The sequence below is a fragment of the Streptococcus pseudopneumoniae genome, from assembly GCF_001068775.1.
Lineage (GTDB): Bacteria > Bacillota > Bacilli > Lactobacillales > Streptococcaceae > Streptococcus > Streptococcus pseudopneumoniae_N.
On the sequence record NZ_JWAJ01000137.1, the window covers coordinates 1 to 57,671 of the forward strand.

The following is a 57,671-nucleotide window of genomic DNA, read 5'->3' on the forward strand; positions in this document are numbered from 1 at the left end:
CTACAACAAAATAGGCTCCATAATATCTATAGGGGATTTACCCACTACAGAAATTATAGAGCCGTTTTTTAAACACCTGATATTATGCGTTTTTCTGATTTTAAAGAATTTTATCCAGTCTACTTCTATCTTTTTATAAAGATGAATCGTTCATTATCAAATTCTACAGCTAACTCGTATTTCCCATCTTCATTTTGAAGGATGTAACCTAATAAGACTAAACTATCAACAAAGATATCACGTCGTTTCTGCATGAGTTGATCTTTTTTGAGGAACTTGAGCAAAAAAGTAGTCATATACTTGAGAGCATACTCAGGATTGACATCCCCTAAAATTTCATACAGTCTCTGCTGATCATCGGTCAGCGGATACTGATGCTTGACTTTATAAAAATAATTAGACAAGGTCATCTTTTCCCTTGCAAAATCGGTGTACTCTTCTAGGATAGCTGCATTTGTTTGATTGCGCAATTCTGTCTTAAAATCTTTCTCCAGGATTTCTTGATAAACAGGACTATTATCTTTCACAAAGACTTCTTGGTCTAGTGCAAGAGATTCTGTAGATTCTAGAAAGGGAAGATTGAGATAATAGCGTTTGTTTTCTCTCAAAATCAAACCCGCTTTAATATATTCCTCCAAATACTTATCAACTGCAACTTCTGGAAAATGTGACTTAATCTCTCGCAAAATAACTTCATCATGCTGATCAAGATAGTCTACCAAATCTCTAAAGAATGGTTGTCGCGTCAAACGTGATGGATTAAAAATCTGAATCATGAAGATTCCTTTCTTTACAAACTAAAAGTGGTGATGTTGCTAATTGACTCGGGTTAGTGCCAGGCTGATTCAGAGGTACAGGAAGCCCCAAATCTCGATAATATTCTCTCCAGAAATCACTGATTTCCTGTGTATTATCCCCAAACTTCATGGGAATGGTCTCAAAAATAGGAAGAATGTCTGCGATATATTGGGAACAATAGAAACCCTCCCCATCAGGATAAAAAGAAAAATTATAAGGAGCTCCTAGGTGTTGGTCTGCTCTTTTCTTTACCTTTTGAATATCTATCTGTGGATAACTATAGATATCATACAGACAATCTGATTCGAAGAAATCTCTTGGTTCCTGACAAACAACACCAGCTTTCCCACTAGCATGATAAACCTGTCCGTCCAAAAAGATGGCCACATGGCTATAGTGACCAGTAGATTCCTGGATTGCCTGTCCTATATCCGAATCATCTTTCGCAAAAATCAAATCGCCATTTTCTAACATACTTCTCTCCTAGCAAAAAAGGAGCCGAAACTCCTTTTTAACAATGGGTTTCCCCATCTATCATTATGCATTAAAGCTTTCTGTCAATTGAGGTACAACTTGTTTCTTACGTGAAACAGCACCTGGAAGGAAAGCATGGTTGTTTTCAAGTTTGAAGTTGAAAGCTACTTCTACCTTGTCCATATTTGCACCAAGTGCAAGAATTTCTGAGTTTGAGTTGACGATGTCTGTAATCATCAAGACAAAGTCAGAGTAGCCGTTTGCTGCGTTTGTGGCTTGGATAGCTGCTTCGATTTCAGCTTGGCGTTCCAATACTTCAGCAATATCAACTGTATTCACTTGGGCAACACGTACGTTGTTACCGTTCAATTCAAAAGTCTTTGCATCGATGTCAATCAATTCTTCTGCTGACTTGCTTGCCAAGTTTGTACCAGCCTTGAGCATTGCAAGACCGTATTCTTCCAAGTTCACACCAGCCAATTCAGCCAATTCTGGAGCAATGACTTTATCTGTTAGGTGTGTTGTTGGTGATTTCAAAAGAAGAGTATCTGAAATCAAACCTGAAAGCATCAAACCTGCAATTTCTTTTGGCACAGCTACACCATGTTCTTTGAACATGCGGTAAACGATAGAAGATGCTGATCCAACAGGCTCCAAACGCATGTAGAGTGGGCTTGCAGTTTCAAAATTAGCCACACGGTGGTGATCCACCACACCATAAACTTCAACTTCAGCAATATCTGAAACCGATTGTTGGAATTCATTGTGGTCAGTCAAGATAACTTGTTCTGCACCTTCCGCTTTAGCAGATGTGATCACGCGTGGTGCTTCCACACCAAAATAGTTCAAGACGAAAGCTGTTTCTTCATTTGGAGTTCCAAGAGCCACCGCTTCTGTATCCAAACCATAAGCTTCTTTTGCAAGATAAGCAAAAGCAACAGATGAACCAATAGCATCTGAGTCTGGATTTTGGTGACCAAATACTAGAATCTTAGACATGATAATACCTCGTTTCTTTATTCACTCTATTGTAGCATTTTTTTCAATTTTTGACAAAAGTAAGAGGAGTCAAAGAACTCCTCACTAGATCTCGAAAATATTGGCTAAATTCCTATCTTGATTGTCATTTAGATAGCTTACTTTCTGCAGACGTGTCTTGCGTTTAAAAAGAGCTTCGGCTGACATGGCTTCTTCTTTACTATCGAAACCTTCTACATAGATAAGTTTTACTGGCAACCGAGCTCGTGTGTACTTAGCTCCCTTACCACTATTGTGAACGGCGATTCTTTTTTTGACATCCGTTGTATAGCCAGTATAGTAGGAACTATCCCGACACTCAACCACGTACATATAGGCCTTATGAACCATAATAGATCTCTTGAATTTCTGGTGTATAAGTGCCATCACTATTATGAACAATAAGTGGTGGTAAAACCTTAAAACCACTAGTGGAGCCGTCCTTGATAGCCTCGATCAAAAGCATATTGGCTTCTTTCTCCCGTTTAGGGTAAACAAATTGCAGACGCTTTGGAGCCAAATTGTGTTGTTGAAGCGTTTCTAAAATATCTAACAATCGATCAGGACGATGGACCATGGCTAAACGCCCATTGGATTTGAGAATACTTTGGGCACTACGGCAGATTTCCTTAAGATTGGTCGTAATTTCGTGCCGAGCCAACAAATAGTGCTCACTCTCGTTCAGATTAGAATTTGGGTCCACCTTAAAATAGGGAGGGTTGCATAAAATCAAATCAACCTTACTCCCCTGAATGTAAGCAGGCATATTTTTCAAATCATCACAAATGACCTGCATCTGTTCTTCCAAGCCATTTAATCGGACTGACCGGTCTGCCATATCCGCCAATCGTTCCTGGATTTCAACAGACAGAATTTTCGCCTTAGTACGACTACTGGCAAAAAGTCCAACAGCTCCATTACCCGCACAAAAATCCACTATCAAGCCATTTTTAGGAAAGCGAGGAAAGCGTGACAAAAGTACACTATCCACCGAATAGCTGAAAACCTCTCTATTTTGAATAATCTTGATATCTGTAGAAAAGAGCTGATTGATTCTCTCTCCTGATTTTAATAATTCTTCTACCATACTTCTATTATAACAAACTATATTAATATTTCAAGAGAGAAAAAATCAATTAAGACTTTTTCTTATTTAGATTAGAGATAGCTTCCTTGGTCCAGATAGGCATCATGCGAGCCAAAGGAGCAAATCCGTATTTGACACGGTCACTTGAAAAACGTCTCCGTCTCGGTAATTGATGTTTCTCTTCTTCCAAAGTCCGAATAGAAAGACTTGCTTTCCCTGTATACTCGTCCAAATCGACAACCTGGACTTGAACTTCTTCACCGATTTTCAGTACATCATAGATATTCTCAATAAATCCTGTACGAATTTCAGAAATATGAATCAAGCCTGTGATACCAGTCTCTAACTCCACAAAGGCTCCATAAGACTGAATCCCTGTAATTCGCCCTGTTAGCTTATCACCTATTTTCATCCTAGTCCTCGATTTCAATCGTTTCGATAACGACATCTTCAACTGGCTTGTCCATTGCACCTGTTTCTACACCTGCAATTGTATCCAGAACTTCATAAGAAGCTTCATCCGCAAGTTGACCGAATACAGTATGACGACGGTCTAGATGAGGAGTTCCACCTTGTTCTGCATAAATCTCCGCAATTGGCTCTGGCCAACCACCACGAGCAATTTCTTTCTTAGAATATGGCAAGTGTTGATTCTGCACGATAAAGAACTGGCTACCGTTGGTATTTGGTCCAGCATTGGCCATAGAAAGGGCTCCACGGATATTGTAAAGTTCTTCTGAAAATTCGTCTTCAAATGACTCACCATAGATAGATTCGCCACCCATACCAGTACCAGTTGGATCTCCACCTTGAATCATAAAGTCCTTGATAATACGATGGAAAATCACACCATCATAGTAACCGTCTTTAGACAGAGCAATAAAGTTGGCAACTGTTTTTGGTGCATGCTCAGGGAAAAGCTTAATACGCAACTCTCCATGATTGGTCTTAATGGTCGCAAGAGGACCTTCTACTGTTTCAATGTCTACCTGTGGGAAATGCAATTCTTTTTCTACCATACCAAATCCTTCTAAAGCATCAAAAATGCCATCTTCTTCTAATGTTTTTGTAATATAATCTGCTTTTTCTTTGATTTTATCATGAGCAATTCCCATGGCAACGCTGATTCCAGCATAATCAAAGAGTTCCAAGTCGTTGAGCCCATCTCCAAAAACCATGACGTTCTCTGGTTTCAAACCTAGGTGTTCCACAACCTTTTCCACCCCCGTCGCTTTGGAGCCTGAAATCGGCACAATATCAGACGAATGTTGATGCCAGCGTACCATACGCAAAGTCGATGCTAAACTTTCAGGCAAAGTCAGGTCATCTCCCTGATCCTCAAAAGTCCACATCTGATAGATGTCTTCTTTTTTATAAAAATCAGGATCAACATCCAAGTCAGGATAAATTGGATCAATGGCCTCACTAATCAACTCAGTTCTAGTGGAGAGTTTAGCAGTATGACTACCAACTAAACCATAGTCAATCCCCACTTCCTTAGTCCAAGCAATATAGCTTTCAACCTTATCTTTTGAGATTTTGTTACTATCAATCACATTGCCTTTTTTATCCTCAATATAGGCACCATTCAGAGTAACAAAAAAGTCAGGTTTAAGTTCGCGAATCTCTGGCACGACACCAAAAATTCCACGTCCAGTCGCAATGCCCGTTAATATTCCTTTCTCACGCAATTGTTTAAAGACTGTTGGAATAGTACTTGGAACAAAACCTGTCTTTGAATTGCGTAAAGTATCATCTATATCAAAAAAGATAATCTTAATCTTCTTAGCCTTGTATCTTAATTTGGCATCCATTATAATACCTCCTTCAATTCACTCTTTCCATTATACCATAAAGTAGAGAAATCCCACATCCCAATAAAATCCTTGTCTCTTATCCAAATTCCTTTACTAGATACAAAACTAAATCATCATTATTTTGGCTAGTTGCATTCATTTCCAAGGGTTGATTTCGATACCAGACACCTGTCCCATCTGGAATGTAGCCCCGTCTGATATACAATCTCTGGGCAGGGCCATAGCCTAAGTGCAAACCTACACCAAGAGTGACCTTACTCGAAACAAACTTGACTCGTTTTTCTGCTTCTTCTAGCAGTTGATTCCCAATCCCTTGATTTCGAAAAGGCTCAAACACATTAAAATCTGATAATTCTGGATAGACTTCTGCAAAAGGACCATGTTTAGCAGAGGGCAAAATGGTAACGTAGCCCGCTACAGCACCACCAATCTCTGCAACTAAGACTTCTCTCTCCCCACTTTCCTATTCCAGAAAATATCTAGCCAAAATTTCCTCTCTACCAGGCCAACCTTGATTCATAAATCCATGAGATAAGGATTCAATATCAGACTTAATCATATTTCTAATCGTACAATTCATCTTTGACTTACCCACCTTTGCTCTTTCTATTACCATTATATCACGCCAAAGTCAGAAAAAACTATCTCGTGAAAAAAGACCCACCTGGGTCTGAAAAATAGGTCCACTCGGAACTCAACTCGCTATCCCATTTCCATGCTCGTGAAAAAAAGACTCGTCGGGGTCTTAATTCGCTTTCTTGTTTTCAAGCTCATGAAAAAGAGGTCCACTGGACCCAAACTCGCTCTCTCATTTCAAGGCTCGTGAAAAAAAGACCCAACCGGGTCTGAAAAAGAGGTCCCCCGGACCTCTTTTTTAATCTTCGTTTACGAAAGGCATCAAAGCCATTACGCGAGCGCGTTTGATAGCTGTTGTTACTTTACGTTGGTTTTTAGCTGAAGTTCCTGTTACACGACGAGGAAGGATTTTCCCACGTTCTGAAACGAAACGGCTAAGAAGCTCAGTATCTTTGTAATCAACATATTCAATTTTGTTTGCTGCGATGTAATCAACTTTTTTACGGCGTTTGAATCCGCCACGACGTTGTTGAGCCATGTTTTTTCTCCTTTATAGTATTAATTGTCCATTAGAATGGTAAATCATCATCTGAAATATCCAAAGGATTTGTTGCTCCAAATGGATTTTCATCACGTGAAAAGTCTGGTACTGATTGAGTAGGTGCCGAATAGTTTGAACTTGGTGCTGAATAAGCTCCACCAGTATGTCCTTCACGCACACTACGGCTTTCCAACATTTGGAAATTCTCAGCCACGACTTCCGTCACGTAGACACGTTGTCCTTGCTGGTTATCGTAACTACGAGTCTGAATACGGCCTGTCACCCCGATAAGTGAGCCTTTTTTAGCCCAATTAGCAAGATTCTCAGCCTGTTGGCGCCACATAACGACATTGATAAAATCAGCCTCACGTTCGCCATTTTGACTCTTAAATGTACGGTTTACTGCAAGAGTAAAAGTCGCAACTGCTACATTTGATGGGGTATAACGCAACTCAGCATCACGAGTCATACGCCCTACAAGTACAACATTGTTAATCATAATCTACCTTCTTACGCGTCAGTTTTGACGATCATGTGACGAAGAATGTCAGCGTTGATTTTTGAAAGACGGTCAAACTCTTTAAGAGCTGCATCATCATTTGCTTCAACGTTAACGATGTGGTAAAGTCCTTCGCGGAAATCTTGGATTTCGTATGCAAGACGACGTTTTTCCCATGTTTTTGATTCAACAACAGTTGCACCGTTGTCAGTCAAGATAGAGTCAAAACGTGCTACCAAAGCGTTTTTCGCTTCTTCTTCAATGTTTGGACGAATGATATAAAGAATTTCGTATTTAGCCATTGATATGTTCCTCCTTTTGGTCTAATGACCCCAAGACATTGCAAGGGGTAAGTGAGGTTTGCTCACAATAAATTATTATACTAGAAAAAAATTTTTTTCGCAAGTAAAAACTGCTTCTATTTTATTTTTTACAGTTTTTTTGCAGAAGTTTGTGTGATTTCTTCAACCTGAATATTCTCAGATTCAAATTTCTGTTTAAAGGTAGCTAGATCAACCGTTCCCTCAATTTGAACTTCGATAACAATCTTACCATCTTTACGTGGAATATTAACAGTATGAGAGATATTAAGATTTTCCTCAACGATTAAAGAAACAATCTTACCAAGTACCCCAACTTCATTTTCTGTGATAAAACGAACACGGATTCCCTCTTCGCCATAACCAGAAATTTCAAGAAATGCTCTGAATACATCACGGTCAGTAATGACACCATAGACTTGTTCATTATCAATAACTGGCAAGATTCCAATCTTATTTTTCAGCATAAGATAGGTTGCATCTTCCAAACTTGCATAACCGGAGACAGTTACAACATTACGAATCATGACGTCTTTTACTTTTGTTTTATTGAGCAAGTAATTCATCTCAAAGATTGAAAGACTCGTTGCTTTTGATGGACTGGCTTCAGCAATTGTTCCTTCTGTTACTAAACCAACTAATTTATCATTTTCAATAACAGGAAGACGATGCAAACCTTGTTCGCGCATCAAGTCTGCTGCATGTGCTACAGTCGTATCTGGACTAATATATACGACCTTTCGTGTCATAAAATCTTTAACTGCCATAGGAACTCTCCTTTATGTTTATAGCTTTATTATACACTTTTTACGAAAATCAATCAAACGCTTTCATTTCTTTTTCAAGATTCTGAAAACTCTGAAATACTATAAAAAGAGCCCCTATATTAGGGCCCTCAATCTTATGATTGTGTAATTTGTTTGGTAATCTTTCCTGCAGACTAAAACAATCCACTGGATTTGATGATTCCCAAGCAATCTCTATCCGCCGACTAAAACAATCCACTGGATCTGATGATTGCCAAGCAATCTCTATCTGCCGACTAAAAAGGTCCCCCAGACCTTTTTAGCCACCTAGATATGCTTTTCTGACTTCGTCTGATGCTGCGAGCTCTTTACCTGTTCCTGATAGGACAATCTTTCCTGTTTCCAGTACATAGCCTCGATCTGCGATGGCAAGTGCTTTATTGGCATTTTGCTCGATCAAAAGAACGGTCGTACCTTGCTTTTGAATATCTTGGATGATATCAAAAATTTCTTGGATAAAAATTGGAGCAAGCCCCATTGATGGTTCATCTAAGAGAAGAAGTTTAGGTGTTGACATAAGCGCACGTCCCATAGCAAGCATCTGCTGTTCACCACCTGATAGGGTAGCTGCATCTTGGTTTTTACGTTCTTCTAAACGCGGGAAACGAGAGAAGACTTTCTTCAGATTTGCTTGATTTTCTTCACGATTTTTCTTAAGGAAGGCTCCCATTTCCAAGTTTTCCATAACTGTCAAACCAGGGAAGACATGTCGTCCTTCTGGTACTTGTGAAAGACCTGATGCCACAATTTTCTGAGCTGGTGTCTTTTGAATTTCTTGTCCTAAAAATTCAATCCGACCAGAACTTGGACGAACAAGGCCTGATAAGGTACGAAGGATGGTTGTTTTACCAGCACCGTTTGCACCGATAAGGGAAACAACTTCTCCTTCATTTACTTCAAAGCTCACATCACGTACAGCTTGAATCATACCATAGTGTACTGAGAGGTTTTCAACTTTTAACATAGACATTAGGCTTCACCTCCAAGATAAGCTTCGATAACACGTTTATTACTCTTGATTTCATCTGGTGTCCCGTGAGCAATCAAACGACCGTACTCAAGAACATAGATACGCTCCGTAACTTCCATAACCAAGTTCATATCATGTTCAATCAGCATAATAGTAATCTTGAATTCATCCTTAATACGACGAATCAACTCAGTTAATTCTGCAGTTTCTTGTGGATTCATACCCGCTGCAGGCTCATCCAAGAAGAGGATTTTAGGTTCTGTAGCAAGAGCACGAACAATCTCTAAGCGACGTTGTTGACCATAGGCTAAATTTTTAGCTAGAGTTTCAGCATCTCCATCCAAGTCAAAGATTTTTAGTAATTCTAAGGCTTTAGCTTTCAATTCTTTTTCATTCTTATAAAAAGCTGGTAAGCGCAAGAAACTTGCAAAAACATGTTGTTTATGATGATTGCTAAATGCAATCAGAACGTTATCCAAAACTGTCAAGTCCTTAAAGAGGCGGATATTTTGGAAGGTACGCCCTAAACCAAGAGATGCGATTTTATAGGGTTGCTTGCCATTTAACAAGTGACCATCCAAGGTTACTGTCCCTTCGCTTGGTTCATAAACACCTGTCAACAAGTTGAAGAGGGTTGTTTTCCCAGCACCATTCGGTCCAATCAAACCAACAAGTTCACCTTCGTTCAATTCGAGAGTGACGTCCCCAACGGCTGTCAGACCGCCAAAATGTTTGGTTAAATTTTTTACTTCAAGCAATGCCATTAGTTTTGTCCCTCCTTCTTACCTTTTTTAAAGAGACGTGATAGGCTCAATTCCCAAGTCCCAAGAAGACCACCTGGTCTGAAGATCATAACAAGTACTAAGGCCAAAGCATAGATAATCATACGAACGCTGGCCACGTCTTGAAGGAGCATGTTCAAGATTCCAAGCACGATTGCAGCAACAATTGCCCCCGTAATGGATCCTAAACCACCAAATACAACGATAATCAATACATTGATAGAGTTGATGAACGTATAATCTTTTGGTACGACTGATCCGATAAATCCTGACTGAAGACTACCAGCGATACTTGCAGTAACAGCACCAAAAACAAAAGCGATGATTTTAATTTTTGTAGTATTCACCCCTACTGACTCAGCAGCAATCTCATCTTCACGAACTGATAAGGTTAAACGTCCGATAGGACTACGAAGGAAATTGAGAGTAGCAATCGTTGTAATCACAGCAAAGAAATATACCATTTGCCAAGTTGTAAAGTTAGGAATCCCCAAAATACCAGCAGCACCGTTTGTAAGGCTTCCACCATTAATAATGAAGATACGAATAATTTCAGCAACACCAAGTGTCGCAACCGCAAGATAATCCCCTTTCAAGCGTAGGGTAGGAATTCCAACGACCAAGGCAACCAGACCAGCAATGATAGCACCGAGCAACATAGCTCCAAAGAATGCACCATAGGTTGGAGACTTTGATCCGATAATGGCTGCTGCATAGGCACCAATAGCCATAAATCCAGCATGTCCAAGTGAAAACTGACCAGAGAACCCAACGATAAGGTTAAGACCTACTGCTAGAATAATGTTGATACCGATTTGTTCAATAATCTGAATATGGAAAAGATTCAAGACTCCTACAGAAACCAATAGGCTAATCAAACCATATCCAAGCAACAAAAGGAATAACCATAGAATATTAACTTTTAAATTTTCTTTCATTGTTTACACCTTCTCTTTCACATTCTTACCGAGGATACCAGCTGGGCGAACAATCAAGATTAAGAGCAAGATTCCATACACGATGGCATCACGGAAATCTGACATTCCGAAGGCGGTAGCAAATGTCTCCAAAAGACCAATAACAAAGCCACCCAGAGCTGCACCAGGGATAATTCCGATACCACCAAGAACGGCAGCCACGAATGATTTTATACCCGGAGTCATTCCCATCAATGGTTCAAGAGAGTTATAGTAAAGCGCAATCAAGACACCCGCTGCACCAGCTAGAGCTGAACCCAATGCAAAGGTGAAACTGATTGTACGGTTCACGTTAATCCCCATCAGCTGAGCAGCATCACTATCTACAGAAACAGCACGCATAGCTTTCCCCATCTTGGTTTTTTGTACGATGAGTTGTAGAAGAACCATCAAAACAAGTGAGACAGTCAAAATCAACAATTGAATATTTGTTAGACTGATTGGTCCCAAGTCATAACGCACTGTTTGGATTGCTTGAGGGAAGGCACGTGTGTTGGCACCTACCAGATAGACCATTCCATACTCCAGTAAGAAGGATACCCCGATAGCTGTAATCAATACAGAGATTCGAGTTGAATGACGTAATGGACGATAAGCTAGGAACTCAATGATAACACCGAGAATTGCTGTACCGATCATCGATAAGATCAAGGCAACAAAGAAATTTAATTGCAAGGAATTAATCAAAAAATAACCCATGAAAGCACCCATCATGTAAATATCACCATGGGCAAAGTTAATGAGCTTGATAATTCCATAAACCATAGTATAACCTAGGGCTAGTAGCGCATAGACACTACCCAAGATTAGACCATTGACAAGTTGTTGAAGCATATGGTTCACTCTTTCTAATTATTATTTTTAGGATTTTTATAAAAAAATAATCCTTTCATAAACACCGAAACAGGGAGTGAGTAAAAGCTCATTCCCCATTTACAATATCTATAATTATGGTTTTACGACTTCTGCTGCTTCAACCTTACCATTGTTCATGGTCATCATGTAAGCAGTTTTGACTGTGTTGTGGTCTGCATCGAAACTTGTTTGACCAGTTACACCTTCAAAGTCTTTTGTTTTAGCAAGGTTATCCTTGATTTCACCAGAGTTTTTAGCACCTTTTGCCGCGTTTGCTACAAGGTGAACTGAATCATAAGCCAAGGCTGCAAATGTTGAAGGATCTTCGTTGTATTTTGCACGATAAGCTTCAAGGAAGGCTTTTGCTTTTGCTGAAACTTCTACAGTAGTTGAGAAACCTGAGATAAAGTAGATATTTGATGCACGTTCAGCAGTTGCTTGTTGTACAAACTCTTCACCGTTGAATCCATCACCGCCAATGATTGGTTTATCAATTCCCATACCACGAGCTTGGTTTACAATCTTACCAGCTTCTGTGTAGTAACCTGGTAATACGATTGCATCAAAGTCTTTATCTTTGATTTTTGTCAAAGCTGCTTGGAAGTCAGTATCACCTGATACAAACGTTTCATCTGCTACGATTTCACCTGAGAATGAATCACGGAATGATTTTGCAATTCCTTTAGCGTAGTCGCTTGAGTTATCAGTATACAAAACAACTTTCTTAGCGTTCAACTTGTTTGTAACATAGTTAGAAATGATTTTTCCTTGGAAACTATCTTGGAAAGTTCCGATAAAGAGGTAATCTTGACCTTTAGTCAATCCATCTTGAGTCGCACTTGGCGAAATCAATGGAACACCTGCTTTTGTAGCGTTCGCTACCGCAGCTGCAGTTGCACCAGATGTCGCAGGTCCTACGATTGCTGATACTTTAGATTGGGTTACAAGGTTAGTTGTAACTGAAGCTGCCTCAGCTGTTTCAGACTTGTTATCTTTATCAACTACTTCGATTTGTTTTCCATCGATACCACCTGCGGCATTGATTTCATCAACGGCAAGTTGGGCACCTTTTTGTTCAGATGTTCCGTAGGCAGCTACGGCACCAGTTTCTTCGAAGTTAAATCCGATTTTGATTGTCTTTTCATCTACTGAGTTACCAGCAGCGTTTGACGCTCCAGACTTCACTTCTCCGCAGGCTGCAAGAAGTGCTACACTTGCAAGCGCCACAAACGATAGGGCAAATTTTTTCTTCATCTTTTTGTCTCCTTATTTCTTAAATAAATAGCATGTTAAGAATATACCGAATTATCAGAAAATTGTCAACACATTTATCTAAATTTTTACATGATAACGTTTTCGTTATTTCTGTAGAGACTACCAACAAAGGGAGTTTCCAATTCTTGGATATGACATTGTCTCACTTTTTTGACAAATTTCTCTTTTCCTAAACGGCTAACCAGTTCTTCCACTTCTTCTGTTGGGACATAAAGTTGCAGATAACGGTGTTTTTTAGAGTGGTAACAAATATCACCATAATTATCGAGTTTTTTTGCATCACGATTATAGTATAGGTAGATAATCAGACCAGACCGATTCTCTTTTTGAAACATATTACAACTTCCTTCTAACAATCTTCTTACCATTATATCAAAAAAAGCAAACTCAGTCGAGTTTGCTTCAAAAGATTAATTCAAAGAATTATTAGCCATGATTTCATCAATGAAACCATATTCAAGTGTTTCTTGAGCGCTCATCCAGTAATCACGTTCAGCATCTGCATGGATTTGCTCAACTGATTTACCAGAATTATCTGCAAGAATTTGCTCCAAAGTCTTACGAGTTTTAAGCAAGTGCTCAGCAGCAATAGCCATATCTGTTTGCTGTGTACCACCACCTGTACCACCCATTGGTTGGTGAATCATGTACTCTGCATTTGGAAGCATGAAGCGTTTGCCCTTAGCACCACTTGATGCGATAATAGTTCCCATTGAGGCAGCCATACCCATAACAATCGTTTGTACGTCTGCTTTAATGAAATTCATAGTATCTACAATTGCTAAACCAGCTGAAACTGATCCACCTGGTGTATTAACATAGAGGTAGATATCTTTAGTGCTGTCTTGAGCATCCAAGAAAAGCAATTGGGCGATAACTGAATTGGCCATATTGTCTTCAACTGGACCTGTCAGCATGATGATGCGGTCTTTCAAAAGACGAGAGTAGATATCGTAGGAACGTTCCCCACGACTTGTTTGTTCAATTACTACAGGAATCATTGATTTCTCCTTTTGATCTTTTTAATGAATAGATCACTACTGATAATGAAGCTATTATACCCCATTGGTCAAAAAAGGTCAATTTTTTAATTTGATCAAATCCTAGATTGGATTCTTATTTAGTACCGAACAAGCGGTCACCAGCATCTCCAAGACCTGGAACGATGTATCCATTTTCGTTCAAGCGTTCATCCAAAGCTGCTGTAAAGATTTCTACATCTGGGTGAGCTTCTTGAAGAGCTTTTACACCTTCTGGAGCAGATACAAGGCAGACAAATTTAATGTTTGAAGCGCCACGTTTTTTGAGGGAATCAACAGCAAGGATAGCTGAACCACCTGTCGCAAGCATTGGGTCAACAACAAAGATTTGACGTTGGTCGATATCTTCTGGTAATTTTACCAAGTATTCAACAGGTTGAAGAGTTTCTTCATCACGGTACATACCGATATGTCCAACCTTAGCAGCTGGAACCAAGCTCAAGAGACCGTCAACCATACCGATACCAGCACGCAAGATTGGTACAATTGCTAATTTTTTACCTGTCAATTGTTTTTGAACGGTTTTAGTAATTGGTGTTTCAATTTCCACATCTTCAAGCGGAAGATCACGAAGCACTTCATAGCCCATCAACATAGCGATTTCATCAACTAATTCACGAAATGCTTTAGTAGAAGTGTCTGTGCGACGCAAGATTGACAATTTATGTTGGATTAGTGGATGATCGATAACTTCAATTTTTCCCATTTTCTGAATTCCTTCTTTCAATTTATTCTTCTTATTATATCAAAAAATGGTTTAAAAATCCTTCTAAACCATCTTTTTTTTAATTTTTAAATCAAGTTAGCTTCTTGAAGAGCTGCTTGTACTGTCTCAAGTGGTAAATGGGTCAACTCTGTCCCTTTTTCACGATAGAGATACTGGGCGTAGTCGTCCATACGGTACTGATTAATATAAACGACACGTTCACAACCTACCTGAAGCAATTGCTTGGTACAGTTGAGGCATGGAAAATGTGTAACGTAGGCTGTAAATCCTTTTGGAACGCCACGTTCGGCTCCTTGTAGTATAGCATTTACCTCTGCATGAAGAGTGCGAACACAGTGACCCTCAATCACCAAACAGTCATGGTCAATACAGTGCTCTGTTCCTGATACAGAACCATTGTATCCTGTTGAAATCACCTTATTATCCTTGACTAAAACAGCTCCTACCTTAGCGCGTTTACAGGTTGAACGATTGGCAATCAATAGAGCTTGAGCAGCAAAATACTCATCCCAAGCCAGTCTTTTTTCTGTCATAACTTCTCTTCTCCTGATCTATTTTTTGAAAAATGGTAGGCGTAAATCTGCAATTTTTTCAGCAGGAACCTTCATTCCATCCTTGATCCATTTAAGCAAAACTGATACGATGGCAGAACTCCAAAAAGAATGCAGGTAAGAGCTGACTCCTTTTGATTTTCCATAGTATTTTTCTAAAAATTCTTGCATGGCTTGCACAAAGATTTTTTCCAAGTGGTAGTCCAAGGCAAGCTGAATAACTTTAGCCTCTTTCTTGGCTTCTCTAAAGAGGCGAACCCAAACCAGATAGAGGTCCGTTTTAACATCGTAATGGCTCAATTGCTCCATAATGTTATGGACGCTTCGTTTAAAGACACTTTCTAAAATCTCTTCTTTGGAGTCATAGTTTCGATAAAAGGCTGCACGGGAGACTCCAGCTCGTTTGACCAATTCGGAAATGCTAATCTTTGTCAATTCCTTTTTCTCCAAAAGTTGCAAGAGAGCTGTTTCGATAGCTTCTCTAGTCAGTAAATTGGATTCTTGATTGGATTTTATGAGATTTTCAAGTGAATTTTCAGAAATTCTTCGTTCGGCCATAACACTTCCTTTCTACTTGTGACAACAGAGTGACGAGACTTTTGTTTTAAGCACTTTCATGATATAATTGTAGAAAAAGACAGAACCTTTGTCAATGTATAAGTGACAAAGATGGAGAATTTCTATGACTTGGAAGATTGTGGCAGATTCTGGTTGTGATTATCGTCAATTACCTACTCCTGCGATTGACACTGAATTTGTAAGTGTTCCTTTAACCATTCAAGTGGCTGATCAAGTCTTTATTGACGATGCTAGTCTTGATATTGACAAAATGATGGAAACCATGTATGCAACTTCTGAAGCTTCAAAATCAGCTTGTCCTAGCCCTGATGATTACTTGCGAGCATTTGAAGGGGCAAAACATATTTTTGTAGTGACCATTACCGGAACTCTTTCTGGTAGTCAAAACAGCGCTCAATTAGCTAAGAATCTCTATCTCGAAGAACATCCTGATACTCAGATTCATGTTATTGACAGCTTGTCTGCTGGTGGGGAAGTTGATCTAATCGTTGAGAAAATCAATGATTTGATTGACCAAGGACTTTCTTTTGAAGAAGTGGTTAATGCTATTACTGCTTACCAAGAAAAAACTAAGTTATTGTTCGTTCTCGCTAAGGTTGATAATCTGGTTAAGAATGGTCGCTTGAGTAAACTGATCGGTACAGTTGTTGGGCTCCTCAATATTCGTATGGTTGGGGAAGCAAGTGAAACTGGAACCTTGGAACTCCTCCAAAAGGCTCGTGGTGCTAAAAAATCTCTTCAAGCTACCTATGAAGAATTAATTAAAGCTGGCTATGCTGGTGGACGTATAGTCATGGCTCACCGCAGTAATGATAAATTCTGCCAACAGCTCTCTGAACGTGTGCGTGAAAAATTCCCACAAGCTGAAATCAAGATTATCCCAACCTCTGGACTCTGCAGTTTTTATGCAGAAGAGGGTGGACTCCTCATGGGATATGAAATTGACTAATTTATATAAGACAGAGGTCGGGATTCAATATCCCGACCTCAATTTTTATCAGCAATTATCTTTTCTACTGTAGCTGAGTAGACTTTTGTGGCTCTTTTCGGATCCACAAAACTATTTTACTGACAATTATATCTTGTCAATTCATAAGACTCAACAAACCACTGATTTATTAAAAATTCGTGGGACTAGGTAAGTAAAACTTGATCTATCGATTTCTGTCCCTCCGTCTTTTTTATGGTACAATACTTTTATGAAATATTTTGACACTATTGTAATCGGGGGAGGCCCGGCTGGTATGATGGCTACGATTTCAAGTAGCTTTTATGGGCAGAAAACACTTCTCATCGAAAAAAATCGAAAACTCGGAAAAAAATTAGCTGGTACTGGTGGTGGGCGCTGCAACGTGACCAACAATGGAACTCTAGATGACCTATTAGCTGGCATCCCTGGAAATGGCCGCTTTCTATACAGTGTCTTCTCCCAGTTTGATAACCATGATATCATCAACTTTTTTACTGAAAATGGCGTAAAACTCAAGGTCGAAGACCATGGCCGCGTCTTTCCAGCCAGTGACAAATCTCGGACCATAATTGAAGCTTTGGAAAAGAAAATTATTGAACTTGGTGGGCAAATTGCTACTCAAACAGAAATTGTTTCAGTTAAAAAGATAGACGACCAGTTTGTCCTGAAATCACCAGACCAGACCTTTACTTGTGATAAACTCATTGTCACAACAGGTGGAAAATCCTATCCTTCTACTGGCTCTACTGGTTTTGGTCATGAGATTGCTCGCCATTTCAAACACACTATTACCGAGCTTGAGGCTGCTGAAAGTCCATTGTTGACTGATTTCCCGCATAAGGCCTTGCAGGGAATTTCCCTAGACGATGTGACCCTAAGCTATGGCAAGCATGTCATCACTCATGACCTACTCTTTACCCACTTTGGTTTGTCAGGTCCTGCTGCGCTACGCATGTCTAGCTTTGTCAAGGGTGGGGAAATTCTCTCTCTAGATGTCTTACCACAACTTTCAGAAGGTGACTTAGTTGACTTTTTAGAAGAGAACCGTGAAAAGTCCTTGAAAAATGCCTTAAAAACTTTACTCCCTGAACGCTTGGCAGAATTTTTTGTCCAAGGATATCCTGAAAAAGTCAAACAACTAACTGAAAGAGAACGCGACCAACTTCTCCAGTCTATCAAGGCATTCAAAATCCCTGTGACAGGAAAAATGTCCTTGGCTAAGTCCTTTGTTACCAAAGGTGGTGTTAGTCTCAAGGAAATCAATCCTAAAACGCTGGAAAGCAAACTGGTTCCTGGCCTTCACTTTGCAGGAGAGGTCCTAGATATCAACGCCCACACGGGTGGATTTAACATCACTTCTGCCCTCTGTACTGGCTGGGTGGCAGGCTCAAACTTAATCTATAAATGATTTAGTATCTAAGGATGTTAGATAAGAAAGGAACTACTTTGGAACATATTATCTTACTAAGGGGAGTTACTCCTAATGGAAAAAATGCTATCCCTAAAATGTCTTATCTAGTAGATATCTTGATAGAAGCTGATTTTCAACACGTTCGAACCTATATTCAAAGTGGGAATATCATTCTTGAAAGTGACTTATCTCTGGAAGAAATACGAGAACAGGTTCACACTCTAATAAAGGAAAAAATTGGTGCTGATTTAAAATTGGTAATCAAGAACAAAAATGATTTTGCAAAAATTGTCCAAGAAAACCCATTTGGAAAACACTATCTTTTTGACCGAATACATGTGATCCTTTTTCAAAATGATATCCAAAGTCTACCATTAGAAAAATTGGATAGTGACTATGGTGAAGAAGAAATTTGTATCGGCAACCATTGTCTTTACCTCTATCTCCCTAGAACTGCAAAACGAAAAAAACTTAATACCAACTATCTTGAAAAGCTGTTCGACGTTGATCTGACCATGCGAAAGTTAAACGTGGTAGAAAAATTACTAACAAAATAGGAAAAATAATATGAGCAGAAGAGAATCAGTCGAATTTGTCAACATGTGTATGATTAAAAACGGAGACAAGGTTCTTGTCCAAGACCGAGTTAGTCCTAACTGGCCTGGCATTACTTTTCCTGGTGGCCATGTTGAACGTGGCGAATCCTTTGTCGATGCTGTCATTCGCGAAGTGAAAGAAGAAACTGGTCTGACCATTTCTAAACCCCAACTCTGTGGTATCAAAGACTGGTATGATGATGCAGATTATCGCTATGTTGTCCTCTTTTACAAAACAGAACACTTTACTGGTGAGCTCCAATCTTCAGACGAAGGAAAAGTCTGGTGGGAGGATTTTGAAAATCTATCTCATCTAAAATTAGCTACTGAGGATATGTCTGATATGCTTCGTGTTTTTCTCGAAGAGGACCTCAGTGAGTTCTTTTACTATAAGGATGGAGAAGACTGGTCTTACCAACTCAAATAACAGTAAATCGGCAGAGGTCACTCCGCCGATTTTATCTTATCTAATCTTCAAGCTAGGTCTGTGTCCTCCTACTAATACTCAATGAAAATCAAAGAGCAAACTAGAAAGCTAGCCGCAGGCTGCTCAAAGTACAGCTTTGAGGTTGCGGATAAAGCTGATGTGGTTTGAATGTGATTTTCGAAGAGTATAAATTTCTGTTACTGGCTTTGTCAGTTCTAGCTTAGTCTGTGGGTTTTATCGAGTTTGTGTGCTTACATAGTGAGCAATGACATCTGATGTGTACTGGGCTGTTCCCTGTCTAAACTTATCAATGTTTTCCTTGAACTCTGGATTATAGACATAGCCTTTTCCGATATGACCAAAGACCTCAATAGAACAGTCAAATCCATAAGTACGAATAGCTTGCAAGAGTTTGCCTGCTTCTTCTTGGTTTTCAGATGCTGTTATCGGTAGACCGTCTTTGAGATTTTGAGCTAAGCTTTGAAAGACTTGATTAAAGGCTGTTTCAGCCTCATCCTCTCGTCCTTTTTGACGCTCAAGTGCTTGATCCATGACTTCTTGACCATACTTATCTACCGCCTCTTGGTGGTATTTTTGATTGTCCTGGTAGCTAAATCCAGTGAATTTTTCCTCAATAGTCATTTTTCTTTCTCCTTTTTGTTCTTGAATGGTTTTTTGTAAGGTTGAAATCAAGGTATCCAGATGTTGCCTCTCATGGGTTAAATAGTCCAACTGTCTAGTTAAATGTGACAATATATCTGTCGTATCTTCCTTCAATAGCTCTGCTATTTTTTCTAAAGAAAAGCCTAGATACTTGTAATAGAGGATAACCTGTAGTCGTTCTAGATCCTCTTGACTATAGGTTCGATAGCCATTTTCTGACTTTAATGGAACCAAAAGTCCAATCTTGTCATAATGGTAGAGGGTCTTGACGGAGACACCTGAAAGTTGCGCAGCTTCTTTGATATAGTACATGATTTCCTCCTCACATAAATAGTATATACCCTCCCCTTTGAGGAGAGTCAAGTATTTTATCATATTTTTTATGAAAATATGAAAATCGCTTTCTTGACAGACTTGAAAAATCATGATAGGATAATCAAGTCTATCAATCAAAGAATAAGCTCAAAAGAGCAATTGAGAGAAGGCTATTTGACAACTCAAGTAGCCTTTTATTATTTAGAAATAGATTGGAGTTTAACAATGTCTGAAAAATCGCAATGGGGCTCAAAACTGGGCTTTATCCTTGCATCTGCAGGTTCTGCTATTGGTCTTGGGGCCGTTTGGAAGTTCCCTTACATGACTGCTGCCAATGGTGGGGGAGGTTTTTTACTGGTCTTTCTCATCTCGACACTATTGATTGGATTTCCACTTCTCTTGGCTGAATTTGCCCTCGGTCGAAGTGCGGGCGTGTCAGCAATCAAAACCTTTGGAAAATTGGGTGATAACAAGAACTACAATTTTATCGGTTGGATCGGTGCCTTTGCACTTTTCATCCTCTTATCCTTTTACAGTGTTATCGGGGGATGGGTTTTAGTTTATCTAGGTATCGCTATTGCTAAAGCCTTCCAAGTTGGGATTAGCAGTGATTATGCCCAGCTCTTCACAGATATTATTTCTAATCCTTGGATTGCCCTTGGTTCTCAAGCACTCTTTATCTTCCTCAACATCTTTATCGTATCTAAGGGAGTTCAAAAAGGAATTGAAAGAGCATCGAAAGTTATGATGCCCCTGCTCTTTATCATCTTTGTCATTATCATCGGGCGCTCTCTAAGCTTGCCAAATGCTATGGAAGGGGTCGTTTATTTCCTCAAACCTGATTTTTCAAAACTGACAAGTTCTGGTTTCCTCTATGCTCTAGGACAGTCATTCTTTGCTTTGTCCCTCGGGGTTACGGCCATGTTGACCTATGCTTCTTACCTAGATAAGAAAACCAATCTGGTCCAATCAGGTGTGTCTATCGTTGCCATGAACATTTCTGTATCAATCATGGCAGGACTAGCTATTTTCCCAGCTATGTCAGCCTTCAATATCCAGTCTGAAGGTGGTCCTAGTCTCCTCTTTATCGTTCTACCCCAACTCTTTGACAAGATGCCTTTTGGAAGTATCTTCTATATTCTCTTTCTCTTGCTCTTCCTCTTTGCGACAGTCACTTCTTCTGTCGTTATGCTGGAAATCAATGTGGGTAATATCACCAATCAGGACAACAGTAAGCGTGCTAAATGGAGTGCTATTTTAGGAATCTTGACCTTTGTCTTTGGAATTCCTTCAGCCCTATCTTACGGTGTCATGGCGGATGTTCACATCTTTGGGAAGACCTTCTTTGACGCTATGGATTTCTTGGTTTCCAACCTCCTCATGCCATTCGGCGCCCTCTGCTTGTCTCTCTTTACAGGCTATATTTTCAAGAAGGTACTGGCAATGGAGGAACTTCATCTTGATGAAACACCGTGGAAACAAGGACTTTTCCAAGTCTGGCTCTTCCTTCTTCGTTTCGTCATTCCAATCATCATCATCGTGGTCTTCATCGCCCAATTTATGTAAATACAAAAAAGGACTTGAGTAATGAACTCAGGCCCTTTCTTTTTATGGATGACTAACAATCAATTCTAGACCTTGCCCTTCCAGAGTCCATGCTTCAACATCGCTTGGCAAGATAAAGTGGCTACCTTTTTGGATTGGATATTCCTTACCGTCTACAATGAGCTGACCTTGACCAGCCAAGACACTTAACAAGCTGTAATCAGCTGTTTTTTCAAAGTCAACTTTTCCAGTAATTTCCCACTTGTAAACTGCGAAGAATTCATTGGATACAAGGAGAGTTGAACGCAAATCATCTGCTTTAACAGTCACAGGACGGCTATTTGCAGGCTCACCAATATTTAAAACATCGATGGATTTTTCAAGATGAAGCTCACGCAAGTTGCCATTATCATCCTTGCGGTCAAAGTCATAGACACGGTAGGTTGTATCACTAGACTGTTGCGTTTCAAGAATCAAGATTCCCGCCCCGATAGCGTGCATGGTTCCACTTGGAACATAGAAGAAATCCCCAGCCTTAACAGGAACCTTTGTCAGCAAGGCATCCCAGTTCTTATCTTCGATTTGCTGACGGAGTTCTTCTTTTGACTTGGCATTGTGACCATAGATAATCTCTGAATCTTCATCCGCAGCTATAATATACCAGCATTCAGTTTTTCCGAGTTCGCCTTCATGCTCGAGTCCGTAAGCATCGTCTGGGTGAACTTGGACGCTGAGCCAGTCGTTGGCATCGAGGATTTTGGTCAAGAGTGGAAATACAGGCTCTGGACGATTGCCAAATAATTCACGGTGTTCCGCATACAAAGTAGCGAGGTCTGTTCCTTGATAGCGCCCATTGGCTACCTTAGACACTCCATTTGAATGAGCTGAGATGGCCCAGTATTCTCCGATTTTTTCATTTGGAATGTCGTAGCCAAACTCATCACGTAGTTTAGTCCCACCCCAGATTTTTTCTTGCATAACTGATTGTAAAAATAATGGTTCTGACATCTTATTCTCCTGTCTGATTTTTCTCCTATCATTATAGCAAAAAGCTAGGTCTAATTGAACTCTTTTTCAGATCTTATAAAGTAGGGAGAAGATTTTGTAAAAATAGTGAATAAATGTGTTCTACTCAATGCTTGCACCATTGCTGGCAATGACATCCTTGTACCAGTAGAAGGACTTCTTCTTGCTACGTTTGAGACTTCCATGATCTTCATTATCACGATCCACATAGATAAAGCCATAGCGTTTATTCATTTCGCCTGTTCCAGCTGAAACCAGATCGATACAACCCCAAGTCGTATAACCAAGCAAGTTAACTCCATCTTGGTAAATGGCATCTCGCATAGCCTTGATATGAGCTTCTAAATAATCAATCCGATAGTCATCTGCTACATAACCATTCTCATCCGGTGTATCAATAGCACCGAGGCCATTTTCTACGATGAACATAGGCTTTTGGTAACGATCCCAGATGGCATTGAGAGTGATACGAAGTCCTAATGGGTCAATCTGCCATCCCCATTCTGAGGATTCTAGATAGGGATTTTTGAGAGAGGCAAAAACATTTCCAGCTGTTAATTCTTTAACTTCTGGATCACCTGAGGCTACTCGACTTGCATAGTAAGAGAAGGAAACAAAGTCAACAGTGTAATTCTTCAACAAGTCTAGATCCTCTGCCGTCATTTCAATCTCAATCCCTTCACGCTCCCACTGCTTCTTGGCGTAGCTTGGGTATTCCCCACGCGCCTGAACATCAATGAAAAAGTAACTCTTGCGATCTTCCTCCATAGCAGCCCAGTAGTCTCTCGGATGGGCTGTGTTAGGATAATACTGCCCTGCTGCCAACATGCATCCCACCTTGTTTTCTGGGTCAATTTCGTGGGCAAGCTTAGTCGCCAGAGCTGAAGCTACCAACTCATGGTGAGCTGCTTGGTATTTGACTTGTTCTTGATTTTCACCTTCTTCAAAACAGAGACCAGCTCCCATAAAAGGTGCATGGAGAATCATATTAATTTCATTAAATGTTAGCCAGTATTTGACCAAGCCCTTATAACGGGTAAAGAGTGTGCGACAGAGATTCTCATAGAAGTCCAACATACGACGATTGCGCCAACCACCATATTCTTCAATCAAGTGCATAGGACAGTCGAAATGCGTGATAGTAACCAGAGGTTGGATTCCATACTTGTGGCACTCCTTAAATAAATCCTCATAAAAGGCTAGACCAGCTTCATTTGGCTCCGCTTCGTCACCCTTAGGAAAAATCCGAGTCCAAGCGATGGAAAGCCGATAGGTCTTAAAGCCCATTTCCGCAAAAAGGGCAATATCTTCCTTGTAATGATGGTACATATCAATAGCTTGCTTGGCTGGGTAAAAATAGCCCTCCTCAAAAGAAAACATCTTTTTCTGACCTGTGATGATGATTTCACGGTCCTTACCGATTGGAACAACATCAACATTCGCCAACCCACGACCGTCTAAATTATAAGCACCCTCGCATTGGTTGGCTGCTGTTGCACCACCCCAGAGAAAACCCTCTGGAAATTGTAGTATTTCTGTCATCACTTTACCTCATATGATTTCCTGGTACTATTATACTATCAAACATTTAAAAATTCCTGAAATAGCTCCAAAAAATGTTTTAAGAAAAGCATTTTCTTTACAAAAAAGCTTCTACGATGAACATAGAAGCCAAATAGGGTAGTTGAAGTTTGTATACAAAACTGCTTTATTTCATAAGATTTGGAAGAATAAACATGATAAAGAAAGCTAGAGCAACCATAATAAAAACATTGAGATAGATAAAACATTTTACCAACCATGCATATCGCCCAGGTCTTAGTGGTCTTTCTACATAGGAATGTTTTGGTTTTTTAGGATCATAATAAACAGCAACTTTTCCACCAATTGGAAAGCCTTCCTTAAGTGGAGATTTTGTAAAAGACAAAAAACTATTCCCCTTAACTTTGTATCTTAAAACTTGTGGAATTTCACCATTTTCAAAATTATCCGTTTTTACATCAGATACGATTGAACCTAAGGGAGTACTGATTGTATTTGAAATAGCAGATAGAAATTTAGGCCCTACGACCTTGTATTGGTTCCCATCAACAGTGTATTCAACAACTGGGAGACTAATCCCATTATAAAGAGCATAGGAATATCGGATAATAACTCCTTCCGTTCTTTCGGTACATCTCTTGGCATTGCTATAATTACTAAATATAAAATAGGAAAACATAAAATAGGTGAAGGCAGCAAATCCTAACATCATTAAGCCAATTAATAGAAAGAAAGTTGTTGGCATATTTTTCTCCTTAAAACATTGTTATGAAGCTATTTTAACAAATTTAACAGAAAAGACAAGAAAAAGACCGGATTGCTCCGATCTTTTCAGTCATCAAAATGTAAGAAAATTAATACCTCATGCTATTAATCGATTGATTGTCAGCAAGCCATGGTTAATTATTGCAGCAATATCTTCCAGACCACGAAGAATAAAACTACCTATAATCAATCCTAGAATAATTGAACAGATAATCATGGTAATACAGATTAAATAAATATCCTTTTTTTGCATCTCTTTTCTCCTAATATCTATTCGCGTCCATTCATGGAGATACTTTCAATCTCAAGGTTCATTGGTCATTATGTGACAATTGTAAGGTTTCCCAGAACCATAAAGTCGAGCGGTAAACTGAACGCCATCTTCACTCTCTCTTCCTAATAAAATAAAGAAGCCCTCTTACTATATCTATTTAAAAATATTTCTCCTTTCCATATCAGTTACATTTTTATTATAAGATTTCAGGATAGCGCTGTCAACCATTTATATGCAAGTTCTTTATATAAAAAAGACCGGATGGCTCCGATCTTTTAATAGTTTATGTTCTTAATTTCTGTTTTAAAAATAGCTAAGGTTAACTTCAAATGACTAAGCGACCTATTTCATTCAATAAAAATCAATAACTAGACCAGCAGGACCTTTAACTAATAAGGACTCTGTCCCCCAATCCGTTTCACAAGGACCGTGTAAAATCTCGACACCAAGCTCTTTCAACCGTTTGTAGTTCAGGTCTACATCCTCAACCTCGATATGAATAATGATTCCTGACTGAAAATCTTCCAAAGGAATTAAATGATTTCGGGAGAACATGAGGCAGTGACTGCCAATCGTGAACTGAGCAAAACCATCATCAACATAATCGGCTTTTTTGTCCAAAATACGCTCCAGGTCAGCACAGACTTGGGGAACATCTGAAACGATAATATCCAATTGATTTAAATTCATTTACTCTCCTCCATAAAAAGACCGGATGGCTCCGATCTTTTCAAGTTTCCCTCTAAGAAAATCAATGCATAAAATCTACAATGTTTACTTTTTGATTTTCGTCGAGAGGAATTATTTAATTGCGCGTGATTGCAATCCTTCTTCTTCCAAGAAGAGGCGGAATGGTACAAGCTCTTCAGCTTCGTATTTTTCCTTGAAGGCTTTGATAGCTTCTTCTGAGTGTTGTTTTGGATCCAACTCAAGTACTTCTACTGGAAGTGGACGGTGTTGAGTGATGTGAGCATCGATCACAACAGTTTTACCTTCTTTGTTCAATTTAACAGCTTCTGCAACAACTGCATCGATATCTTCGATACGGTTCACAGTGAACCCTACAGCACCTTGCGCTTCAGCGATTTTCGCATAGTCAGCATTAGGGAAGTCACAACCAAACAAGTGTTTGTTTGTGTCTTCGTATTTGTCCTTGATGAAGGCATATTTACCATTTGAGAAGACAACGTTGATAACTGGAAGGTCGTATTGAACGTTTGTGATAACGTCTGGGTAGCACATGTTGAATGCACCGTCACCCATGATGTTCCATACTTGGCGATCTGGATTGTCTTTCTTAGCAGCGATACCACCAGGAAGGGCAATACCCATTGTCGCAAAGAGTGGAGATGTACGCCACATGTTCTTAGGTGTCATGTGAAGGTGACGAGTAGATGTTTGAGTAGTGTCACCTACGTCGATTGAGTAGATAGCGTCTTGATCAGCATGTTTGTTGATTGCATTGTAAACTTGATACAATTGCAATTCACCCTCAGTTTTACCTTCGAGTTTGTTCATGTAATCACGCCAGTTTTGGTTGTTCTTCACGTTTGCACGCCACCATGGAGTAGATTCAACTGGGTTCACTTTGTCAAGGATAGCTTTAGCTGCTTGACCTGCATCACCAAGGATTGAAGCGTCAAGGGCGTGACGTTTACCAAGTTTGTAAGGGTCGATATCGACTTGGATGAATTTTTCAGTATTTTTGAATGCTTCGTAAACTTCAGCAAATGGGAAGTTTGAACCAAGGAAAAGAACTGTGTCTGCTTCAAAGACCACTTCGTTGGCTGGTTTCCAACCAACACGGTAAGCAGAACCTGTCAAACCTTCGTAGTTCCATTCAAAAGCTTCAAAGTTTTTACCAGTTGTGATGATTGGTGCTTTGATTTTACGTGACAATTCAGTGATTACTTCACCAGCTTTCACACCACCGTAACCAGCGTAGATAACTGGACGTTCAGCGTTGTTCAAAATTTCAACAGCTTTGTCGATTTCAACTTCGTTCAAAGCAGGAGCGATAAATGAACGCTCGTAAGAACCTGAACCGTAGTATGAACTTTCGTCGATTTCTTGGAAACCGAAGTTTACTGGAATTTCAACAACAGCTGGACCTTTTTTAGAAACGGCAGCACGGCAAGCTTCGTCAATCACTTTTGGCAATTGCTCTGCGTAAGCTACACGTTTGTTGTAAACAGCGATACCGTTGTACATTGGGTTTTGGTTAAGCTCTTGGAAAGCATCCATGTTCAATTCGTTAACTGGACGTGATCCAAGGATAGCAAGGAATGGAGTGTTATCCATAGCTGCATCGTAAACACCGTTGATCAAGTGAGTCGCACCTGGACCACCTGAACCAACTGCAACACCGATAGAACCGCCAAATTTAGCTTGCATAACCGCTGCAAGAGCGCCTGTTTCTTCGTGGCGAACTTGCAAGAAACGGATATCTTTGTCTTCAGCCAAAGCGTCCATAAGTGAGCTGAGTGTTCCTGATGGGATACCGTAGATAGTGTCTACGCCCCATGTTTTCAATACGTTAAGCATTGCTGCTGATGCAGTAATTTTCCCTTGAGTCATAATGATAACTCTCCTTAAAAGTTAATTTGATGAATAATAAAAGCGCTTTTATATGTTTTTTGAAAACGATTCAGTAAATTTACACTCCTAATTTATCACATTTACTTATAGTTTCATAAGAATGTGCTCACAAAACTACATTCTCTATTACAGTACAGATTGAAAACGTTTTGAATATCTGTTTTAGAATAGCAAAAAAGCGGTTAAAACCGCCTTTTTATACTCAATGAAAATCAAAGAGCAAACTAGGAAGCTAGCCGCAGGCTGTACTTGAGTACGGCAAGGTGAAGCTGACGTGGTTTGAATTTGATTTTCGAAGAGTATTAATCGACTTTAGTAAAATTAAGCATGAGAGAACTGATTAGAACAGATACTGAACTAAAGGCCATGGCCAATCCTGCAAGTTCTGGATTGAGTACCAAACCAAGAACAGAAAACACTCCTGCTGCAATCGGAATACCAATGAGGTTATAGATAGAAGCCCAGAAAAGATTGAGTAGAATACGATTAAAGGTCTTCTTACTCATATCAAAAGCACGTGCCAATCCTAGTAAATTGTTGGTTGTAAGGACAAGATCTGCTGATTCAATGGCAATATCAGTCCCAGAGCCCATGGCAATTCCGACATCCGCTACACTGAGGGCCGGCGCATCATTGATACCATCTCCAACAAAGGCCAATTTGCCATTCTTTTGAAGCTTGTGAATTTCATGTGCCTTTTCCTCTGGCAAGACATTTGCGATTACTTCTTCGATTCCAATTTGCTCTGCAATCGCATGGGCTACTCCAGCATTATCTCCGGTAAGCATGACAGTTCTAAGACCACGTTTTTTCAATTTAGCAATAGCTTCTCGAGCATTTTCCTTAGGGACATCCTGCAAGGCAATTAAGCCTTTTAACTGACCATCTACGGATAGGAAGACAACTGTTTTTGCTTCTTTCTCAAGCAAATCAAATCGTTCTTGATAATCATGTGGAATAGCAAGGTCAGCTAAAAGTTTAGCATTACCCAGCAAGACTTGTTTACCATTAATAATTCCAGTCACACCTTTTCCATGTATGGCTTGGAAGTTTTCCACTGGGTAAAGGCTAATTCCTAGTTCAGTAGCACGATTAACAATAGCTTGAGCTAGCGGGTGTTGAGATACATCTTCCAGTGAAGCAGCCAAACTTAGCACTTCTCCTTCATCTCCGATAACATCTGTTACCACTGGTTTCCCTTCGGTCAAGGTTCCTGTCTTATCAAAAACAACCGTTTGGACTTTTTGGATTTCCTGTAAAACAGTACCATTTTTGAGAAGAATCCCCATCTTGGCACTTCGCCCTGTTCCAACCATGAGTGCTGTCGGTGTCGCAAGTCCTAGTGCACAAGGGCAGGCAATAATCAAAACAGCAACTCCGTAGAGAAGTGAAGTCACAAAGCTATCTCCAAGTAAAACAAACCAAACCCAAAAAGTAAGAAGTCCTAAAATGACAACTGCTGGTACAAAAATCCCAGAAATCTTGTCGGTCAAATCTTGAATAGGAGCACGACTCGTTTGAGCTTTCTTCACAAAGTCCACAATCTGAGCCAGCATAGTCTCAGAACCAACTTTTTCAGCTCTAAAGATGATCGTACCACTATTATTGATGGTTGAACCAATGACAGCATCTCCAACTGATTTATCGACTGGAATACTTTCCCCAGTCACCATTGATTCATCAATACTCGTTTCACCTTCTAATACAGTCCCATCAACGGCAATTTTTTCACCTGGTCGAACGCGAATGAGATCCCCAACTTTGACTTGTTCTAGAGGTATTTGAACATAAACATCATCACGCAAAACCTCTGCTGTTTTTGCTTGTAGGTCTAATAATTTTTCGACTGCCTGCGAAGTATTTTTTCGCATTTTTTCCTCAAAAACTGCTCCCAAAAGAATGAAGAAGAGGATAAATGCAGCACTTTCAAAGTAAACGGGCAGACCAGTGAAGAGGGCAACTAAGCTATAGAAATAGGCCACTAGGGTTCCCAGAGCAACCAAGGTATCCATGTTGGAATTGTGCTTTTTAAAACTAGCCCAGGCGCTTCTGATATATGGAACTCCAGCTACCAGCATAATGGGTGTTGTGGCTAAAAAGGTGCCCCAACGCATGACTTGGTGACTAATTCCTCCTGTAGACATCCCAATCATGAGAATCACAAGAGGCACAGTAAAGATACTAGTAATCCAAAAACGTTGTAAAAGACTGAGGGACTTTTTCGTTTTTTCAACAACAGTATATGTTCCCTTTTGCATCTTCATGCCGCATGAAAATTCATGCTCGCCCAAGTCTTGAGGAGTAAAACGAATGACTTTTTCCTCATCTTGAGCGATTGATTCTAGAATCCCTTCTTCTTCGAAGAGAATCTCCTTATAGCAGTTTGATGGTGTCACACGATGAAAGGTAATCTCAGCAGGAATTCCTTTTTGTAGTTGAATATGGGCTGGATGATAGCCTTTTTCTGCCGTGATACGGATTTTTTGAACACCATTTTCAAGGCTTGCTTTTACAATTTCAGTCATATCCTTCTCCTATTCTACAATCATCTTACCGTGCATCATATTCATGCCACAAGAGAAACCATACTCACCTGCTTCTTCAGGAGTGATTTCAACCACATATTGGTCTCCCATAGGCAGATCTGCATGCACTCCAAAGTCTGGAAAAACGATTTGGTCCAAGCAAGGTGAAGGATCTTTTCGATCAAAAATAATGCGAGCAGGTTGCGATTTTTTGAGGATAATGGTTCCTGGAGTGTAGCCCCCCATGACCTCCACTCGAATCTCCTGATAGCCATTCTTTTGCTGGGCTCTCTTAGCATCTTCTTGCGGTTTTTTGAAAAACCAAAAGAGGATAAAAGCAATCATTCCTAAAACAATAATAGATACAAATAGATTTAACATAGCGTCTCCTTTACATACAATTACATCTTACTTCTGTCACAGCGTTTGATTTTTTCTCAGAAATCGTAGCTTCCAAGTCTTCCAAGTCAGCTAGGGTAAAGTCACATTCTTCTATCAAATCAGCTACTAAATGCTTTATCCTGCGGGAACAAAGCTTATCTTTGATATCTTGGACAAGTAACTTCTTGCTATCTTCCTGTGACAACAGGGCTGAATAGACAAAGGACTTGCCCTGCTTTTCCCGAGTCAAACATTCTTTCTCCACCAAACGAGCCAAGAGTGTCTGAATCGTGGACTTAGACCAGCTAAACCTTTTCTCTAATACTTTTATCAGATCAGTACTTGTCTGTTCTCCCTGCATCCAAATAATCTTCATAACCTGCCATTCTGCATCCGAAATCTGCATCAGCACACCTCCAAAATCTACATTTGTCAATTACAATTATCAGTATACTCTTAAAATCTACATTTGTCAACCCAAAAAATCACATTTTTAAAATTTATCGCCGATATAAATATTTTTTATCACCACAATAAAAAATACATATTATCCAAAGCTCCCTTTTAATGCTACAATGTTTTTATCATTTCTAGATGGGAGGTTTTAGTTTGGATTGGTCTATTGTTAAACAATATCTACCATTTTATCAAGAGGCATTCTTTTTGACCTTGCATATTGCAGTTTGGGGAATTCTAGGTTCTTTTTTGCTGGGGCTCATCGTCAGTGTCATCCGGCATTACCGCCTTCCTGTTTTCTCCCAGTTGGCAACAGCCTATATCGAACTTTCACGAAATACACCCCTTTTGATACAACTTTTCTTTCTCTATTTCGGCCTACCTCGAATAGGGATTGTTCTTTCTTCAGAAGTCTGTGCAACAGTCGGTCTCATCTTTTTAGGTGGTGCCTATATGGCAGAATCCTTCCGAAGCGGGCTAGAAGCAGTCAGTCAAACCCAGCATGAAATCGGTTTAGCCATTGGGCTTACTCCATTTCAGGTTTTTCGCTACGTGGTTCTTCGACAAGCGACTGCGGTGGCTCTACCATCCTTTAGCGCCAATGTTATTTTCCTCATCAAGGAAACATCTGTCTTCTCAGCAGTTGCCCTTGCTGATCTTATGTACGTTGCTAAGGACTTGATCGGACTCTACTATGAAACAGATATCGCACTTGCCATGTTGGTGGTTGCTTACCTTATCATGCTTCTACCTATTTCACTAGTCTTTAGCTGGATAGAAAGGAGGCTTCGTCATGCAGGATTCGGGAATGCAAGTACTCTTTCAGGGAAATAATCTCCTGAGAATCTTACAGGGATTGGGAGTCACGATTGGGATTTCTATCCTGTCTGTCCTCTTATCCATGATTTTCGGAACAGTCATGGGAATTGTCATGACCTCCCATTCTAGAATCGTACGATTTTTGACACGATTGTATCTAGAATTTATCCGTATCATGCCCCAGCTGGTGCTACTCTTCATTGTTTATTTCGGCTTGGCTCGAAACTTTAATATCAATATCTCAGGAGAGACTTCTGCTATTATCGTTTTTACCCTCTGGGGAACAGCTGAAATGGGGGACTTGGTACGTGGAGCTATCACTTCCCTCCCTAAGCATCAGTTTGAAAGCGGACAGGCGCTAGGTTTGACCAATGTTCAACTTTACTATCATATCATCATCCCACAGGTTTTGAGAAGACTGTTACCGCAGGCCATCAATCTTGTTACTCGGATGATCAAAACCACTTCTTTAGTTGTTTTGATTGGGGTTGTTGAAGTGACCAAGGTTGGACAGCAAATCATCGATAGCAATCGCCTAACTATCCCAACTGCTTCCTTTTGGATTTATGGAACCATTCTGGTCTTGTATTTCGCAATCTGCTTCCCTATTTCCAAACTTTCCACACACTTAGAAAAACATTGGAGGAACTAAATGTCTGAAACTATTTTAGAAATCAAGGAACTAAAAAAATCCTTCGGAGACAATCCTATCCTCCAAGGTCTTTCTCTAAATATCAAAAAAGGGGAAGTTGTGGTTATTCTTGGGCCATCTGGTTGTGGGAAAAGCACCCTGCTTCGTTGCCTCAATGGCTTAGAAAGTATTCAAGGTGGAGATATCCTTCTGGATGGCCAGTCCATTATTGGCAATCAAAAAGATTTTCACCTAGTTCGCCAAAAAATTGGCATGGTCTTTCAAAGTTATGAACTCTTTCCCCATCTGGATGTCCTACAAAACCTCATTCTAGGCCCAATCAAGGCTCAGGGAAGGGACAAGAAAGAGGTAACGGAGGAAGCTTTGCAACTACTGGAACGTGTCGGTTTGCTGGATAAACAACATAGCTTTGCCCGTCAATTATCTGGTGGACAGAAGCAACGGGTTGCGATTGTCCGTGCCCTGCTCATGCATCCAGAAATTATCCTCTTTGATGAAGTGACGGCTTCATTGGATCCAGAAATGGTGCGTGAGGTCCTGGAACTTATCAATGATTTGGCCCAAGAAGGGCGCACCATGATTTTAGTAACCCACGAAATGCAATTTGCCCAAGCCATTGCGGACCGAATTATCTTCCTTGACCAAGGGAAAATTGCTGAAGAGGGAACAGCTCAAGCCTTCTTTACCAATCCTAAAACCAAACGAGCACAGGAATTTTTAAACGTCTTTGACTTTAGCCAATTTGGCTCATACCTATAAAGGAGATTTTTATGAAACTATTCAAACCACTCTTAACTGTTTTGGCACTTGCCTTTGCCCTTATCTTTGTCACAGCTTGTAGCTCAGGTGGAAATGCTGGTTCATCGTCTGGTAAAACCACTGCCAAGGCTCGCACCCTTGATGAAATTAAAAAAAGCGGTGAACTACGAATCGCGGTATTTGGAGACAAAAAACCCTTTGGTTACGTTGACAACGACGGTTCTTACCAAGGTTATGATATCGAACTAGGTAACCAATTAGCACAAGACCTTGGTGTCAAGGTCAAATACGTTTCTGTTGATGCTGCCAACCGTGCTGAATACTTGATTTCTAACAAGGTTGATATCACCCTTGCCAACTTCACAGTTACTGACGAACGTAAGAAACAAGTTGACTTTGCCCTTCCTTACATGAAAGTTTCTCTCGGTGTTGTGTCACCAAAAGATAAAGTCATCAAGGACGTTAAAGAACTTGAAGGCAAAACCTTGATCGTTACCAAAGGAACAACTGCTGAAACTTACTTTGAGAAAAATCACCCAGAAGTAAAACTCCAAAAATACGATCAATATAGCGATGCCTACCAAGCCCTTCTTGATGGACGTGGAGATGCCTTCTCTACTGACAATACTGAAGTCCTAGCTTGGGCGCTTGAAAATAAAGGATTTGAAGTAGGAATTACCTCTCTAGGTAACCCAGATACCATCGCACCAGCAGTCCAAAAAGGTAACCAAGAATTACTTGACTACATCAACCAAGAAATCGAAAAATTAGGTAAGGAAAACTTCTTCCACAAAGCCTATGAAAAAACACTCCACCCAACTTACGGTGACGCTGCTAAAGCAGATGACCTAGTTGTTGAAGGTGGAAAAGTTGATTAAGTTTAAAAAAGAAAAACGGACAAGACTAGAATTCTGGTAATCAGAATCTCTATCTTGTTCGTTTTTTATCTAGTCCATCATAGATGCAATTTCCATCATAGCGACAACGTTTGTTGGATTATCAGAAGTCAATGAATGATTTGCGAATCCAAGAGCCACACGGAATTGTACGTTCTTATCTGCTGGACTATAGCCATCACCCATCATCATTGCAGCATAGTGACCTGGTGAGTGTTTCCATACAGTATAGAAATTATGAGCTAATGCCTTTTCATTTGTAAGACTCACAATATCCCAAACATCAGTTGCTTCTGCTGCGTTTTCTGTCATTGCATTTGTTTGTTTGTAGAAATCTGGATCATAAGCAGTTGACCAACGAGAACCATCAGGACGTTTATGCTTACCTTCCTTCTTACCTTGATAACGTAAAGATCCATAATCTGCCATCTCATTAGCACGAATATTAGCAACTCGAGTTAATTCGCTATCATCTGCTGCGATTGTTGCAGGTGTCAAGCCTTTACGAATGCGTTCTTCATTAAGAAGTTCCATGAAGTGTTCATTAAGTTTACGATTATCTACAATCTGTTCAAGCTTGTCAAGTTCTGCTTGAGAAAGGCGAGAAGCTTTCCAAACTGAGATAAGTCCACTGTCTCGAGGAAGATCATCTCCGTCATCTGTTTCATCAACAGCCACACGATCTTTATCAGCTTGAGAAAGATTATCATGTAGGTACTTGGCGCTACGGTGATCTTCATTGTTTGGATCCAAACCATTTTCACCTAAGCTCTTAATATCTTTCCATGTACCATCAATGTCGTAGTTATCATCATTAGTTGGAACCACAACATCTGTTGGATCAGCGACACGTTTTTTCTTGGTACCATTAAAGGTAATTGTGTCAACTGCATCTTGACTTTCAACTAGTTCACGACTTTTAACCGTTCGTTCACCCGTTTTGTTGTTTACTAAAATAACTTTGCGGTAACGTTTAAATCCGTCACGACCATTTTCTGTACGAGATTCCCCTTCAAAAAGGTTGGAATCATTTTCAGTTCGAGCACCGTGTGAAATTGTTTCAGTTTCTTCTTCAGTAACTTCAGACATCAATTTCTTAGTTCCATAATGAACAACTTTTTGTTTTGCAGGAACAGTTTTGATAAGTTCTCGACTTATCTCTGTACGGTTTTGATTTTCCTCATTGCTGTACTTAACTTTGTAAGTTTCCTTACCATTTACCGCATCTTCAACTCTTTCATCGCCTTCAAAAAGTTCAGGGGCAGCAACTCGTTTTTCACCTTCAGCGGTAATAACTTTGTCTTCGTTAGCATAAGTATAACGCTCTTTAGTGCCAACTTCAACTACTTCATCAACTGCTGGAACAGTTTCAGTATTGATTAGCTCACTCTTAACAAGTTTGCCATCTTCGTAGTAGTCTTTGTAGTTTTCAACGATTTCACCTTTTCGGCCTGGAGTTTTTACAACTCGTTGGTCATTGAAAAGTTTATCGCTTGTTTCTTCAACAGTATTGAAGTTAGCACCCTCTTTGCGCTCAACACGAGTTTTAGTTTCAGTAACTACTTTATGAGTTCCCACACGAACAATTTCTTTGACCGGTTTTACTTCATCACTTTTAACAACTGATGAACGACCATTCCCATAAACAATTGTAGTTTCAGTATAAGAACCTTTTTGACCCTTAGTCTCAACTACACGTTTACCTTCGTTTAGAGTTTTATCTTTAACTTCTTCAGTTTCGTAATTTACTTCAACTTTTTGAGAAGTTCGACTTGTTTCAATGTTTTCGCCAGTTCCAACTTCTACGATTTCATCTACTGGAGAAACTTCATTTTCTCTTACTTGAGTTCGAGAAACTTCTGTTCCATCTGGTCTAGTTACAACTGTAGTAACAAGTTCATAAGAACCATCCTTACCAGCTTGAATAACCTTTTTCTCACCTTTAGGAAGATCTGGATTTGTGTTGCTTGTAACTTTATGTTCAACTTTGTGAACTTCACGAGCTACAGTTTCAATATTTTTCTTAGCAACTTTAGTTCCAACATGAATAACTTTATCCTTGGATTCTTTTTGAGTTGATGAAACCAATTCACGACCGGTTTCAACACCATCTTCAAGTATTACAGTATAGACTTCAAGTTTTTCACCATCTTGACCGGCTTCAACCTCTTTTTCTACACCAGCATCCAAGTTTTCATCTGAAACATATTGTGTCCCTCGGAGAATAGGAGTGCGAACAACCTCTTCTTTTGTAGTACGAACAACTTCTTTAGTAGTTTTAGTACCAACATGAACTACTTTATCAACTGCAGGAGTTGTTTGAGTTCCTGTTGCAACTCGACTTACAACAACACCGTCTTCAAGTGTTACAGTATAAGTGATTTCTGTTTTACCAGCAACTCCCTCTTTAATAACTTGAGTCTCACCAATTTTAAGATTGGCATCTGGAACATATTGTACCCCAGGCTCAATCACTGATGTCTCGACTTCTGTACGAGTAGTAATTGTTTTCTTAACTTCAGGTTTCGCAGGAGTAGCTGGTTTTACAACTTCTTCTTTTGTTGTTTCACCAACTACTTTATCAGAAGTACCACCTTGAGTTTTCTCTTTATCTGCTGAAACAGTTTCAGTTGCTTTAACATCAACTTTTTCTGTTTTCTCATCTAAAGTTTTTTCTTCTTTAGTCGAAGTACCAGTTGTTTGATCTTTGTTTTCTGGAACAGTTGGAGTTGTCGGTTTCACGTCAACTTCTTTCTTCTCTTCCTTTTTATCTAAGACCTTATCTTTTTCTGGTTTAGCTTCAGGTAATGCTGACTGGACTTCGGGTGCTCCTTTTTCACTAACTACCAACTCAGGCAATACAGGTTGAACTTCGGGTGTTCCCTTTTCAGCAATTACCAATTCTGGTAATGCTGGCTGAACTTCGGGTGTTCCCTTTTCAGTAACTACCAATTCTGGCAATGCTGACTGAACTTCTGGTGTACCGTTTTCACTAACTACCAACTCAGGCAATACAGGTTGAACTTCGGGTGTTCCCTTTTCAGTAACTACCAATTCTGGTAGCTCTGGTTGAACAGCTGAAATACCTTTGTCATCTGTAACTACAAGTGATGGCGGTTCTGGTTGAACAACCAGTTTCCCTTTTTCTGATGTTGATTTTTCTACTTCACCTTTTTTAGTTAAGTTATCAGATTTTTCCAATATTTTATTATCTTTGTTAGCTACTTCTGATCTAGAAACTTGCTCAACTGCGTCTTCCCCCTCAGTTCTTACCTGTGACTTAAGCTTTTCCTCTACCTTCGTTATTTCTGATAATTTTTCATATGATTTATCGAGAGATTTAATCGAATCTTCAGCACCAACTTTTTTAGTAGCTACAAATGCTTTAGCCAATTCCTCTTTGGCATCTACTTTAGGTAGGAAACTCTTCTCTGTTTCTTTAATAGTATCAGTTGTTGAGTATTCTTTTTCTTTTGAAGAAGAGTATGGAACGGTAACACTTTCACATTGTCCTTGGTTTTGACTCGATTGATTTTGCAACACAACAGTTCCAGCTGAAATTCCTAAAAGCGCGACAATTGCAGCTGAGATTACCCAACCTCTTCTACCTTTTTTCAAAGTCTTTTTTTCATTAGTATTTTGTCTATCCATCTTTATTTTCCTGACTTTTCAATGATTATATTTTTACATACTGACACTATCTAATATATTTTTTAGAAAAACAATAATTTCTAACAGTACCTATAATGCCTCCTAGACTACAAGTAAATAAAATCAAAATAAAAATGGAAAAGCTATCGCCAATTACTTTAATACTATATAGATAATTAAAAATTAAAAATAAAGGTAGCGAAATCGGCAGTATAGTACAGCTCACAGCAGCTCGTCTCATTTCTTTGGTCTCTCCACTCATAAACCAAGTCAAAGGTAAAAATCTCATCCAGTTTAGATATTCTTTCTGTTGGATTTTTTCTTCAAACAAATGAGTAAATAAAGTATAAAACGGCAATGCGACATAGTAAGTTGCTTTGACTAAAAAGTACATTACAGTTATAAAAATGGCAAAACCCCACCACATATCTCTAACTGTTTGATCAATATCACTTTCATATTTCGGTTTTCCAAACATCTTATTTCTCCTAATCTATTATTTCATTAAATTTGTAAATGTATTAATTGTTGTCATTTTGTTATTGTAATCAACTTTTCTTTGTAATTCTTGAAACTGATAATTTAATTGCTCTGTCCTCATCATGTCTTCATACATATTTTGCGCTTGTCCTAAGTCATAGGCTCTACCTTGATCAATTACATTAACCATATAAGCAAAAGCATCAAAATGAATATCTAACCCTGCTTGTTGCCTTGCATAAACAAATGGAATACTATTCAATTTCTCCATACAATAGTTTCTAGCTTGAGCAACTTCATCCTTATGTTTTTTTACTTGATCTGCTATTGGTTTTTCATGCTTCACTCGTTGATAAGCAAAATAAATTGGAGACCATAGCAGAACCCATGCTCCCACCCAAAGGGAGTATTCAAAAGGTTTACTTAAGATTCCTAAACCAGAACTAGAAAATTCACCAAGTCTATCTATATAAGCAACTAAGAACAATGAACCTAAAATTCTAAAAATCCATCCCAAAACACTTAATTTCGGGTTGATAAGAGAAACATGTTTTCCATCTACTATATAAAAATACTTAGTCAGATCTTCTACTCTTTTAGACCAAATAGCAGCTTCAACTATTAAGTTTCTACTACGTTTAGGCTCTTCTATTGTCGAAAGATATTCTTGTAAAACAGTCTGGTATGATTGCGGATTAGCGATAGGATAATATTCATATTTTTTGCCTTCTGCAGTAATGACATCAAGTGAATGGTATGCACCATTATCAAAAACTTCAGACCAATGTTTATTTGGCAACCTCCCTTTTACATAGGCTTCCCAAATAGTCCATTCATCAAACAAATCTGACTTAGATTCATCCGGAATAATTCCTAAAAAATAATCTAACTCATTCTCCTCTTGAGAAATAATATCATTCTTATTCATCCATAAATCTCCTTTCCTTGTTATTTTATCATATTGTGGATATATACACAATATGAAGTCAGATACTTTTTTCTTATAATTAAGTAAAAGGAGTTGATGACGATAATCAGTTTTAACCCACTCTGGGCTACAATGAAGAAAAAAGAAGTTTCTCAATACAAGTTATTAAAATCCGGAGTTGATAATAAAACTCTTGACAGCCTAAAGAAAAATAAAAACATAACTTTACTAACTTTAGAAAAGCTATGTCGGATTTTAGATTGTCTTCCAAATGATATCGTTGAATTTATCGAAGAAACTCCCGATTCTAATATTCGTAACACATTTATCTAGTTCTAATATTTATTCTTATGTCATAATATCTACGTTATCTACCCTCCCTACCATTGTTCACAATATAAAACAAGCAATACTCTTCAAACCACATCAGCTTCACCTTGGATTATATTTGATTTTCATTGAGTATAAGATCCAATAACATTACAAAAAGAAATCAGGTAATCCTAGTGACTACCTGATTTTTTACGTCTTAAGCATTTTGCCAATTTTCTTGGTCTTCTTTAAATCGTTTTAGAAGGTCGAGCCCTTCTGGTGTGATATAGCCTTCTTCTTGGGCTAGGTGAATCAATTCACTGTAGTTAGAAAGCGTCACAAGTTTGACACCTGCGTCTGCGAAATTCTTATCTGCTTTTGGCAATTGGTAACTGAAAATCGCTACAACTCCAAGCACATCTGCTCCTTCTCGCTTTGCTGCTGCTACTGCTTCAAGAACAGAACCACCAGTTGAAATGAGGTCTTCAACCACTACCATTTTTTGACCTTGAGCTACACGGCCTTCGATTTGATTACCAGCTCCGTGGTCTTTTGGTTTGCTACGGATATAGGCAAATGGCAAGTTCATCTTATCAGCAATGATGGCACCATGCGGAATGCCTGCAGTCGCTGTTCCTGCAATCACTTCTACCTCTGGGAATTCTGCCTTGATGGCTTCCACAAAACCATTTTCAATCAAGCTACGCGTTTCTGGGTAAGCAAGCGTCACACGGTTGTCCGTATAAATCGGTGACTTAATGCCTGATGCCCAAGTAAAAGGTTCTTCTGGCTTGAGGTAAACGGCTTGAATTTTCAATAGATGGCTAGCGATATCTTTAGCAAGTGTCATGGTGTGCTCCTTTTTATAGTGTTAAATGAATCTTCTTTTTAAACCCAATCTTGTGTCCATTCTTCTTTGATGGCATGGTAGGCTGCGACTGGATCAGCTGCTTGCGTAATCGGACGCCCAACTACGATGTAGTCACTGCCAATCTGGTAAGCTTGTCCTGGGGTTACTACCCGTTTCTGATCCCCTGCTTCTGTCCCTCTTGGGCGAATCCCTGGTGTCAGACAGATAAAGTCATCATGAGTTGCTTGTTTGATAAGCTTGGCTTCTTGAGCCGAGCAAACGACTCCATCTAGACCCGCTTCAACTGTTTTCTGGGCATAGTGGATAACCGACTCTTGGAGGCTGGTTTGGATATTTTGACACTCTTGCATTTGTTCCTCCGAGGTTGAGGTTAATTGGGTCACAGCTATGAGAATCCCCTTGTCTCCCAATCCTTCACGCGCTGCCTGCATCATCTCAACTCCACCTGCTGCCTGCACATTGGTCATATCAACTCCTAGGTTGGATAAGATTTTCATGGTTGATTTGACTGTATTGGGAATATCATGCAGTTTGAGATCCAAAAAGACACTATGTCCTAATGACTTCAAATAACGGACAACTTCAGGTCCTACAGCATAGTAGATTTCCATTCCTACTTTGACATAGAGCTTTTCCTCTGCTGGAAATAGGGCTAAGAACTTCTTGGCTTCTTCAAAACTTGGAAAATCCAGAGCTATGACTGGGCGACTTTCACGCATGCGTTTCTCCTCTTATCTTTCTTATCAGCCCAGCTTCCGTCAAAGAGACTACAAAAAAGGAACCTGCCAACAGCAAGGTTCCACGAAAAATGGGTAGAATCCACCCTTTCACCGTCTAACCTTAGCTGCCTCTCTGGACTGCTTTAAAGATTTTTAACTATTCTATTATTTAAAGCGGGACTTGTCAAGTAAAAACTAGTATCCGAAGAACTTTAAAGTCAAGACTCACAATCAAGTCGATAGAATGCTCTCAAGCTTATCGACTCTGTGATTGTTGAGTTGTTTGGTTTTGATTACCTTGTTCTTCTTGTTTTTTCTTCTCTTCTTCCAGCTTTTTCTTTTCCTCTTCTTTTGCCTTGATTCTTTCTTCCTCAAGCGCCTTATCCGCCAAACTATAACTATAGATACCAACTTCCATATCAATACCACTTGGTACTGTCAATTGTGGTTTTATCTTACTATAATAAGGCAATTTTTTACCTAGTTCTGATAGAGGAACCAAAATTTCATCCGTATCATACATGGTAATCTTGAGCAGATCACTGGTTACACTAGTTGGAGCCAATTCAATCGTTTTGATCGCTTGCTTAATCTCTGGGCTGATTTCAGCCAGTTGTTCAATCAAGGTTTTGACTTGCTGCTCATCGTTAAAGAGTACAGACATATAGGTTTCTGGAAGACTGACTAGGCTAACTGGACTAGTTTCAACCGTACCACTGGAAAGAATCGGATAATGGTCCTCTCCAGAAACATAATAGGCTACAATCCCGTATTCCTTGACCTGGATGGTGAAATTGGTCGGGAATTGATAGTGAATGCTAGCAGATTCAATCCAGTGATTGGACTTAATCATCTCAGCATGTTTGTCTTTATTGAGAAGTAGACTAAAGGTATAGTCACTATCACGAATCCCTGAAGCCTCTTTGATTTGGTCTGCATTGGTCTCTACAGTCCCAGTGACTTCTATGTTTTTCAGAGTTGAAAAGGGGGTCAAGAGATAGATCGAAAAGAACAAGACAAGCAAACTCGGGATTAGAATCGTAATAGCACGCCAGATATGAACTCTAGGAATAGAAGGCTTGGTAGGCTTTTTCTTGGTTTTAACCTTCTTTTCTTCTACCTTTTCTACTTTTGTTGCTTTTGCTACTTCTGAATTTTCAGCCTCGTCTTGCTCTTGTTCTGCTTCAGCTGCTTCCTCTTCAAGTTCAGGCGAGGACTCATCTGCTATAAGCTCCTTCTGCTCTTCGCTATTAGGATCTACTTCCGTTGCTTCCTCTGTATTTTCGGATATATCTGACTCTTGCTCTTCTTTGGTTTCTTCAGCCTTTTTGCGCAGATACTCTCGGTTTTTCTTCTGCCACTCTGATAAGCTAGTTTCTGCATCAGAAGTTATTGAAACTTCCTTTTTGCCTGAATCTCCCTTGGCTTCTTCTTTGGCTAGTTGAGCCTCTTCTTCAGCCTTTTTTTGAAGATACTCTTGATTTCGTTTTTGCCACTCTGACAATTCCTTGCCTTGAGTTGGCTCTTGTTTCTTATCCTTTGACATCAATTTTCCTTATGATAAATCTTTTTTTAATAGCTCATAAAAATCTGCCACAGATTTTAATTCCTGAGAATTCTTCATCGTGTTCTGGTAGTCTTCTTTGTGGGTCAAAAGCTTGCTTACTTTTTCTTCTAAAGTTGACAAGGTCAAGTCGCTTTCTTGCAACTCCTCAGCATAGCCTTTTTTCACAAAGTAAGCCGCATTTTCAATCTGATCTCCACGGCTGGCTTCTCGACCTAGTGGCACAATGACATGCAATTTAGCCATGGCAAGGAGCTCAAAAATAGTATTGGCACCACCACGAGTGATGACAACATCAGCCATATTCATGAGCGGTTGATAGAGGTTAGTCACATAGTCAACACGATAGAGGTTTGAACTTAGTTCATTTAAACTAGCATCACCTGTCAGGTTGATGATATTGTAGCGACTAGTCAACTCTTCCTTGTGGTCTGTAACTAATTGGTTAAAGACACGCGCACCAGCAGAACCACCTACAAAGAGAAGGGTTGGTAACTTACTATCAAAGTAAGTTCGGATATCCACCATTTCTTCGGGTTCTTCCATAATTGGACCAGAAACCTTAGTCACAGCTCCAACGTGCTCTACCTTAGTGAGACTAGACGCTTGTTCAAAAGTAGAGTACATCTTAGTCGCAAACTTATAAGCGATTTTATTGGCCAAGCCCATAGAGAGGTCAGACTCGTGGATAAAGACAGGTACTCTACATACTCGCGCTGCAATGACAGGTGGAACAGATACAAATCCTCCCTTAGAAAAGAGGGCCTGTGGACGAAGACGGAGCATGATAAAGAGCGATTGAAGGATTCCAAATGTAACCTTAAAGACGTCAACCATATTTTGCCATGAGAAATATCGGCGCAATTTCCCAGTTGCAATAGAATGGAAAGTGACATCTAAACCTGACTTGAGGATTTCATGATGCTCAATTCCGTTTTTGTCACCAATATAGTGGACTTCCCAGCCATCTTCGATGAACTTAGGCATTAACAAAAGGTTGAGGGTAACGTGTCCAACCGTTCCCCCACCTGTAAATACTATTTTTTTCATATTATCCCTTTAACTCCGCTACAGTGTCGATGAAAAGATCTCCACGTACTTCAAAGTTAGCATACATATCCCAGCTAGCATTAGCAGGACTGAGGAGAACCACATCTCCTTCTTCTGCAAGTTCATAAGCCTTGCGGGTTGCATCTGCAATATCTGTTGCATCCACATAAGCCACACCTGCCTTATCGGCTGCACGTTTGACACGTTCTGCAGACTGACCGAGAATGACCATTTTCTTAAGTCCAGTAATATCTGGTACCAATTCGTCAAACTCATTACCACGGTCTAAACCACCAGCAATCAAGATAACCTTGCTATTGTCAAATCCAGACAAGGCTTTTTGAGTTGCCAAGATATTGGTTGATTTACTATCGTTATAGAATTTAACCCCATTGATTTGGTCTACAAATTGGAGACGGTGCTTGACACCACCAAAGGCTGACAAGGTTTCCTTGATGGTTTGGTTATCCACACCACGAAGCTTGGCCACAGCAACCGTCGCAAGAGCATTTTCTACATTGTGGCTACCTGGAACTCCGATTTCATTCGCTGCCATGACTACTTCCCCACGGAAGTAGAGTTGACCATCTTCCAGATAAGCTCCATCAACCTTTTCCTGTGTTGAAAATGGTACAACGGTAGCTTGTGTTTTGCTAGCCAATTCTTTTGCCAAGTCTTGGTTGAAGTTCAATACTAAGTAATCAGTCGCTGTCATATTGCTTTGAATATTCCACTTAGCTTCGACATAGGCTTCAAAAGAACCGTGATAGTCAATATGTGTTGGCATCAGGTTGGTAATAACAGCAATTTCAGGATGAAATTCTTGGATTCCCATTAGTTGGAAAGAGGATAGCTCCATGACAAGGGTATCCTTATCTGTTGCTGTCTGAGCTACCTGGCTTGCAGGGTAACCGATATTCCCAGAAAGAAGACCATTTTGTCCTGCAGCAGTCAGAACTTCACCAATCATGGTTGTGGTCGTTGTCTTACCATTTGAACCAGTAATACCAACAATCGGTGCATCAGAAATCAAGTAGGCCAACTCAACCTCTGTCAAAACTGGAATGCCTTTTTCTAGCGCTTTTTCAATCATAGGATTGCTATAAGGAATTCCTGGGTTTTTCACCATGAGGGCAAAATCTTCATCCAATAATTCCAAAGGATGTCCACCAGTGACAACCTTGATGCCTTCTTCCAAAAGACTTTGCGCAGCTGGATTTTCCTCAAAGGGCTTGCCATCATTCACCGTTACGATGGCTCCTAGCTTGTCCAAGAGACGAGCTGCAGACTCACCTGATTTAGCCAAACCGAGGACTAATACTTTCTTATTTTCAAATTGATCAATTCGTTTCATATCTAGAACTCCATTTCTACTCTTACTATTTTACCATTTTTATGAAAATAAAAAAGCCACAAAGGGCTTTCTTATTTGTTTTTGTCCTCTACCAATTATTCTACAGACTTGAGGGCTTCTAACATATCCACCTTTCGGAGATAATGATTGACAAAAACTCCTAGGATGGTCAAAATGACACTGACAGCTAGAACTGGAATGAGATAAACTTCCCAGCCGACCTTTGGTTGAAAACGGAAGGTACCAGGTGCGATCATCTGAATGAGAAATTGATGGAGATAAAAGCCTGATACCAATCCTACAATCATTCCAATTAGTGACAATAGGATGGTTTCCCGATAGATGTAAAGGGTCACTTCTTTATTATGAAAACCAAGAACCTTGATGGTTGAGAGTTCCCGAATCCGTTCAGCAACATTGATATTGGTCAAATTATAGAGAATCACGATGGCTAATAGCACCGATACCAGAACCAAAATCGCCATGGTATGATTCAGAGAATTAGCAAAACTTTCAAAGAGCTGAATGGTGGAGGCATTTTGAACGAGGCCACTGACAGCTACCTGGTCCATAAATTCTCCTGCGACTCTTTCAGTATTCCCTTCACTTTTATCCTTAAGTTGGACCAGATAGGTATTCATCTTGGGAGCTTGACCATATATCTCCTCATAGGTCGCCTGATTCATATAAACAAAATGGCCTACGTAGTGTTCGGTAACGGCTCCAACCTTAAAGGTTTTTCCATCTATTGTAAAGTTGTCACCAAGGGAAACTCCTGCCAACTGGGCTAATTTTTCAGTCAGAACAAGTCCGTTAGATAAGCTCAGTTTTTCCCCATTTTTTTCTAAATGGACAAAGGGGTCCAGGTCATCTTGATCCGTTACCATCATGGTCACAGTTTGAACACCAGCCTTGCCTGCATACTTTTCTTCAATCTGTTTGGAAGAAATTAAACGATAGTTTTCAACTTCATCACTCTGCAATTTTTCTTCTAGCTTGGCCATATCAGAATCTGAAGCCCGAGAATTGACAGAGAGAATCATCTGGTATTGTTGCAGATCATTAAACTGCCTGTCAGCTACTCCTACAACAGAGGATTGAATCCCAAGTCCTGCAAAGAGGAGGGCTACTGAACCTGCAACTCCAAAAATGGTCATCAGCATGCGTTGTTTGTAACGGAAAATGTTGCGGGCAGTTACCTTTTGGGTAAAGCTCAAATGAGACCAGATAAAGGTGATGCGCTCCAAAAGAATCTTGGAACCTTTGACTGGTGGCTTGGGTAGTAATAATTGCGCTGCTTCTTCATGCAACTCTCTGCGAGATACAAGGTAAGCAGGTAGGACACTAGCTACTAAGCTTAGTCCCAAAGCCAAGCAACTATAGGTCCAGTAGAAATACTGCTGACTTTCTCCAACAATCATTCGCTCAGTGATGATATGCGAAATAGTAGGTGCTAAGATGTAATGACCAATCAGAATTCCTAGAAGGGTGCCAAGAGTACCAGCAACTAGACCGTAAATCACAAACTTAGCAATGATATCCTTGCTATGGTAGCCTAGAGCTTTGAAAATCCCTGCATTGGTTCTCTCCTCGTCTACAAAACGGGTCATGGTGGTAAAGGTAACCATGGCTGCTACGGCATAGAGAACAACTGGGAAGATATTCCCTACGGCACGAATACTCATAGCCGAGTTACTATACATGAGATAACCTTGACCAGTAGGAGAACTCTTGCGATTGTAGACATGATAGCTTGGCTCTGTCAGAGCATTGACTTCATCCTGACTGGTCTGCCATTTAGCCTTTTCCTTAGTAAGATCTGTTTCGGCTTGGCTCAGCTTTTCCTGTTCCTGCTTTAGTTGTTCTTTTGCTTCTTCTAACTGACTAGACGCTTGACTTTTTTGTGGCTCTGGTAGTTGGCTCACTTGATTTTCTTGAGCTTGTAGACGCGTTTCGATTTCCTGTAAGCGTTTCTTGCCAGATGTCAAATTGGTCTCTGCTTCATCCAGTTGTTTCTTGCCTTCATCAAGGGACTCTTGGGCATCCTTCTTCATTTTCTCTAGCCACGCTTGTCCATTATCAGCAACTAAGTTCTTTAGAGTCTCCTCTTCTTCCTCTAGCTTCTTTTCGTAATCACTGGAAAAAGGATTGACATCTGTTAGGCTAGCAAAACGCAAGCGGGCAATCGTGTAAACAGAGCTCTTGAAATTTGCTTCAGTTATGACAGCGTAAGCTGCTAGATTCCCATTACCACTGGCTGAACTCCCCATATCCGTTTTTGAAAAAATATCTGGAGAGTGGACAAAGCCTGTAATGGTATAACTATCCCGCTTCAACTGAGAATTACTGCCCTTTTTTTGACTCAAATAAATGACTTGACCAATCTGATAGCGATCTTTCAAAAAGTCCGCCAAGGCTAGTTCATCTTCTTTCTCAGGCAAACGACCTTCCGTTACTTGAAATTTTGAAATCTTATCAGTATTTGAAAAGATTCGTATGGCATCTTCACTATTTGCCAGAGTCAAATCTGTCATATAACCAAATTCAACATCTGCTCCCGTATGGTTTTGCAATTCTTCCTGGTCTGCCTGATCTAGACCATAATCTGCTATGACAGTAATATCAGCCAGATTGGCTTTTTGAATATAATCCCATGCTGTTCGCTCCATATTGGGACTGGCTACTTTGAGACCAACCACGGCTAAAGAACCTAACATCATCAGAGTTAGGATGGATAAGAACCGTCCCTTTGAACCTGTGAAAGACTGGAGCAGGTCTTTCCAATATGTCTTTCTTTTCATCTCAGTACTCCAAATCATCAATATCCTGTGGTTGAGGATTGAGGACAACACTCTTGACACTGGCATCATGCATCTGAATAACGCGATCAGCTATGGGAGCTAGCGAAGCATTATGGGTCACGATGATAACGGTGGCTCCTTTTTTACGTGACATATCTTGCAGAATCTTTAGAACCTGCTTACCAGTCTGGTAGTCCAAAGCTCCCGTTGGTTCATCACAAAGGAGAATTTTAGGATTTTTAGCCACAGCTCGAGCAATGGATACCCGTTGTTGCTCGCCACCTGACAACTGGGCTGGAAAGTTATTGAGACGGTGACCTAAGCCTACATCCTTGAGAACCTGTTCTGGATCTAAGGCATCGGCAACAATTTCTGAAGCTAGCTCGACATTTTCTTTAGCAGTCAAGTTAGAAACCAAATTGTAAAACTGAAAGACAAAGCCAACGTCATCTCTGCGATAGTTGGTTCTCTGATGGGAGGTATAGTCAGAAATGTTAGTCCCATCAATCCAGACTTGCCCTTCATCGTTTGTATCCATACCACCTAGAATATTCAAAACTGTTGACTTCCCTGCACCAGATGAACCAAGGATAATGACCAGTTCTCCCTTTTCAATCTCGAAGTTGACATCTCGATTTGCTACAATTTCTGTATCACCAGTATGATACCTCTTATAGCTATTTTTCATTTCAATATAAGCCATCCTATCTCCTCCTCTTCTCCTACTATTTTCACCTTTATTATAACTCTTTTGATAGCAAAAAAGCCATCTAATGATGACTTTTTTTAGCTCATATTTTGAGAGTCTCCTGAGATTCGTTTCCCCACATTTTTCATAGCTAACAATGATTCGGATGTTCTTTCATATTCTTGATTGCATGAAGTAGTTATCAAGTGGAAATAGGAAAACTAACACCTATTTAACATACTCTTTTTTCGTGAATTTCCCAAACTTTCGATAAATAGAATTCCCAATAGCAAAAGAATTATCGTGCAAGGCAGTAAGACCACCCCCATGCCCCAATTTAGATTGACATTATCAATTTGCTTAGGTAATCTTCCAGACAAAATCTCCACTGAACGCAAGTAAGTAAAGGGAATCAGATGTGCAATCCTCTGAAGAGGCTGAATGGTTTGGATACCAAACAATAAGCCAACTATCCCAATTAAGGAAATAAAGAGGACAGGCATTTTTTGCTTGAAATAGTATGCAATCAAGTAGACGACTTCCACAACAACGATAAAAGCTAAGAAAGCTAATAACAAGCCAGGAAATAACACATCTTGTATCTTTCCAATAGTTACCTCTTGATTCACTAAGCTATAAATCGGGTAGGGATAATCTAACTGTCCAAAACCACTTATCAGACTTCCCACTAGAAAAGAAAATCCGCTGATTCCGATAAACAGCACAGTTACATAACCCACTCCAACTCCAAGAGAGGATATTGCAAATGTCACTTTTGAAAAAGGATATAACTGAGCTGTATCCAGATGATTTTGATATCTTTCTGCGAACAGTTGCGTTAGCATAAAAATAATAGCAACCACAAACAAGCTTGGGATGATAAGCTCTAAAATCCAGACAATCTGATCAATCCCATGGGTCGGATATTCTAAATTGTGAGCTTTTATGTTTAAGGGATACAGGGCTTGATAAATCTTTCGTTCGCGGTCAACCGCCATTTTTAAGTCAGAGCTAGAAGTCGGTTCCTTCGATACAATTTCATAACTCTTTTCCTCAGCTTGCCACTGCAAATAGTAGGCTTCTTTCCAGCGTCCTTCTTTTAACAAAGTCAGAATTTCTTTCTTTTGCGTCAAAAGATTTTTTTGCGAGTCTAAATTTTCTTTAGCAAACTGGTATTCCTCCGAGCTGGTGTCAGACATTTGGGAGAGTTTTTCTTCATTTTCATTGATTGCTCTCTCGTTAGTTGCAATACGAGTTTCCAACCGACTCTCCAAGCTGACTGAGTTTGCAGTCCGACTATTGAAATAAAAGGTAACACCGAGTACAGAGACAAATAAAGATAAGATAATCCAGTTTAAGCGACTTTTGAAAACTTTTTTCAATAAAAATTGACTAACATCTTTCATAAACTAAACCTCTTCTATCTGACCCTGATGAATGGTTACTACTCTATCGCAGACATCAACCAACTCTTCCTTATAGTGGGAACTTAAAAGAACCAGCTGTTCTTGTCTATCAATTTGCGCCAGCCTATCAAAAAACTTCTGTCGATAATACTCATCTAAACCATTTGTAATCTCATCCATGAGCCAGCATTTCGCCTGACTGAGGAAATACATGGCAATCACCAAGCGTTGCTTCATACCTAAGGAATACTTGCGAATGGGAAGGCTGATATAATCAGACATTTCCCAATAGGCAATTTCATCCCTCAAGTTCAGGTCTGACTTCCAAATATTTTTTATAAGGTGAAGGTAGTCCATCCCACTTAAGTTTCCATCCAGCCATTCAACACTTTCATAATAAAATAAAGAAGGAGGGACTGTGATATTTCCACTACTTATGGGAATTAAGTTGCTAATGGCGCGGAACAGAGTCGTCTTTCCAGAGCCATTGATAGCAAGAACGCCATAAATCCTACCTTTCTCAAAGGTGAAATCTACATCTTGTAAAATGATTTGTCGCGTTTTTAAGGTAACATGAGTAAGTCTTAACATATCAAACCCTCCTTTTTCTCACTCTTTAACGATTAAAAGTCTCCGCTGTAGTAGTTTATGAACTCATAACGATAGAAATTCCAGCCAGAACCTACTTTATACTTCATAACGATATCGCTACCATATGTTAATATAGATACGTCTGTGGCAATTCATACTAGACTTATAGTAGGTATTCCAATAATACCGATAACTTTTAGTGACTGTCACAACAGATACACTGGATTGAAAAGACCAATTCATAACAAACTAGCTAATAACACGACTTTGACTGACTTTTCATATTTTTCATTGCATTTATATCATTACTATTGGAAACGCTTTTATTATATCATTTTCCCCGTTTTTATACAACAGTTCCCATTTGTTTTAATAATATATAACACTTAGAAGTTAGCTAGTCATACTTTCTAAAAATAAGATTGTCTAACTAGCATAGAGAAAATATGGGATGTGATTTCATTTGATAAAATGGCTTAGGCTAAGACTAGCCTTGGTTTAGCAGACTAAACATCTTCAAGGGAACCTGCTATCAAATGAAAGGTAATTTATGAATAAGAAGCCAGCTCTGTCTTATACTCAATGAAAATCAAAGAGCAAACTAGGAAACTAGCCGCAGGTTGCTCAAAGCACTGCTTTGAGGTTGTAGATAAGACTGATGAAGTCAGTCACATATATAATCCAAGGCGACGTTGACGCGGTTTGAAGAGATTTTCGAAGAGTATTACATTTTCTTGTTGTTCACTACAGTTGACAATGAGCCAAAAAAGCGAACAAGACCAGTCTCTGTAGATCAGAAAACTAGTTTTGTCCGCTTTTTATTGTCGAGATCTGTTTCTTGGTCCAATCTCTATGACTTAGATGCTTTTACATCATCTTATTCGTTTTCTTTTTTCTTTCCCATTGCAAACATACCAAGAAGTGCTCCTACAACACCTGCTGTTGCAAGGGTTGCATTTTCCTTAGTACCTGTTTCAGGGAGGATATTTTGACGACTTGCAGGCGCTTGGTAGGTCTTGTCTTGTGACATAGCAAGAGCTACAAGAGACTGCTCATCTTTGTATTCTGGAACCTCATGGATTGCTCCTTCTACTCCATTGACACCACCTGTGTATTCTGGGCTTACTTCTTGAACAGCTGCTTCTTCACCATTCACTCCACCAGTAAACTCTGAAACTTCATGAATAGATGCTTCTGCTCCATTGACACTACCTGTAAATTCTGGGACTTCGTTCTTAGCGGCTTCTACTGCATTGACACCACCTTCAAATTCTGGGACTTCTACTACTGGTGCTGGCTCGTCGCCTACTGTGCCGATTGCTTCTGTGTATTCTGGAACTTCATGAACAGCTGCTTCGACTGCGTTAACGCCACCCTTGAATTCTGGTATTTCTACTACTGGTGCTGCTTCGTCACCTGCTGTACCGATAGCTTCAGTGTACTCTGGAACTTCATGAACAGCTGCTTCAACAGCATTAACCCCACCCTTGAATTCTGGGACTTCTACTACCGGAGCTGGCTCATCGCCTGCTGTGCCAATAGCTTCAGTGTATTCTGGAGCTTCATGAACAACTGCTTCGACTGCGTTAACGCCACCCTTGAATTCTGGGACTTCATGAATAGTTGCTTCACCTGCTGCGCCAATTGCTCCTGTGTATTCCAGAACTTCATGAACAGCTGCTTCGACTGCGTTAACGCCACCCTCAAATTCTGGAACTTCTACTACCGGAGCTGGCTCGTCGCCTGCTGTGCCAATAGATTCAGTGTATTCTGGAGCTTCATGAACAACTGCTTCGACTGCGTTAACGCCACCCTTGAATTCTGGGACTTCTACTACTGGGGCTGGCTCGTCGCCTGCTGTTCCAATTGCTCCTGTGTACTCTGGAACTTCTACTATTGGAGCTGGCTCGTCGCCTGCTGTTCCAATTGCTCCTGTGTACTCTGGAACTTCTACTACTGGAGCTGGCTCGTCACCTGCTGTTCCAATTGCTCCTGTGTACTCTGGAACTTCTACTACTGGAGCTGGCTCGTCGCCTGCTGTGCCAATTGCTCCTGCGTATTCTGGTACTTCATGAACAGCTGCTTCTGCTCCGTTAACACCGCCTGTGAATTCTGGAACCTCGTGGATAGCTGGATCAGTTTTACCTGATACTTCTTTCTTAGTTCCGACTAAGACAATCTCATCTTGTGCTGCTTCAACAACTTCACGAAGTTTTTCAGTACGGCTTCCATCTACTGCTACTTCAGTAAGGATGCGTTCTTTACCTTCACGACCTACTTGAGTCACACGAGTTTCACCTTCTGGAAGAGTCGGATCATCTTGCTTAATAGACTTAAAGCTAATTGCTTCTTCTACCACTTCTAGGCTAGGAAGTGCTTCTTGAACAGCTGGTTCTGCCTTAGCAGTTTCGACCTCATCTTTAGTCAATTGGATTCGGTACTCTTTAACGTTCTTACCACTTTCTGAAACAAGACGTACCAAAACTGGAAGTTTATCGTCACCACTATCAACAACTGTCGCCGCTACGTTTTCACCAGCTTCCACTGTTACTTTAGGACGAGTTCCACTATAGGTTACTTGGTAATCTACACGAGCTTTAGAGAAGTCAGCAAGCTCTCTACCATCCACAAGAAGTTTAGAAGCTGTATTGTCCTTAGGTGCTTCACTTGGTGCGATAAAGGCCATTTCAGTGATAGCCACACCCTTCTTGTCAGCTTTTCTATCCATGCGCCATCTCATAGCTTTAGCTTTGACTGGTGCAAAGGTTACATGGATGTCAGTTCCTGCTTGAATCTCTTGATCCGCACGGTATTCAACTTTCTCCCAGTTAGAAGGAGTGTTGAATGGATGTCCTGGATCGTATGGTTGGTAGTTAGAGTAATATTCTGGTGAATCAAATTCTGGTCCAACATAGCGTTCTAGGACGAGTTTAGAAGGGGCGTCTGTTCCACCATCAGCAAAGAAGCGAATTTTTCCTTCTGCAACTGAACGCTCAACAATTTGACCATTTTCTCTGAAGATAACCCCTACTGAAACTTCTGGATTAGAAGATGGAGTTGCAGACCAGTTAGTCCAACGATGACTTTCATCATCAGAACCATCATTGACATAGTCCACACGGTCACGAGAGTTTGGATCGATATCGTTAGTTGCTGAGGCAAATGAGCGGTTGCTGTCATCATCGAAGTCTGGGTTGTCTGATAGGTTTTCACCGAGTTTGTCTGTCACACGTACAGCCACTTCAGCAGATAAATCAGTACCCAAAACGCGACCATGAACTGTAAATTCACCAGCTTTTGTTAGATTTTCTGCTGGTACTTCTTCCCAGTCAACAGCCAAGTCCTTGACTTCATAGCCATCTTTTCCTGTAAAGTAAACAGGGACTTTGGCTGGTAATTCTAAGGCTTGTCCTTTAGCAACCAAGCGAGAAGCTTTAGTCGCTGTTATCGGCTTACTTGTTAGCAAATCTTTGTCAGTTGTGAAGTGTAGGCGGTATTCACCTAGGATATCTCCATTTTCTGCCTTAACAACAACAACACGGACTGGATCTCCTTCACGTACGCTTGGTACAACTGTTGCAATACCATTTTCAGTTACACTTGCTGTTACAGCTGGAACTTTTCCTTGGCTTGCTTCAAGATAGTAGTCAGTCAAGCCTGGGTTAAAGTTTGGCAAATCTTTTCCATCTACTTGGATTTGCGCTTGAGCTTTCTTAGCTGCAGCTACTTGTTTAGAGAAGATTTGCAATTCTGTAATTGAAGTACCCCATTTACCATCTGGTCTAACCATGCGGATACGAACTGCGTAAGTGTTGACTTTATCAAAGCTAAAGTGAGTCATTTCTCCAGCTCTTACTTGATCTGGAGCCTTGAGATTTGTCACTTGTTTCCAGTTTTTATCGTCATTAAAGACATGGTCTTCACTAGCTACAAAGCTTGGATTCTTAGGAACTGTTGGAGTTGCTGAACCGACATAGTATTCGATGACATAGGATTTAGGTGCACCAACACCGTGGTCTTCGTGGAAGGCGACATTGAGATTATCAACTGAACGTTTAGACATGATACCAGAGTCACCAAAGAGAATTCCCACTGATGCTTCACTTGTACGGTTCCAGTTTGTCCAACGGTTTGCTGGTTGGTTATTATATGAGATTAGTTTGTCATTGACATTGGCTACTGAGTCGGTTGGATTTGAGTCTGATGCAAAGGCAAGTGGCAATTCTGAACCAGTCCACTGGTCAGAAATATTAGCACCAGTTTCTGTCTGTGAAGACACACGAACATGAAGTTTGGTTGGTAGTTGAGTACCTTCGACATGTCCTGTCACAGTAAACTTGCCTTCTTGTGCGTATTGGCTTGGTTCAATTGCGTCCCAAGTTACTTTAGCTGAAGAGACTTGGCCATTTGAGTGATAAGTCCGAACACTCTCTGGTAATTGAGGAGCTTCTGCAACTGGAGTTGTTACGCTCACTTCTTCGACAGCAATGATACCTTCTACAGATACTTTTGCATGAGCCTCTTTTTCGAGCCCTTCTACTTTACCAAGAACATCAAAGCTATGGTATTTAGCAAGTTCTTCCTTAGCAACTGCTTGCCAAGTCACCTTGTGAACCTTCGGAAATCCTTTGTCGTACTCTACAGTTACTGTAGCTGGGAGACTTGGTTCTTGGTTCAAACCTGTCACGACACTAACTGGACGGATGGCTTGGACGACTTTAGCTTCAGTATTTGCTTGAATGTTCAAGTCAATCTGACCTTCTGCTCCTTCAAATTGAGCTTTCAGAGTTACTTGACCTGGTTTGTGCAATTCAAGCATACCTTTACGAACGGCTACATCTCCCTCACCTGTAGTTGAGAAGGTAACCTTGTCAGCCTTCAAGACTGCCTGAGTACCATCTTGGTAGTGAGCCAAGACCTTGATACCGACCGTTTGGTCCTCTTTCAAAGCAGCTGCATTTTCAACTTCTAGGCTCAAACGTTCAATTTGTGGAGCCTCTTGTAGGAATTGGATAGCATAGGTTTGTAGTGGGCCACCATCATTTGGTTGAACATGGATAGTTGCTCGCATACCATTTGCTTCATTAGCTTGAATAACTGTCACTTCTGCATTTTCAGCTGTAGCTTTAACCTCTGGCAAAGCTACGCCATAAGCAAGCTTGTGGTATTTTACAGGTTGGTCAGTTGAAAGACCTTCAACCGCTTGATCTGCCACAGTTACACTTGGAACTACTGGATTAGCAGCTTGACCTTCTGCCACTACCAAGGTCGCAGCGATTTCTTCATCTTCTAAAATACCTTTTGCTTGGATGCGAGAGCCTGGGATTGCTAGTTTAGCTTGATCTTCAGCTGCAATTTCCCACTTATCAACATCATAGCTTGCTACAGTACCATCTGACAATACGTAGGAAACAGATTTGTCAACTGAATTTAGGTCTGTATTTGGAGCGATTCTCTTAACGACAGGCAATTCTGCTTCGAGTGCCAAGACTTCAACACGCGCTTCTACTTCACGTCCTTCTGCCACACCTTTAACAGTAACAATTCCTGGTTCGTTGATATCAACTGCTGACCACTCTACTGGAAGTTTTGCACGACTGCCGTCACTGTAGATAAATGCCACTTTCTTAGGCATTTTTGGTGCTTGCCCGATAACTGTACGTACTTTAGGTACTTCTGTACCTAAGACAGTTTTTTCTTCTTGGTCTTTCTTACCTGTGAAGATAGTAGTTTGAGCAGATTTCAAGAAATCAGAGTGAGCAGTCAAAGTAAATTTACCAGCTTGCTCAGTTGATTTAACAATGACAACACCCTTACCATTGAAGGCCTTACGGATCCATGAACCGTCTGCTTGTTCTTTGTAACGCTCACGGCTAGCTTGTTCACCGTTATCCACACCGACAATTTGACCTTGACCATGCAACTGGAAGCGCACAAGGTTGTTAGCTGTAGGAACTACATTACCAGCCTGGTCAACGATTTCATAGTAAATATAAGTGAGGTCTTTCCCGTCTGCTGCGATAGCATGTTCTTCTTTCACTAAGCGAACACCTGCAGGCTCTCCAGCAGTCGTAATCTTATCACGAGCAATTTCATTACCTGCTTCATCACGAGCAACTGCTTCCAAAGTTCCAGCTTCGAAAGCAACCTTCCACTCAAGGTAAAGTTCCTTGGCATTGGCACCTTCTTGGTAAGTACGTCCATCACTAGTTTGTTTTTTGTTAAATGTCTTCTTGCCTAGAGATTCACCGTTCAAGAATAACTCAACACTTGCAGCGTTAGAGTAGGCACGAACAGGAATCTTACCATCTGCATCCGCTACGTTAGCTTTCAGAGTAGGATCTTCCCAGTTCCAGTGAGGAAGCAGGTGAACCATTGGTTTCTTCTGAGCAGAAACCCATTGGCTTTGATACAAGAAGTAGTCATGTTTTGGAATACCAGCTGTATCTACGATACCAAAGTAAGAACTTTTAACTGGTGTTTGGTTTTGGTTGTGCCATGGAGTAGGCTCACCAATATAGTCAGTACCTGTCCAGATGAACTGACCTGCATAGCCTGCATTGTCACGGTCAAAAGTCCAAGATGCAGTTGCTGTTTTACCCCAACCAACACGGTCATTACCGTAGTCTGACTGCTCGTAATTACGGTAAGCCTGATTGCTATGAACTAGCTCACTCTCTGGACGGAAATAGCTTCCACGTGTACGAGTTGCAGAAGAAGTTTCTGATCCGTAAATCAACCAGTTTGGATGTTTAGCACGCAGTTTCTTGTAGTTGTCTTCTGAATAGTTAAATCCAACCGCATCCAGTTCGTCAGCGATTTTTTCATGACCACCACTACCATCACCGAAACGGAATTTATCTGCTCCCATAGTGACATAGCGTGTCTTATCAACGTCCTTGATGACCTTGACCAAACGCTTAACAGTCGCTAGAGAATGTGGAT

Annotated in this window: 52 protein-coding genes and 4 pseudogenes (1 of these 56 running past the window's edge); 10 read left to right on the top strand and 46 right to left on the bottom strand. The window is 40.1% G+C overall.

Features of this window, described 5'->3' with window-relative positions:
* Positions 1-125: 125 nt before the first annotated feature.
* From ADF68_RS07975 to ADF68_RS08085, 22 genes and pseudogenes are all read right to left on the bottom strand, one after another.
* Positions 126-776 (bottom strand): DUF1803 domain-containing protein, encoded by a 651-nt coding sequence (locus ADF68_RS07975; RefSeq protein ID WP_049549350.1) that lies wholly within the window; start codon positions 774-776, stop codon positions 126-128.
* The gene (locus ADF68_RS07980) at positions 760-1,272 is read right to left on the bottom strand and encodes a YiiX/YebB-like N1pC/P60 family cysteine hydrolase (RefSeq protein ID WP_049549351.1); all 513 of its coding nucleotides are present in this window, start codon (positions 1,270-1,272) and stop codon (positions 760-762) included. Before ADF68_RS07980 ends, ADF68_RS07975 begins: the two co-directional genes overlap by 17 nt.
* 63 nt (positions 1,273-1,335) lie before the next feature.
* Entirely contained in the window at positions 1,336-2,271 is a 936-nt protein-coding gene (locus ADF68_RS07985) for a manganese-dependent inorganic pyrophosphatase (RefSeq protein WP_049549352.1), read from the bottom strand.
* Positions 2,272-2,355: 84 nt separating this feature from the next.
* Entirely contained in the window at positions 2,356-2,640 is a 285-nt protein-coding gene (locus tag ADF68_RS07990) for a GIY-YIG nuclease family protein (protein ID WP_049549353.1), read from the bottom strand.
* Positions 2,630-3,376, bottom strand: a complete 747-nt coding sequence (locus tag ADF68_RS07995; protein WP_049549354.1) for a tRNA1(Val) (adenine(37)-N6)-methyltransferase — start codon at positions 3,374-3,376, stop codon at positions 2,630-2,632. Before ADF68_RS07995 ends, ADF68_RS07990 begins: the two co-directional genes overlap by 11 nt.
* A gap of 49 nt (positions 3,377-3,425) precedes the next feature.
* The gene (locus ADF68_RS08000; RefSeq protein WP_000689622.1) at positions 3,426-3,788 is read right to left on the bottom strand and encodes a S1 RNA-binding domain-containing protein; all 363 of its coding nucleotides are present in this window, start codon (positions 3,786-3,788) and stop codon (positions 3,426-3,428) included.
* Position 3,789: 1 nt separating this feature from the next.
* On the bottom strand, positions 3,790-5,190 hold the full coding sequence (locus ADF68_RS08005) for a bifunctional Cof-type HAD-IIB family hydrolase/peptidylprolyl isomerase (protein WP_049549355.1): 1,401 nt from the start codon (positions 5,188-5,190) through the stop codon (positions 3,790-3,792).
* 79 nt (positions 5,191-5,269) lie between these two features.
* Positions 5,270-5,773 (bottom strand): annotated as a pseudogene (locus ADF68_RS08010) (GNAT family N-acetyltransferase).
* A gap of 294 nt (positions 5,774-6,067) precedes the next feature.
* The gene (rpsR, locus tag ADF68_RS08015; protein ID WP_000068664.1) at positions 6,068-6,307 is read right to left on the bottom strand and encodes a 30S ribosomal protein S18; all 240 of its coding nucleotides are present in this window, start codon (positions 6,305-6,307) and stop codon (positions 6,068-6,070) included.
* A 31-nt stretch (positions 6,308-6,338) separates the two neighbouring features.
* Positions 6,339-6,809, bottom strand: coding sequence for a single-stranded DNA-binding protein SsbA (gene ssbA, locus ADF68_RS08020; protein WP_049549356.1), 471 nt, complete (start codon positions 6,807-6,809; stop codon positions 6,339-6,341).
* Positions 6,810-6,820: 11 nt separating this feature from the next.
* Positions 6,821-7,111: a 30S ribosomal protein S6 gene (gene rpsF / locus ADF68_RS08025; protein WP_001151786.1), complete on the bottom strand. Its 291-nt coding sequence runs from the start codon at positions 7,109-7,111 to the stop codon at positions 6,821-6,823.
* Positions 7,112-7,239: 128 nt separating this feature from the next.
* Positions 7,240-7,896, bottom strand: a complete 657-nt coding sequence (locus ADF68_RS08030) for a CBS domain-containing protein (protein ID WP_049549357.1) — start codon at positions 7,894-7,896, stop codon at positions 7,240-7,242.
* 298 nt (positions 7,897-8,194) lie between these two features.
* Complete coding sequence (locus tag ADF68_RS08040; RefSeq protein ID WP_049549359.1) at positions 8,195-8,905, bottom strand: ABC transporter ATP-binding protein; 711 nt, start codon at positions 8,903-8,905, stop codon at positions 8,195-8,197.
* Positions 8,905-9,669 carry an ABC transporter ATP-binding protein gene (locus tag ADF68_RS08045; protein WP_001185990.1) on the bottom strand — a complete coding sequence of 255 codons (765 nt, stop codon included), beginning with the start codon at positions 9,667-9,669 and terminating at the stop codon, positions 8,905-8,907. The genes ADF68_RS08040 and ADF68_RS08045 overlap by 1 nt, the downstream gene beginning before the upstream one ends.
* Positions 9,669-10,625, bottom strand: coding sequence for a branched-chain amino acid ABC transporter permease (locus tag ADF68_RS08050; protein WP_049549360.1), 957 nt, complete (start codon positions 10,623-10,625; stop codon positions 9,669-9,671). The genes ADF68_RS08045 and ADF68_RS08050 overlap by 1 nt, the downstream gene beginning before the upstream one ends.
* A gap of 3 nt (positions 10,626-10,628) precedes the next feature.
* Entirely contained in the window at positions 10,629-11,498 is an 870-nt protein-coding gene (locus tag ADF68_RS08055; RefSeq protein WP_000941435.1) for a branched-chain amino acid ABC transporter permease, read from the bottom strand.
* Between the two features lie 114 nt (positions 11,499-11,612).
* Positions 11,613-12,773: an ABC transporter substrate-binding protein gene (locus ADF68_RS08060; protein ID WP_049549361.1), complete on the bottom strand. Its 1,161-nt coding sequence runs from the start codon at positions 12,771-12,773 to the stop codon at positions 11,613-11,615.
* Positions 12,774-12,859: 86 nt separating this feature from the next.
* The gene (locus ADF68_RS08065; protein WP_049549362.1) at positions 12,860-13,129 is read right to left on the bottom strand and encodes a YlbG family protein; all 270 of its coding nucleotides are present in this window, start codon (positions 13,127-13,129) and stop codon (positions 12,860-12,862) included.
* Positions 13,130-13,204: 75 nt separating this feature from the next.
* Positions 13,205-13,798: pseudogene (locus ADF68_RS08070) on the bottom strand (ATP-dependent Clp protease proteolytic subunit); the annotation flags it as partial.
* Positions 13,799-13,910: 112 nt separating this feature from the next.
* Positions 13,911-14,540, bottom strand: a complete 630-nt coding sequence (upp, locus tag ADF68_RS08075; protein ID WP_049549363.1) for a uracil phosphoribosyltransferase — start codon at positions 14,538-14,540, stop codon at positions 13,911-13,913.
* 86 nt (positions 14,541-14,626) lie between these two features.
* Positions 14,627-15,094, bottom strand: coding sequence for a deoxycytidylate deaminase (locus ADF68_RS08080; RefSeq protein ID WP_000136981.1), 468 nt, complete (start codon positions 15,092-15,094; stop codon positions 14,627-14,629).
* Positions 15,095-15,112: 18 nt separating this feature from the next.
* Positions 15,113-15,670: a TetR/AcrR family transcriptional regulator gene (locus ADF68_RS08085; protein WP_049549364.1), complete on the bottom strand. Its 558-nt coding sequence runs from the start codon at positions 15,668-15,670 to the stop codon at positions 15,113-15,115.
* 124 nt (positions 15,671-15,794) lie between these two features.
* Between ADF68_RS08085 and ADF68_RS08090 the strand changes: the two genes are divergently transcribed.
* From ADF68_RS08090 to ADF68_RS08105, 4 genes are all read left to right on the top strand, one after another.
* Positions 15,795-16,640, top strand: coding sequence for a DegV family protein (locus ADF68_RS08090; protein ID WP_049549365.1), 846 nt, complete (start codon positions 15,795-15,797; stop codon positions 16,638-16,640).
* Positions 16,641-16,890: 250 nt separating this feature from the next.
* A complete protein-coding gene (locus tag ADF68_RS08095) occupies positions 16,891-18,069 on the top strand; it encodes an NAD(P)/FAD-dependent oxidoreductase (protein WP_049549366.1) in 1,179 nt (392 codons plus the stop codon).
* A 38-nt stretch (positions 18,070-18,107) separates the two neighbouring features.
* Positions 18,108-18,629: a DUF1697 domain-containing protein gene (locus tag ADF68_RS08100; protein ID WP_049549367.1), complete on the top strand. Its 522-nt coding sequence runs from the start codon at positions 18,108-18,110 to the stop codon at positions 18,627-18,629.
* 10 nt (positions 18,630-18,639) lie between these two features.
* Positions 18,640-19,095: an 8-oxo-dGTP diphosphatase gene (locus tag ADF68_RS08105; RefSeq protein ID WP_049549368.1), complete on the top strand. Its 456-nt coding sequence runs from the start codon at positions 18,640-18,642 to the stop codon at positions 19,093-19,095.
* 234 nt (positions 19,096-19,329) lie between these two features.
* Here the strand turns inward: ADF68_RS08105 and ADF68_RS08110 are convergent, their stop codons facing one another.
* Entirely contained in the window at positions 19,330-20,070 is a 741-nt protein-coding gene (locus tag ADF68_RS08110) for a MerR family transcriptional regulator (protein ID WP_049549369.1), read from the bottom strand.
* Between the two features lie 228 nt (positions 20,071-20,298).
* Between ADF68_RS08110 and ADF68_RS08115 the strand changes: the two are divergent.
* Positions 20,299-21,661: pseudogene (locus ADF68_RS08115) on the top strand (sodium-dependent transporter).
* Between the two features lie 20 nt (positions 21,662-21,681).
* Here the strand turns inward: ADF68_RS08115 and manA are convergent.
* The 9 genes from manA to ADF68_RS08155 all read right to left on the bottom strand — a co-directional run bounded on the left by manA (position 21,682) and on the right by ADF68_RS08155 (position 31,135).
* Complete coding sequence (gene manA / locus ADF68_RS08120; RefSeq protein WP_049549370.1) at positions 21,682-22,626, bottom strand: mannose-6-phosphate isomerase, class I; 945 nt, start codon at positions 22,624-22,626, stop codon at positions 21,682-21,684.
* Positions 22,627-22,746: 120 nt separating this feature from the next.
* Positions 22,747-24,186, bottom strand: coding sequence for a 6-phospho-beta-glucosidase (locus ADF68_RS08125; RefSeq protein ID WP_049549371.1), 1,440 nt, complete (start codon positions 24,184-24,186; stop codon positions 22,747-22,749).
* Positions 24,187-24,352: 166 nt separating this feature from the next.
* The gene (locus tag ADF68_RS08130; protein ID WP_049549372.1) at positions 24,353-24,931 is read right to left on the bottom strand and encodes a DUF3592 domain-containing protein; all 579 of its coding nucleotides are present in this window, start codon (positions 24,929-24,931) and stop codon (positions 24,353-24,355) included.
* 117 nt (positions 24,932-25,048) lie between these two features.
* A complete protein-coding gene (locus ADF68_RS11275) occupies positions 25,049-25,204 on the bottom strand; it encodes a hypothetical protein (RefSeq protein ID WP_186823205.1) in 156 nt (51 codons plus the stop codon).
* Between the two features lie 372 nt (positions 25,205-25,576).
* Positions 25,577-25,915: a VOC family protein gene (locus tag ADF68_RS08135; protein ID WP_049549373.1), complete on the bottom strand. Its 339-nt coding sequence runs from the start codon at positions 25,913-25,915 to the stop codon at positions 25,577-25,579.
* Between the two features lie 111 nt (positions 25,916-26,026).
* Positions 26,027-27,802, bottom strand: a complete 1,776-nt coding sequence (spxB, locus tag ADF68_RS08140; protein WP_049549374.1) for a pyruvate oxidase — start codon at positions 27,800-27,802, stop codon at positions 26,027-26,029.
* Positions 27,803-28,125: 323 nt separating this feature from the next.
* Positions 28,126-30,348 carry a heavy metal translocating P-type ATPase gene (locus ADF68_RS08145; protein WP_049549375.1) on the bottom strand — a complete coding sequence of 741 codons (2,223 nt, stop codon included), beginning with the start codon at positions 30,346-30,348 and terminating at the stop codon, positions 28,126-28,128.
* A gap of 9 nt (positions 30,349-30,357) precedes the next feature.
* Entirely contained in the window at positions 30,358-30,729 is a 372-nt protein-coding gene (locus tag ADF68_RS08150; protein WP_049549376.1) for a cupredoxin domain-containing protein, read from the bottom strand.
* A 10-nt stretch (positions 30,730-30,739) separates the two neighbouring features.
* The gene (locus tag ADF68_RS08155) at positions 30,740-31,135 is read right to left on the bottom strand and encodes a CopY/TcrY family copper transport repressor (RefSeq protein ID WP_049549377.1); all 396 of its coding nucleotides are present in this window, start codon (positions 31,133-31,135) and stop codon (positions 30,740-30,742) included.
* Positions 31,136-31,338: 203 nt separating this feature from the next.
* Here ADF68_RS08155 and ADF68_RS08160 point away from each other — a divergent pair, with 203 nt between their 5' ends.
* The 4 genes from ADF68_RS08160 to ADF68_RS08175 are packed head-to-tail and all read left to right on the top strand — an operon-like array spanning position 31,339 to position 34,293.
* The gene (locus tag ADF68_RS08160) at positions 31,339-32,019 is read left to right on the top strand and encodes an amino acid ABC transporter permease (protein ID WP_049549378.1); all 681 of its coding nucleotides are present in this window, start codon (positions 31,339-31,341) and stop codon (positions 32,017-32,019) included.
* On the top strand, positions 31,979-32,656 hold the full coding sequence (locus tag ADF68_RS08165; RefSeq protein ID WP_049549379.1) for an amino acid ABC transporter permease: 678 nt from the start codon (positions 31,979-31,981) through the stop codon (positions 32,654-32,656). Before ADF68_RS08160 ends, ADF68_RS08165 begins: the two co-directional genes overlap by 41 nt.
* A complete protein-coding gene (locus ADF68_RS08170) occupies positions 32,657-33,415 on the top strand; it encodes an amino acid ABC transporter ATP-binding protein (protein WP_049549380.1) in 759 nt (252 codons plus the stop codon). It abuts the gene before it with no gap.
* A gap of 11 nt (positions 33,416-33,426) precedes the next feature.
* A complete protein-coding gene (locus ADF68_RS08175) occupies positions 33,427-34,293 on the top strand; it encodes a cysteine ABC transporter substrate-binding protein (protein ID WP_049549381.1) in 867 nt (288 codons plus the stop codon).
* 69 nt (positions 34,294-34,362) lie between these two features.
* On the opposite strand, the gene ADF68_RS08180 is transcribed toward ADF68_RS08175, so the two are convergent.
* The 3 genes from ADF68_RS08180 to ADF68_RS08190 are packed head-to-tail and all read right to left on the bottom strand — an operon-like array spanning position 34,363 to position 39,370.
* Positions 34,363-37,962, bottom strand: a complete 3,600-nt coding sequence (locus ADF68_RS08180; RefSeq protein WP_049549382.1) for a G5 domain-containing protein — start codon at positions 37,960-37,962, stop codon at positions 34,363-34,365.
* 46 nt (positions 37,963-38,008) lie between these two features.
* A complete protein-coding gene (locus tag ADF68_RS08185) occupies positions 38,009-38,440 on the bottom strand; it encodes a hypothetical protein (protein ID WP_049549383.1) in 432 nt (143 codons plus the stop codon).
* An 18-nt stretch (positions 38,441-38,458) separates the two neighbouring features.
* Positions 38,459-39,370: a hypothetical protein gene (locus ADF68_RS08190; protein WP_049549384.1), complete on the bottom strand. Its 912-nt coding sequence runs from the start codon at positions 39,368-39,370 to the stop codon at positions 38,459-38,461.
* 96 nt (positions 39,371-39,466) lie between these two features.
* Between ADF68_RS08190 and ADF68_RS08195 the strand changes: the two genes are divergently transcribed.
* On the top strand, positions 39,467-39,703 hold the full coding sequence (locus ADF68_RS08195) for a helix-turn-helix domain-containing protein (RefSeq protein WP_000152611.1): 237 nt from the start codon (positions 39,467-39,469) through the stop codon (positions 39,701-39,703).
* A gap of 196 nt (positions 39,704-39,899) precedes the next feature.
* Here the strand turns inward: ADF68_RS08195 and pyrE are convergent, their stop codons facing one another.
* From pyrE to bgaA, 11 genes and pseudogenes are all read right to left on the bottom strand, one after another.
* A complete protein-coding gene (gene pyrE / locus ADF68_RS08200; RefSeq protein WP_000170888.1) occupies positions 39,900-40,532 on the bottom strand; it encodes an orotate phosphoribosyltransferase in 633 nt (210 codons plus the stop codon).
* 38 nt (positions 40,533-40,570) lie between these two features.
* Entirely contained in the window at positions 40,571-41,272 is a 702-nt protein-coding gene (pyrF, locus tag ADF68_RS08205; RefSeq protein ID WP_049549385.1) for an orotidine-5'-phosphate decarboxylase, read from the bottom strand.
* Positions 41,273-41,528: 256 nt separating this feature from the next.
* Positions 41,529-42,818 (bottom strand): cell division protein FtsQ/DivIB, encoded by a 1,290-nt coding sequence (locus ADF68_RS08210; RefSeq protein WP_049549386.1) that lies wholly within the window; start codon positions 42,816-42,818, stop codon positions 41,529-41,531.
* A 9-nt stretch (positions 42,819-42,827) separates the two neighbouring features.
* Positions 42,828-43,886, bottom strand: a complete 1,059-nt coding sequence (locus ADF68_RS08215; RefSeq protein ID WP_049549387.1) for a UDP-N-acetylglucosamine--N-acetylmuramyl-(pentapeptide) pyrophosphoryl-undecaprenol N-acetylglucosamine transferase — start codon at positions 43,884-43,886, stop codon at positions 42,828-42,830.
* Between the two features lies 1 nt (position 43,887).
* The gene (murD, locus tag ADF68_RS08220) at positions 43,888-45,240 is read right to left on the bottom strand and encodes a UDP-N-acetylmuramoyl-L-alanine--D-glutamate ligase (protein WP_049549388.1); all 1,353 of its coding nucleotides are present in this window, start codon (positions 45,238-45,240) and stop codon (positions 43,888-43,890) included.
* Positions 45,241-45,335: 95 nt separating this feature from the next.
* The gene (locus tag ADF68_RS08225) at positions 45,336-48,041 is read right to left on the bottom strand and encodes an ABC transporter permease (protein WP_049549389.1); all 2,706 of its coding nucleotides are present in this window, start codon (positions 48,039-48,041) and stop codon (positions 45,336-45,338) included.
* A 1-nt stretch (position 48,042) separates the two neighbouring features.
* Positions 48,043-48,744, bottom strand: coding sequence for an ABC transporter ATP-binding protein (locus ADF68_RS08230; RefSeq protein WP_000323391.1), 702 nt, complete (start codon positions 48,742-48,744; stop codon positions 48,043-48,045).
* Between the two features lie 206 nt (positions 48,745-48,950).
* The gene (locus ADF68_RS08235) at positions 48,951-50,135 is read right to left on the bottom strand and encodes a membrane protein (RefSeq protein ID WP_049549390.1); all 1,185 of its coding nucleotides are present in this window, start codon (positions 50,133-50,135) and stop codon (positions 48,951-48,953) included.
* Between the two features lie 3 nt (positions 50,136-50,138).
* Positions 50,139-50,726, bottom strand: a complete 588-nt coding sequence (locus ADF68_RS08240; RefSeq protein WP_049549391.1) for an ATP-binding cassette domain-containing protein — start codon at positions 50,724-50,726, stop codon at positions 50,139-50,141.
* A gap of 877 nt (positions 50,727-51,603) precedes the next feature.
* Entirely contained in the window at positions 51,604-52,905 is a 1,302-nt protein-coding gene (locus ADF68_RS11715; RefSeq protein WP_414716172.1) for an SIALI-17 repeat-containing surface protein, read from the bottom strand.
* Positions 52,881-57,671: pseudogene (gene bgaA / locus ADF68_RS08255) on the bottom strand (LPXTG-anchored adhesin/beta-galactosidase BgaA) (its annotated part continues 1,330 nt past the right edge of the window); the annotation flags it as partial. The gene ADF68_RS11715 and the pseudogene bgaA, both read right to left, overlap by 25 nt.

What these genes read in the sequence shown, in the direction of transcription:
- ADF68_RS08005 (WP_049549355.1), bottom strand. Translation starts at nt 5,190, where the DNA reads ATGGATGCCAAATTAAGATACAAGGCTAAGAAGATTAAGATTATCTTT.
- ADF68_RS08130 (WP_049549372.1), bottom strand. Translation starts at nt 24,931, where the DNA reads ATGCCAACAACTTTCTTTCTATTAATTGGCTTAATGATGTTAGGATTT.
- ADF68_RS08110 (WP_049549369.1), bottom strand. Translation starts at nt 20,070, where the DNA reads ATGTACTATATCAAAGAAGCTGCGCAACTTTCAGGTGTCTCCGTCAAG.
- ADF68_RS08210 (WP_049549386.1), bottom strand. Translation starts at nt 42,818, where the DNA reads ATGTCAAAGGATAAGAAACAAGAGCCAACTCAAGGCAAGGAATTGTCA.
- ADF68_RS08150 (WP_049549376.1), bottom strand. Translation starts at nt 30,729, where the DNA reads ATGTTAAATCTATTTGTATCTATTATTGTTTTAGGAATGATTGCTTTT.
- ADF68_RS08190 (WP_049549384.1), bottom strand. Translation starts at nt 39,370, where the DNA reads ATGAATAAGAATGATATTATTTCTCAAGAGGAGAATGAGTTAGATTAT.
- rpsR (WP_000068664.1), bottom strand. Translation starts at nt 6,307, where the DNA reads ATGGCTCAACAACGTCGTGGCGGATTCAAACGCCGTAAAAAAGTTGAT.
- ADF68_RS08185 (WP_049549383.1), bottom strand. Translation starts at nt 38,440, where the DNA reads ATGTTTGGAAAACCGAAATATGAAAGTGATATTGATCAAACAGTTAGA.
- ADF68_RS08085 (WP_049549364.1), bottom strand. Translation starts at nt 15,670, where the DNA reads ATGGCCGAACGAAGAATTTCTGAAAATTCACTTGAAAATCTCATAAAA.
- ADF68_RS08080 (WP_000136981.1), bottom strand. Translation starts at nt 15,094, where the DNA reads ATGACAGAAAAAAGACTGGCTTGGGATGAGTATTTTGCTGCTCAAGCT.
- ADF68_RS07985 (WP_049549352.1), bottom strand. Translation starts at nt 2,271, where the DNA reads ATGTCTAAGATTCTAGTATTTGGTCACCAAAATCCAGACTCAGATGCT.
- ADF68_RS08135 (WP_049549373.1), bottom strand. Translation starts at nt 25,915, where the DNA reads ATGAATTTAAATCAATTGGATATTATCGTTTCAGATGTTCCCCAAGTC.
- ADF68_RS08225 (WP_049549389.1), bottom strand. Translation starts at nt 48,041, where the DNA reads ATGAAAAGAAAGACATATTGGAAAGACCTGCTCCAGTCTTTCACAGGT.
- ADF68_RS08000 (WP_000689622.1), bottom strand. Translation starts at nt 3,788, where the DNA reads ATGAAAATAGGTGATAAGCTAACAGGGCGAATTACAGGGATTCAGTCT.
- ADF68_RS07980 (WP_049549351.1), bottom strand. Translation starts at nt 1,272, where the DNA reads ATGTTAGAAAATGGCGATTTGATTTTTGCGAAAGATGATTCGGATATA.
- ADF68_RS08055 (WP_000941435.1), bottom strand. Translation starts at nt 11,498, where the DNA reads ATGCTTCAACAACTTGTCAATGGTCTAATCTTGGGTAGTGTCTATGCG.
- upp (WP_049549363.1), bottom strand. Translation starts at nt 14,540, where the DNA reads ATGGGAAAAATTGAAGTTATCGATCATCCACTAATCCAACATAAATTG.
- ADF68_RS08240 (WP_049549391.1), bottom strand. Translation starts at nt 50,726, where the DNA reads ATGTTAAGACTTACTCATGTTACCTTAAAAACGCGACAAATCATTTTA.
- murD (WP_049549388.1), bottom strand. Translation starts at nt 45,240, where the DNA reads ATGAAACGAATTGATCAATTTGAAAATAAGAAAGTATTAGTCCTCGGT.
- manA (WP_049549370.1), bottom strand. Translation starts at nt 22,626, where the DNA reads ATGTCAGAACCATTATTTTTACAATCAGTTATGCAAGAAAAAATCTGG.
- pyrE (WP_000170888.1), bottom strand. Translation starts at nt 40,532, where the DNA reads ATGACACTTGCTAAAGATATCGCTAGCCATCTATTGAAAATTCAAGCC.
- ADF68_RS11275 (WP_186823205.1), bottom strand. Translation starts at nt 25,204, where the DNA reads ATGCAAAAAAAGGATATTTATTTAATCTGTATTACCATGATTATCTGT.
- ADF68_RS08155 (WP_049549377.1), bottom strand. Translation starts at nt 31,135, where the DNA reads ATGCAGATTTCGGATGCAGAATGGCAGGTTATGAAGATTATTTGGATG.
- ADF68_RS08165 (WP_049549379.1), top strand. Translation starts at nt 31,979, where the DNA reads ATGCAGGATTCGGGAATGCAAGTACTCTTTCAGGGAAATAATCTCCTG.
- ADF68_RS08180 (WP_049549382.1), bottom strand. Translation starts at nt 37,962, where the DNA reads ATGGATAGACAAAATACTAATGAAAAAAAGACTTTGAAAAAAGGTAGA.
- ADF68_RS08195 (WP_000152611.1), top strand. Translation starts at nt 39,467, where the DNA reads ATGACGATAATCAGTTTTAACCCACTCTGGGCTACAATGAAGAAAAAA.
- ADF68_RS08105 (WP_049549368.1), top strand. Translation starts at nt 18,640, where the DNA reads ATGAGCAGAAGAGAATCAGTCGAATTTGTCAACATGTGTATGATTAAA.
- ssbA (WP_049549356.1), bottom strand. Translation starts at nt 6,809, where the DNA reads ATGATTAACAATGTTGTACTTGTAGGGCGTATGACTCGTGATGCTGAG.
- ADF68_RS08145 (WP_049549375.1), bottom strand. Translation starts at nt 30,348, where the DNA reads ATGACTGAAATTGTAAAAGCAAGCCTTGAAAATGGTGTTCAAAAAATC.
- ADF68_RS08230 (WP_000323391.1), bottom strand. Translation starts at nt 48,744, where the DNA reads ATGGCTTATATTGAAATGAAAAATAGCTATAAGAGGTATCATACTGGT.
- ADF68_RS08095 (WP_049549366.1), top strand. Translation starts at nt 16,891, where the DNA reads ATGAAATATTTTGACACTATTGTAATCGGGGGAGGCCCGGCTGGTATG.
- ADF68_RS07990 (WP_049549353.1), bottom strand. Translation starts at nt 2,640, where the DNA reads ATGGTTCATAAGGCCTATATGTACGTGGTTGAGTGTCGGGATAGTTCC.
- ADF68_RS07995 (WP_049549354.1), bottom strand. Translation starts at nt 3,376, where the DNA reads ATGGTAGAAGAATTATTAAAATCAGGAGAGAGAATCAATCAGCTCTTT.
- ADF68_RS08065 (WP_049549362.1), bottom strand. Translation starts at nt 13,129, where the DNA reads ATGTTTCAAAAAGAGAATCGGTCTGGTCTGATTATCTACCTATACTAT.
- ADF68_RS08060 (WP_049549361.1), bottom strand. Translation starts at nt 12,773, where the DNA reads ATGAAGAAAAAATTTGCCCTATCGTTTGTGGCGCTTGCAAGTGTAGCA.
- ADF68_RS08125 (WP_049549371.1), bottom strand. Translation starts at nt 24,186, where the DNA reads ATGACAGAAATACTACAATTTCCAGAGGGTTTTCTCTGGGGTGGTGCA.
- ADF68_RS08175 (WP_049549381.1), top strand. Translation starts at nt 33,427, where the DNA reads ATGAAACTATTCAAACCACTCTTAACTGTTTTGGCACTTGCCTTTGCC.
- ADF68_RS08090 (WP_049549365.1), top strand. Translation starts at nt 15,795, where the DNA reads ATGACTTGGAAGATTGTGGCAGATTCTGGTTGTGATTATCGTCAATTA.
- ADF68_RS08050 (WP_049549360.1), bottom strand. Translation starts at nt 10,625, where the DNA reads ATGAAAGAAAATTTAAAAGTTAATATTCTATGGTTATTCCTTTTGTTG.
- ADF68_RS08170 (WP_049549380.1), top strand. Translation starts at nt 32,657, where the DNA reads ATGTCTGAAACTATTTTAGAAATCAAGGAACTAAAAAAATCCTTCGGA.
- ADF68_RS08215 (WP_049549387.1), bottom strand. Translation starts at nt 43,886, where the DNA reads ATGAAAAAAATAGTATTTACAGGTGGGGGAACGGTTGGACACGTTACC.
- ADF68_RS08030 (WP_049549357.1), bottom strand. Translation starts at nt 7,896, where the DNA reads ATGGCAGTTAAAGATTTTATGACACGAAAGGTCGTATATATTAGTCCA.
- rpsF (WP_001151786.1), bottom strand. Translation starts at nt 7,111, where the DNA reads ATGGCTAAATACGAAATTCTTTATATCATTCGTCCAAACATTGAAGAA.
- pyrF (WP_049549385.1), bottom strand. Translation starts at nt 41,272, where the DNA reads ATGCGTGAAAGTCGCCCAGTCATAGCTCTGGATTTTCCAAGTTTTGAA.
- spxB (WP_049549374.1), bottom strand. Translation starts at nt 27,802, where the DNA reads ATGACTCAAGGGAAAATTACTGCATCAGCAGCAATGCTTAACGTATTG.
- ADF68_RS08040 (WP_049549359.1), bottom strand. Translation starts at nt 8,905, where the DNA reads ATGTCTATGTTAAAAGTTGAAAACCTCTCAGTACACTATGGTATGATT.
- ADF68_RS08045 (WP_001185990.1), bottom strand. Translation starts at nt 9,669, where the DNA reads ATGGCATTGCTTGAAGTAAAAAATTTAACCAAACATTTTGGCGGTCTG.
- ADF68_RS08235 (WP_049549390.1), bottom strand. Translation starts at nt 50,135, where the DNA reads ATGAAAGATGTTAGTCAATTTTTATTGAAAAAAGTTTTCAAAAGTCGC.
- ADF68_RS07975 (WP_049549350.1), bottom strand. Translation starts at nt 776, where the DNA reads ATGATTCAGATTTTTAATCCATCACGTTTGACGCGACAACCATTCTTT.